Genomic DNA, 56,899 nt, shown 5'->3' on the forward strand with positions numbered 1-56,899 from the left:
TGTTCACTTGATCTAAATGTTTCGATACGATTACCGACCAGTAACACCTTTGGCCACGCGCGCGGTCACGAGGATCCCACCACCCCTGTCCCGTGGAGGTCCCGACATGTCCCACCGCGCCCTGGCCCGCGCCGTCACCGCGCTGACCGCGCTGCTCGCCACCGTCCTGGGGGTCGTGCTCGTCCCCGGCACCGCCCAGGCGGCCACCGTCAACTACGTCGCCCTCGGCGACTCCTACTCCTCCGGCGTCGGCGCCGGCCCGTACGACTGGTCCGGCTGCTTCCGCAGCCAGAAGTCGTACGCCCCGCTCTGGGCCGCCGCCAACGCGGTCACCAGCTTCACCTTCCCGGCCTGCGGCGGCGCGGTCACCGCCGACGTGATCAACAGCCAGGTGAACTCGCTGCGGACCAGCACCACCCTGGTCACCGTCACCATCGGCGGCAACGACGCCGGCTTCGCCGACGTCATCACCAGCTGCCGCTTCGGCAGCACGTCGACCTGCACCAACGCGGTCAACGAGGCCAAGGCGTTCGCCACCTCGACCCTGCCCGGCCGGCTCGACGCCACCTACTCCGCCATCCGCAGCCGGGCCCCGAACGCCCGGCTGATCGTGCTCGGCTACCCGCGACTGTTCGAGACGAACTACTGCGGGCTGCTGGCCATGAGCACCTACAAGCGCACCATCCTCAACGAGGCCGCCGACCTGCTCGCCACCGTCACCGCCGACCGGGCCCGCGCGGCCGGCGCCACCTTCGCCGACACCCGGTCCTGGTTCGCCGGTCACGGCGTCTGCGGCGCCGACCCGTGGATCCGCGACGTCAGCGGCGTCATCGAGGCGTACCACCCGGACGCCGACGGTTACCGCTACGGCTACCTGCCGGCGCTGAACGCGGCGCTCGGCTGACCCGTGACCGGACGGCCGGTGGCCCTCGGGAGCCGCCGGCCGTCCGGCACGTCCACCGCCGATCCGTCGACGTCGCTCGCGAAGCGGGCGACGACAGCTCCGTGCGTCGCGGGCCCGGCTCCGTTAGGGTTCCCTCGACCGGACGGACGTGGGTGGGGAGCAGAGGGTGGGCAGGCTCGCGTCGGCGTACGGGCAGGCGGTCGCGGTCCATCGGCAGGCCCGTGAGCGGTGGGCCCGGGCCCGGGCGCTGCTCGACCGGCTGGCCGGCCAGCCCGCGCCGGAACGCACCGTCGACCTGATCGCCCGGTTGGGCCGGCTCGCGGACGGCCTGGCCGCCCCGCGCACCGGCGGCGCCACCGGTACCGACGTGCCGGCGCCCGTCCGGATCGGCGACGCGTCCACCGCCGACGGACGCTTCCCGCTGCTGCTGCCCCTGGGCGCCGGCCGTCACCTCACCGTCAACGCCGACGCCCGGGACCCCCGGGTGGCGGTGCTGCTGCGGCTACTGGTGCTGCGGCTGCTCGCCACCGCCACGCCGGGCGCGGTGCGGGTGGTCGGCATCGACCCGGCCGCGCTCGGCGCCACCTTCCTGCCGCTGCGCCCGCTGCGCGACGCCGGCGTCCTCGGCGCGACCGCCACCACCGAGAGGGAGATCGGCGCGCTGCTCGACGCCGCCGAGGCGCACGCCCGCGCCGCCCAGCAGGCCGGCCCGGACGACGCCGAGCTGCTGCTGGTGGTCGCCGCCTCCGCCCCGGCTCCCCGGGAGCTGGCCCGGCTCGCCGCGCTCACCCACGCCGGGCCGACCGCCGCGGTCTGCGTCCTGCTCGCCGGGCACGCCGACGCGCGGCCCGGGCAGCCCGCCACGCCGCTGGGCGGCGCCACGACGCTGCGCCTGGACGAGCGGTACGCCTGGGTCGGCGACCCGCCCGGGCACCCGTTCGGCGACGACGGCGCCGGGCTGGCCGTACCGGTGCTGCTCGACGGCGACCCGCCCGCCGAGGCCGTCCGCTCGCTCGCCGCGCGGTTGAGCGCGGCCGTACGCCGGGACGCGGCGCTGCACGTCGCGGACCTGCTGCCCGAACGGCGCTGGACGGAGTCGGCGCGGACCGGCCTGCGGACGGTCGTCGGGCGGGCCGGTCGCACGCCGGCCACCCTCGCCTTCGACGACGCCACCCCGCACTGGCTGGTCGGGGGACGCACCGGCGCCGGCAAGACGGTCTTCCTGATCGACGTCCTCTACGGCCTCGCCGCCCGCTACTCGCCGGCCGAACTCCAGCTCTGGCTGCTCGACTTCAAGGAGGGCGTCAGCTTCACCGAGTTCGTCCCCACCGAGCGGGACCCGTCGTTCCTGCCGCACGCCCGCGCGGTCGGCGTCGAGTCCGACCGCGAGTACGGCCTCGCGGTGCTCCGCGAGCTGCGCCGGGAGCTGGGGCGGCGGGCCGACCTGCTCAAGCGGCACGGCGTCACCAAGCTGGCCGACCTCCCGCCCGAGCAGGCGGTACCCCGGACGGTGGCCGTGGTCGACGAGTTCCACGTGCTGCTCGCCGGCAACGACCGGCTGGCCCGGGAGGCCGCCGACCTGCTGGAGGAGCTGGCCCGCAAGGGCCGCTCGTACGGCGTGCACCTGGTGCTGGCCAGCCAGAGCACCACCGGGATCGAGGCCCTCTACGGCCGGGCCGAGTCGCTGTTCGGGCAGTTCGCGCTCCGGGTGGCGCTGCCCGGCGGGGACTCGGTGCTCGGTCCGCGCGCCACCGCCGGCGCGGCCACCGCGCTCGGCACCGCCGTGGTCAACACCGCCGCGGGCGCGGCCGGCGCGGACACCCTGATCCGGTTCCCCGACGCGCACGCCGACGGCCGGCAGATCGCCCGGCTGCGCTACGAGCTGTGGGACGACCGGCCGCCGGGCTCGCGTCCCCCGGCCGTCTTCCGGGGGTACGCCTCCGCGCACCTGGAGGACGACCCGGCCGGCGCCGCCCTGCGCCCCGGCGGCCGGCGTCCCGTCGCACTGGTCGGCCGGACGGTCGACGTGGACGGCACCCCCGCCCAGTTCGCCCTGGACGCCACCCCCGGCCGGCACCTGGCGGTGGTCGGCACCGCGACGACCGGCGCGCACGTGTTGCGCGCCGCCGCGCTGGGGCTGGCCCGCCAGCACACCCCCGGCGAGGCGGAGTTCGTGCTCGTGCCGCTGGTCGAGGCCGCCGACGAGCTGGCCGACGAGACCGCCGCCGGGATCAAGGCCGCCGGGCATCCGGTCACCCTGCTCGACGCCGCCGGCCTGCCCGGTCGGGTCGCCGAGCTGGCCGCCGGTGCGGCCGGCGGCGGCCGGACGTACCTGGTGGTGTTCGGCATGGACGCGGCCGCCGCCACCCTCGGCCGGACCGACCCGGGCACCTTCCGCTCCGGGCACGACGACCTGCGGGCGCTGCTGCGCCAGGGGCCGGGCCACGGGGTGCACCTGCTCGGCTGGTGGCGCGGGCTGCGCCGGCTCGCCGACGACCTCGGCGGCTCGCAGAACCGCGACGACGTGGCCTGCCTGGTCGCCCTCGACGTGCCCGCCGCCGACCTCGGCCTGCACCTCGGAATCACCGACCTGACGTACACGCCGCGGGCCGACCGGGCGCTGCTGGTGGACCGGCACGCCCAGCGGACCGCGCTGATCGTGCCGTTCGTCCGGCCCGGGCACCGGCCCGAGGACCAGGAGCGCTGAGTGTCCACCTTCGACGAGTACGCCGCCGCCGTCCGCCAGCTCTCCGTCCAGGTACGCGAGGGGGAGCGGGGCGCGGCCGCCGAGGCGGAGCGCCGCCGCCGGTTGCAGGCCGGGGTCGCGGAGCTGGGACAGCGGCTCGCCGTCCAGGGCCAGCGCCTCGACCAGCTCGGCCGGGCGATCGGCGTGCCGCCCGACGCGGCTCCGGCGCCCGGCGGCGATCCGGCCTCGTCGGCGACCGACCCGGCCGGTGCGCCGGCCCTCGCCGTCGCCGGTGCCGACGACCCGGGGGTCGTGCTGGAGGAGGCGCGCTGGCTGGCCGGCGAGGCCGACCGGCACACCGGGTACGTCGAGGCGGTCGCCCAGCGGCCCGAACTGCTGCCCACCTGGTCGCCGACGGCCCGGGCGGTCGCCGTCTACGTGGCCTGCGCCGCCGTCGGCGTGCTGCTCATGCTGGTGCTGGTGGTGGCGTCCGGGGTCGGGCTGGTCAGCGGCTTCACCCTGGGCGCGTGGGTCTGCGCGGGGCTGCCGGTGCTGTCGTTCGCGGCCGGCTGGTTCATCCTCGGCCGCTGGGGTCGTCCCGCCCTGGCCACCGTGGACCCGCCCCGCTTCGTCCCGCTCGGCTTCGTCATCTGCGTGGCCCTGGTACCCACCGCGTACTGCGCCAGCCTGCTGCTGGTCCGCCTGCTGCGCTGACGTCGCCGCCGTCGACGTACCGGCGGCGGCGGCGCGCGGCGGCCGGCCCGCCCATGCCTGCGTGGTGCGCCGACCGGGTCCGCGCCCGCTGCTCTTCGCACCGCCGGGGCCGTCCACAGCGGCGGCGCACCCGCGGGTACCCCTCCGTGAGCTGCCCGGCGACGGTCCGTCGCAGGTGGCCCGGATCGGGCAGGTCCCTTGTCACCAGCGGCCCGGGCACCGTGGCGTCGTCGCGCGTCGGCGACCCGTCCAGTTGTCCCGGTCCTCCCGGCCCCCCGTGCCAGACCGGTCGCCGCCGACCGGTGGAACACCATGGGTGTCACCGGGGTCGTTTGACACCCATGGTGTTCCACTCGTCCGTCCGGTGCCGGCGTGCTGCGCCAACCGGGTCCGCACGGGCGGGCCTTGCGCAGCCGTGGCACACCTCGGTGTACGCCGCGACGGTGTGCTCGTCGGTCCGCTGCGCGGCGTGCGCCCGGTAGGACCTCCGTTCATCGTTCGCCCCTGACCAGCCGGGCGAAGCGCACCTCCGGGCACGGGTAGTCCTCGCCGCAGCCGCAGACCCAGCGGCTGACCGGGCGCGGGGGATGGGCGAAGAGGATGTCGTCGGCGTCGGCCAGGTCCTGGGTGGACACGAAGCCGGACTGCTCGGGTGGGTCGTCCACGGGTCTCTCCCGTCGGTGGGTCTCTTCGGTCGTGGTGTCGCTGTGCTGTGCCGCTGTGCTCTGCTGGCGTGCGGTGTCGCTTGGCGGGCCGGGCGTGCGGGCTCCGGCACGCCCGGCCGGGCGGGGGACCCGGCCGGGCGCTCTGCGCGGTGGGAACGGACCAACTCCGGGTTGCGGACCTGGGAGCCGGTCGGATCGAACTTCACACAACTAGTCACGGAAAGCAAGGGCGGCATCACGTTACTTGTCACATCAAGTGGCGCGTGATCGAATGGCGGTGCAGACCTGGGAGAACAGATGCCCGTCAAACCCAAGTGGGAACAACTTGCGGACCACATCAGGAGTCAAATCGAGGCGGGTGAGCTGACACCTGGCGACAAGTTGCCTTCGACCGCCCAGCTCACCGCTCAGCACGGTGTGTCAACCACGGTGGTCCGGCAGGCGATCCTCGTGTTGCAGACGCAAGGCTGGGTGCAAGGCGTACACGGACTCGGCGTCTTCGTCGCCGAGCGGTAGCGCGCGCTCCCTACGTTCTCGGATGGTCGCGGTCGCTGCGCGGATCTCGTAGGCTCCCCTGTGGTCGCTGCCGGTGCGGTGGCGCGGCCGATCGACGCGGGGCGACCGGGGGAGGGCGCGTGAGCGCGGCGCAGATCATCGCAAGGCTGGCAGCGGCGGCGCAGAAACTGGACGAGGCGAAGGCCAAGGCGGCCGCCGCCGCGCAGGACGCCGCCGAGGCGCGGGCGCTGGTCGCCGGCGCGCTGGAGGGCGTGGCCGCCGGCCAGTTGATCGGCGTGATCGACTCCTACCGGCAGGCGTTGGAGCAGGCTTCCCAGGGCGGCGATCCGGCCCGGCAGCACGTCCAGGAGACGATCGCGAAGGTCCAGGCCCTGGGAAACTGAGCGCGGGTGCCGGCAGCGCAACCCGTCGGGCACCCCGTGCTGGAATCGCCTCGTGCAGGCACGCGCTCGATCAGGCGTCGCCGCCGTCGGGCGGACAGCTCGGAGGAGAGTCGACCCGCGCCGCGTTCCGGGCCCCGGCAGGAGGCGTCTCGGCGGCCCGCCACTCGGCCGCCAGCAGGGACCAGACCTCGACGTCGTACCGTTCACCGCCGAGCGGGAAGGCCTGCCGCAGGACGCCGTCCCGACGCATGCCGAGGCGTCGCGCCACCGCTTGGCTGCGATGGTTGGCGGGGACCGTGCGCCACTCCACCCGTGACATGCCGCGCTCGTGAATCGCCCAGTCGATCATCGCCTCGACTGCTCGGGTGACCAGCCCCCGGCCCTGCGCCTCCGGCGCCAGCCACACGCCGATCTCACAGACACCCGAGGCGGCGTCGAAGACCCGGAACAGCGTCCCGCCGACGAGAATCCCGTCGAGTCGGATGCCGTGGATCCGGCCGGCGTCAGCCGCCTGCGCGTCGGCGTAGCGCCTCAGGAACTGGCGAGCGCTCGCCTGGTCGGTGATGCTGCGGGCCCAGGGGAGCCAGGGGGCGAGGTGCGGACGGGTCCTGTCGACGAAGGCCGCGAACTCCGCTGCCTGCCACGGCTCCAGAGGATGGAGTGTGGCGCGCTCGGTGAGAGATCGGAACAACACGAATCGCCTCCGAGGTGCGTACCAAACATTTGTTACGTACGCTAGCATCGATCAACACGGGAAGGGGACGCCGATGCCAGCGCGCGGCGATCATGAAGCGCGACGGGCCGAGGTGTCCGAGGCGGTGTGGAGCGTGCTCGCGGCTCGCGGTTTCGGTGGCCTGACGCTGCGGGCGGTCGCGGCCCAGATGGGAGTCTCCACCGGCCTGCTGACCCACTACTTTCCCGACAAGCGGGCTCTGATCCGCCACGCCGTCGACGTCGCGGAGCGTCGCGCCCAGCAGCGGACGCGACACCTCGCGGAGCAGGAAGGGCTGCCCGCCCTACGTGCGGCCCTGCTCGACGTGCTTCCCCTGACGCCGGAATCGGTGGCGATGAGCCGGGTCTGGGTCGGCTACTGGGACGGTGCCCTCGCCGACGAGGACCTCGGGACGGACCAGCAGCGGCGTTACGCCCGGTGGCGCGCCGCCCTGCGGGAGCACATCGACGCCGCCCGCCGGCACGGCGAGGTGGGCGACACCGACCCGGACGACCTAGCCACCATCAGTGCGGCCTTCGCGCACGGGTTGGTCGTGCAGGCACTCTTCGACCCGGGCCGCTTCCCCCCGGTACGTCAGACGGAACTGCTCGATCAGTTCCTCGACACGCTCGCCACGTCTGGAGCCCGGCCCTTCCGCAGCACTCCGAAGTGACAGCGACGCCCGAACGCGGCGTGGTCGGCCGTGACGTCGCGGGCCTCACGGGTCGGTGAGCAGCAGCCAGTCGTCGTCCAGGGCGGACACCGCCGTCCCCTCCGGCCAGACGTGCGCGGCGGAGGCGCTGGCCCGGACCCGGTCGACCAAAGGTCGCTGGGTCAGCGTCGCCCCGCCGAACGTCACCGGCCCGTGGAAGGTCGCCCGGCCCAGGTTCACCGGCCCGTCGAAGCGGGCCCCCTCGAACCACGCCCCGTCCCGGAACACCGTCCAGCGGAACAGGGCCAGGTCCGCGAAACGGACGGCCCGGAAGTCGGCGTCCCCGGCGAACTCGGCGCGGTCCAGGGCGAGCCCGCCGAGGAACACCGCCTCGCGGAAGCTGGCGCCGTCGGTGAACCGGACGCCGTCGAAGCTGGTCGACTGGTGGAACGTCGCGCCACGGGCGGAGAACCGGCCGAGGATCGCCCCACGCGCGGAGAGCCCGCCCCGCAGCTCGGCCCGGTCGAGGCTGACGCCGCCGGTGCAGCGGGCATCGTCCAGCAGGATCTCGGCGTCGCCGGTGAGACCGTCCAGGACCAGCTCGTCGAAGGTCGCCGCGAGCCGGAGCCGGCCCCGTACGGTGGCGCCGGTCAGCCGGGTGGTGCCCACGCAGACCGCGCCGCGCAGGTCGGCGTCGACGAGGGTGCAGCCGCTGGCGTCGAAGGCGTCCAGCCGCGCGCCGGTCAGGTCGAGGCTGACCCCGGGCCACCAGGCGTCGTCGTCCGCACGCAGGTGCCTAGTGAGCGCGCGCTGCGCGGTGCGGCGCACCTCCGTCTCGCGGGCGTCGCCGTCCGGCGCCGGCATCCGCAGGTACGCGCAGAGCACCGCGACGATGGTGCCGCGCTGGGCCGGATTGTCCTGCCCGAGCCGCTCCAGGGCGTGCAGGCCGCCGAGGCGTACCGCCGGGTTGTCGCTGCCGAGCAGCTCGACCGCGCGGGTGTAGAGCTCGGTCACCCGACGCTCGGCCGCGTCGTGCTCCGCGGCCTCGGCCTGCCGGTCCTGGTGCCGCTGCGCGGCCTCGGCGACCGCCTCGGTGTGCGCCTGCGCCCGGTCCCGGTGCGCCTGGTCCCGCGCGTCGACGGCCTCCTGGTGCCGCTGCGCGCGTTCGCTGATCCACTGCCGCCGGCCGGCGAGCAGCAGCGCCAGCCCGCCGCCGGTGCCGGCCACCACCGTCAGCCCGGTGCGGATGGCGTCGACGCGCAGCGTGGCGCGGGTGTCCGGCTGGGCGGCGCGGTCCGCCTCGCCGAGCAGCCAGTCCAGTACCAGCCAGCCCAGCAGCACCGCGAGCAGCAGCCCGGCGGGCACCAGCCACCAGGGCATCACCCGCAGCCGCTCGTCCGGTGCTGGTCTCCGAGGCACCGGCACAGCATGCCATCCGCCCGACGGACACCGGACCCCGTGCGCGGTCGCTGCGCACCGTCCAGTGCGGATGGACGCCGGCCGACCTGAATCCTCAACCCCTGATTCGTTTGCGACATCAGCTCTAAAGCGAACCCAGCAGCTCCCGGTCAGCGATGGGATTCAGCCACCGCCGCCTCGCCGCCAGGCTCAGGTGCCGGGTGGGGTCGCTCGCGGCTCCACCGACGGCCACCCGACCAGACCGTCCTCAGTGGTCCCGCCGTTCCCGCAGCGCAGCCGGGCTGCCGGGGGCGTCGGCCGGGTGAGGTCCGATACGCCGGTTTGTGCCCCTGGGGCGACTTCACGTTACCGGCGCGTAACTTTCCATTGACGAGTGTGAAATCAGCCACGCATCATCGTTCCCACGATCGATCGGATCCCTCACCCACCCCGTCCCGGCTCCCCGGGTACCTCCCACCGGAGGTGCAGCCATGCTGCTCCGAACGATCCTCGCCGCCGCCACGACGGCCACCGCCGTCGCCGCCCTGCTCGTCCCGGCCACCGCCGCCGGCGCCGCCCCGGACCGCCCCGCCGCCACCGTCCCGGCCGCCACCGACGCGTCCGCCGCCACGGTCGCCGCCACGGCCAACCCCGTCATCGTCGTCGGGGGAACCATCGGCGTCTCCATCGCCTACCAGCCGATCGCCGCCCGACTGCGGGCCAACGGATTCCGGGTCTCGATCTACGAGCTGCCGGGGCTCGGCTTCGGCGACCTCCGGGAATCCGCCCGTGCCCTGAAGGGACACGTCGACCAGGTGCGCGCCAGCACCGGCGCGTCGACGGTGGACCTCGTCGCGCACTCCCAGGGTGGCCTGGTCGCCCGCTGGTACGTGAAGTTCCTCGGCGGCGCCGACGTCGTCGGGCGCTTCGTCAGCCTCGGCGTCCCCCAGCAGGGCACCTACGTCGCCAACATCCTGAAGTTCATCGGGCTGGGCAGCTGCGCCGGCATCGTCGCCTGCCAGCAGATGTCCATCGGGTCGGCACTGCTCGCCGAGCTCAACGGCGACGACGACACGCCGGGGGCGGTGCGCTGGACCACCGTCCGCACCTGGCAGGACGAGCTGGTCCGGCCGGTCGGCAACGCCGCGCTCGGCGAAGGGGCGACCAACGTGCTGATCCAGTCCGCCTGTCCCCTGCGGATCGTCGGCCACCTCGGTCTGGTGCTCGACGGCACCACGTACTCGGTGGTGCGGCAGGCCCTCACCGACGCCCCGATCCGCCCGAACTGCCTCGCCCTGTGACACCTGCGACGGCCGGCCACCTCGCACGGCGGCCGGCCGTCGAAGGCCGGGGGGCCGGCACCGCCGGCTCAGCCCACGTGCCGGATCACCACCAGCGCCTGGTCGTCCTCCGAGCCGGAGAGCTTCGTCAGGATCGCGTCGGCGATCGCCTCCACCGGCTGGTCCCGCACCGGCGCGATCACCTCGTGCAGCGCCGCCACCCCGGCGTCGTAGTCCTGATCCCGCCGCTCCACCAACCCGTCGGTGTACGCGACCAGCAGGTCGCCCGGCTCGAACGGCACCCGGGTCACCGGCACCGGGTCGGTGACCATCCCCAACGGCAGCGCGTGGCCGGTCGCCACCGTCTCCGGTGGCCTACCGGGACGCACCAGCACCGGGTGCGGATGCCCGACCCGGGCCACCGCCACCTCGCCCGCCCCCGGGTCCACCTCCATCACCAGGCAGGTGCCGAGGAACCCGAACCCGATCAGCTCGGTCAACCGGGGGAACACCTCCGCCAGCGGCACCCCGGTACGGATCAGGGTGTTCACCACCGTCCGCAGCTGCGCCATGTCGGCGGCCGCCTCCACCCGGTGCCCCACCACGTCCCCGACCACCACCGCCAGCCGCCCGCCGTCCAGCGCGATCAGGTCGTACCAGTCGCCGCCGAGGTGCAGGCCACTCATCGCCGGCTGGTAGCGGGTGGCGAGGTCCAGGGTGGCCGGGGTCGCCGCCCCCGAGGTACGCAGCCGTCCCGCCAGCCGGGTCACCAGGTTGTGCTCGGCGGCGGCCAGCCGGACCCGTTCCAGGGTCTGCTCGCAGAGGTCGGCGATGGTGTCCAGCAGGGCCAGGTCGCCCTCCCGCAGGGGGCGTTCCCGCAACCAGCCGAAGCCCAGCGCGGCGATCGGCTGGCGCTGCGCGTCCAGCAGCGGCAGCGCCACCGTGGTGACGATGCCGTGCGCGCCGACCGGGTCGGCCAGACCGGAAAAGCGCGCCGCGAACTCGGCCCGGTTCCGCAGCACGATCCGCTCGCCGGTGCGCAGCGCCCGGGCGATCGGCCGCGGGTCGTCCACGGTCAGGTCGGCGAAGCTGGCGGCCAGCGCCTCCGGCGTCTCGCCGTACCAGAGCCGCAGCCGCTGCCCCTCGTCCCGCATCGCCAAGCCCGGCACGGCCGCTCCCATCGTCGCCGGCGCCGCCGACAGGATGACCTCGATCGCGTCCTGGGCGGACCGCGTCACGCTCAGCCGCGCCGCGAAGTCGGCCATCGCCAGCGCCGACCCGGTCAGCTCGGCACGCCGCAGGGCCTGGCTGCACAGCCCGGCCACCGCGTCGAGCAGGGTGCGCCGCGCCTCGTCGTCGTCGGCGACCGGCTGGCCCCAGCGCACCTCCAACGCGCCGGACACCCCGCCGTCACCGTCGCGCAGCGGCAGGCAGACCCCGGTGTCGTCGGCCAACGGGACGGTCGTGTCCTCGCGCACCGCCCGGGCCAGCGGCACGTCGGCCGCCACCGGCAGCGAATGCCGGCCCGCGCCGTCGGACACCTCCAGGGTCGGCGACCCCGGCGGGGCCACCGCCACCCGGACGGCGGACGCCCCGACCACCGCCGGCGCGGTCGAGGTGATCGCGTCGACGACCGCGTCCCGGCCCCGGGCGGAGCTGAGCGCTCCGGCGAGCCCGGCCAGCCCCTCGGCCTGCCGCAGCGCCCGCTGCCGGTCGCTGATGTCCCGGGCCACCGTGGCGACGAACGCGGTGGTGTCCCGGCCGTCGCCGGTGGTGACGGTGAACGTCTGATGGTCCACGTCGAGCTGCTCGCCGGTGTCCAACCGGACCAGTCGGCTCTCCGCCCGATGGTGCCCCGCGCGCAGCGCGGCCGGGATCAGCTCCGCGCGCCACACCTCGCGCGCCTGCGGCGCGGCGAAGTCCAGCAGCCGCAGCTCATCCAGCGGGGCGCCGTCGGCCAGACCGACGAACTCCCGACCGGCCGGGTTGACGTAGACGGCCCGCCCGTCCGGCGCGGCCACGGCGATGAAGTCACCCGAGCGTTCCACCAGCGCCTGGAACAGCCGCAGCTCCGCCTGGGTGGCCCGCTCCGCACTGAGGTCGGTCGCGTACGCCAGCCAGCGCAGCGGCTGCCGTTGCAGCGCCACCACCCCGATCTGCAGCGGCACGAGGTGCCCGTCGGCGTGCCGGTACTCCTTGTCGTACGTGCCGGCCCGGCCGGTGGCGCGCAGCTCCGCCAGGGCCCGCGCGTCCTCCTCCTCCCAGCCGGGGGGCGTGAGGCCGGGCCAGGTCAGCCGGCCCTGCGCGACGTCCTGCGCGGTGTGGCCGAGCATCGCCAGGAACGCCTCGTTGGCCTCGGTGATCCGGTCCTCCTCGCCGCCGAACACGGCGAGCACGTCGGTGGCGGCCAACCGCTCGAAGCGGGCCCGCTGGGCGCCCAGCTCCTCGAGCAGCCGGGTGCGTTCGGTGACGTCGACGACGGTGAACCCGAGCCCCACCGGCTCGTCGGCGTCGGCGATCCGGATCGGGAAGTAGCTGGCCACCAGGTGACGCCGGCCCACCCCCGGCCGCTCCGGCTCGGCGGTGAACTCCACCCCGACGATCGGGCCCCGCTCCAGCGCCCGGCGCATCAACTCCTCGATCCGAGGCCCGTACGCGGGCAGCACCTCGCCGGGGCGCAGGCCCAGATGGGCCTCGGCCGACAACCCGTTCAGCCGGGCCAGCTCCGGGTTGACCTGGAGGTAGCGCAGCTCCGGGTCGACCAGGCCGATGCCGATCGGGGCACTGTCCAGCAGGGCGGTGCTGATCGCCGCGGTGCGCCGGGCCGCGGCCTCCGCGACCACCCGGTCCTCGACGTCGTAGATGGTGCCGATCCACTCGGTGATCGCGCCGTCGGCGCCGCGCAGGCTGGCCGCGCGGACGGCGAAGTGCCGGTACCCGTCACTGGCGGCGTGCCATAGCCGCCCCTCGGCCTCGAACAGCGGCGCCCGGGCGGTCAGCGCCTCCCGCCAGGCGGCCTGGATGCGCGGCTGGTCGTCCGGGTGCACCGCCGATCCCCAGCCGGTGCCCCGGTACTCCTCCCAGCGCTGCCCGGTGAAGGCCTCCCAGGACGGCTGCGGCGCGACGATCGCCCCGGTGGCGTCGGCGGTCCAGACCACCGCGCTGGACGCCTCCACCAGGCTCCGGAACCGCTGGTCGGCCCACTGCTGGTCGGCGCGGGCCGCCGCCGCCCGCCCGGCGCGTTTCCGCTCGCCGGCTTCCCGCAGCCGGCGCGCGAGCCGGCCCGCCTCGATCCGGGTGAGGTCCCGCACGCTGCCGACCAGCCGGCCCAGCCGTGCCGTGCTCCGGCCGCCCACCTCGCGCCCGGCGGCGAGGACCTCCCGCCACCGCGGCTGCTCCGGCGGCGGGCCGCCGGCCGAGGAGACCGTCACGTCGGGACCTCCGCTCGGCGCCTCGGGCGTTCCCTATCAGTCGGACCGTACCAGCGCGGTGCGTCGCCGACCCTCGTCGCGCACGCCGTCGGCGGGCGCCGGTGGACGAACGGCCCACCCCGTGGGCAACCCGGCGCGGCACCCGGGAGTTGACCGGAGCCGGGGGCGAGGTCGCCCCGGCCGTGGGAGGCTGACCGTCGGGGGAGCGGCGGGGCGCGGACGCCCGCCGCGCGGGAGGGGGCGTCATGACGGGTACGCCGAAGGTGGACTTCGCGCTCGACACCTACGAGTGCATCGTGCTCTATCCGGGGCCGGCGGGTCCGGCGCTGCCCAGCGAGACCGTGCAGCGGCTCCAGGCCGAGCACGCCGAGCACATGCAGGCCCTGCAACGCCGGGGCCTGGTGCTGGTCGCCGGCTCCATCGACGGGCCGGCGCGCGAGCCGGCCCCGCCGATCGGCATCGGGTTGGCCCGCACCGGCTCGGTCGACGACGTGCGCAGCGTCATGGAGGCCGATCCGGCGGTCCAGGCCGGGCTCTACCAGGTGGACGTGCTGACCTTCCTCTGCCCGGCCGGCTCGATGGAGTTCCCGCTCGCCAAGGCCGGGAGCTGATTCGCCGGAGACTGTCGGGCGGGTGACGGCGGTTCCCGCCGCGCGGGTGTCCACTGGGGGGATCCGGGTTCCGCCGCGGGCGCGCCGGGCGTCACCGGGCCCGGGCCGAGGAGCCCCGATGACCTCCGCCCCCACCGTCTCCCACGCCGCCGACCTCCTGCGTGAGCTGCTGGGCGACCGCCTGCTCCAGCCCGCCGACGCCGCCTTTCCCGCCGCCCTGACCGTCTGGAACGGCGCGGTCGACCGGGCACCCGCGATGATCGCCCGCTGCCGCGACGCCGACGAGGTCGCCGCCGTGCTCCGCGTCGCGCGGCGCTGCCGGCTGCCGCTGGCCGTCCGCGTCGGCGGCCACGACTGGGCCGGGCGGGCGCTGCGCGACGGCGGCCTGGTGCTCGACCTCACCGGGATGCGCGAGGTCGAGGTCGACCCGGCCGCCGGGACGGTCACCGTGGCCGGCGGCGCCACCGCCGCCGACGTGGTCGCCGCCCTGCGCCCGTACGACCTGGTCGTCGCCACCGGCGTGGTCCGCTCCGTCGGCCTCGCCGGCCTCACCCTCGCCGGCGGGTACGGCCCGCTCTGCGGCCGGTACGGCCTGGCCCTGGACAACCTGCTCGCCGCCGAGGTGGTGCTCGCCGACGGTCGCCGGGTCGTCGCCGACCCGAACCACGAGCCCGAGCTGTTCTGGGCGCTGCGCGGCGGCGGGGGCAACTTCGGGGTGGTCACCCGGCTGACGTACCGGGCGCACCGGCTGCCGGCCGCCCTCGCCGGGATGGTCATGTTCGCCCTGGGTGAGGCGGTCGACGTGCTGCGCGGCTACCGGGACCTGCTCGCCGACGCCCCCGACGAGCTGACCGTGATGGCCGGTTTCCTGCCCGGCCCGCAGGGCGAGCCGCTGGTCTTCGTCTGCCCGGTGTACAGCGGCGCCGACCCGGCGGCGGGGCAGCGTTACGTCGACCGGATCCGGGCGTGGGGCACCCCGCTGGTCGACCAGGTCGCGCCCCTGCCGTACGAGGACGTGCTGCGGATGTTCGACGACGGCATGGTCGACGGCAATCACTACCTGCTGCGTACCCGGTGGCTGCCGGGGCTCACCGACGACGCGGTCGAGGTGCTGATCGACGCGGCCCGGCGGGTCAGCTCGCCGTACTCGGCAATCGCCCTGCACCATTTCCACGGCGCGGCCGGCCGGGTCGGGGTCACCGACACCGCGTTCGGGCTGCGCGCCGACCACCTGCTCGCCGAGGTGATCGCGGTCTGGGCGCCGGGCGACGAGCCGGGGGCGCACCGGGACTGGGCCGAGCGCACCTCCGCGCGGCTCGCCCCGCTCGCCCTGCCGGGCGGCTATCCCAACCTGCTCGCCCCGGAGGAGACCGACCGGGTGCGGCTGGCCTACGGCGGGAACTGGGAGCGGCTGCGCCGCGCCAAGCGCCGCTACGACCCGCGCGGGGTCTTCTCCGCCGTACCCACGCTGCCGGCGACCGACGACGGGGAGTGAGCCGGGTCGTGGCGGGCGTGGTCGCGGACGTGGGAGCGCCCCGGCGGCGGGTGTGGCCGGGCGGTACGATTCCCGGCGCGCGGTCGCCGATGCCCGCCGCTCACGACGTCCCCCGGCGCGGCGCCCGTCCGGCCGGCCACGCGTCCGCTCGCGCGGTCGTTGGACAACTGTCCCGCAGTTCGCAAGGGGTCGGCCCGCAGGTCGACCCGGAGGAGATACTAGCCTGATGGGCGTGACACGCCGCGCGAAGATCGTCTGCACTCTTGGTCCTGCCACCTCGTCCCCGGAGCGGATCCGGGGGCTCGTCGAGGCGGGCATGAACGTGGCCCGGCTCAACTTCAGCCACGGCAGCCACGCCGACCACGAGTCGGTCTACCGGATGGTGCGCGAGGCGGCCGAGGCCGCGGGTAACCCCGTCGCCGTCCTGGCCGACCTCCAGGGCCCGAAGATCCGGCTCGGGAAGTTCGCCGACGGCCCGCACGAATGGCGCACCGGCGACTCCGTCGTGATCACCGGCGACGACATCATCGGCACCAAGGAGCGGGTCTCCTGCACCTACCGCAAGCTGCCGCAGGAGGTGAAGCCGGGCGACCGGCTGCTGATCGACGACGGCCGGGTCGCCGTCGAGGTCAGCGACGTCACCGGCAACGACATCCGCTGCCTGGTCACCGAGGGCGGCCCGGTCTCCAACAACAAGGGCGTCTCGCTGCCGAACGTGGCGGTCAGCGTCCCGGCGATGTCGGAGAAGGACGCCGAGGACCTGCGCTTCGCCCTCGGCCTGGGCGTCGACCTGATCGCGCTCTCCTTCGTCCGCTCGGCGGAGGACATCAAGCTGGTGCACGGCGTCATGGCCGAGGTGGGCGTGTACCGCCCGGTGCTGGCCAAGGTCGAGAAGCCGGAGGCGGTGGACGAGCTGGAGGCGATCGTCCTGGCCTTCGACGGGATCATGGTGGCCCGCGGCGACCTGGGCGTCGAGCTTCCGCTGGACCAGGTGCCGCTGGTGCAGAAGCGCGCCGTGCAGCTCTGCCGGGAGAACGCCAAGCCGGTCATCGTGGCCACCCAGATGCTCGACTCCATGATCGAGAACTCCCGCCCGACCCGCGCCGAGGCCTCGGACGTCGCCAACGCGGTGCTCGACGGCGCGGACGCGGTGATGCTCTCCGGTGAGACCAGCGTCGGCAAGTACCCGGTGCTCACCGTCAGCACCATGGCCAAGATCGTCACCACCACCGAGGCCGGCTCGATCGGGGTGCCCCGGCTCCAGCACGACCCGCGTACCCACGGCGGCGCGCTCACCGTCGCCGCCTCCTCGATCGCCCGGGCCATCGGCGCCAAGGCGCTGGTCGCCTTCTCGCAGACCGGCGACACCGTCAAGCGGCTCTCCCGGCTGCACTGCGACCTGCCGCTGCTGGCCTTCACCCCGGTGCCCGAGGTGCGCAACCAGCTCGCGCTCTGCTGGGGCGTGGAGACCTTCCTGATGCCGTTCGTCGAGCACACCGACGACATGTTCCGTCAGGTCGATCAGGCGCTGCTCGGCCTCAACCGGGCGAACCCGGGCGACTACGTGGTGATCGTCGCCGGCTCGCCGCCCGGCACCCCCGGCTCCACCAACACGCTGCGGGTGCACCAGCTCGGCTCGCTGGTCGACGCCGCGTCCGCGCGGGCGCTGCAGTGACCGAGCACTCGGCGGCGACCGGCCAGGCCGCGGTCGACCAGCTGCTGGAGGTCCTCGACCTGGACCACACCGGCGAGATGACCTTCCGGGGGATGAGCCCGCCGGTGGGCCCGCAGCGGGTGTACGGCGGCCAGGTCGCCGGCCAGGCCCTGGTCGCCGCCGGGCGCACCGTCGACCCGGAGCGCTTCGTGCACTCCCTGCACGGCTACTTCGTCCGCCCGGGCGACCCGGCCGAGCCGATCGAGTACCAGGTGGAGAACATCCGCGACGGCCGGTCCTTCTCGGTCCGTCGCTCGGTCGCCCTCCAGCACGACAAGCCGATCTTCTTCATGTCGGCCTCGTTCCAGCGGCAGGAGGAGGGGCTGGACCACCAGGCCCCCACCCCGCCGGACGTGCCCGGCCCGGACGACGTGCCGACCATGACCGACCGGCTCTCCCGCTACCCGGAGCGGCTCGGCATCTGGGGGCAGATCCCGCGCCCGATCGACGTCCGCTACGTCGGCGAGCCCGGTTGGGTACGCCCCGGTGACCGTCCCGCCGACCCGCACCAGCGGGTCTGGATGCGCATCGACGGCAAGCTCCCCGACGACCAGCTGCTGCACGCGTGCGCCCTGACGTACGCCTCCGACCTGACCCTGCTGGACTCGGTCCTCTCGGTGCACGGCGAGGTCTGGGGTCCGGGCGGCGTGGTCGGCGCGAGCCTCGACCACGCGCTCTGGTTCCACCGGCCGTTCCGGGCCGACGAGTGGTTCCTCTACGACTGCTGGAGCCCGTCGGCCTCGGGGGCACGTGGCCTGGCCACCGGTCGGATGTTCACCACCGACGGCCGGCACATCGCCAGCGCCGTGCAGGAGGGTCTGCTGCGCCGCGTCGGCGCGTGATCGAACGGGTGAGGGCCGGCCGGCCGGTCGGCCCACCGGGCGACTAACCTTGCCGTCATGCGTCTCTCCGCCCGGGTCGACTACGCCCTCCGCGCGGCCGCCGAACTCGCGTCGGTCGCCGGTAACGCGAGCGTAGGACGGTCCCGGCCGGTCACCGCCGAGCAGATCGCCCGTGCCCAGGAGATCCCGCCGAAGTTCCTGGAGAGCATCCTGCTCCAGCTGCGCCGGGGCGGCATCGTGCACGCCCAGCGGGGCCCCGAGGGCGGCTACTGGCTGGCCCGCCCGGCGGGGGAGATCTCCCTCGCCGAGGTGATCCGGGTGATCGACGGGCCGCTGGCCCACGTCCGGGGGCAGCGGCCCGAGGAGCTCGGCTACCACGGCGCGGCCCGGGCCCTTCAGGACGTCTGGATCGCCCTGCGGGCCAGCGAACGGGAGATCCTCGAGCAGGTCACCGTCGGCGACGTGGCCGCCGGCACGCTCCCGGCCCGGATCAACGAGCTGGCGGCCGACCCGCGCGCCTGGACCTGAGCGGCCGACCGGCCCCGCACCGGCCCGACTTCCCGCCGGCCCTGATTCGCAACCGGCCTGCCTGACTTTCAGCCGGCCGGGACTCCAGGGCGGACCCGGCGCCTCCGTCGGGTGGCGGCGTCCCACCCACCGATCGGGGACTTGACCGCGGCCCCCTCGTGCCGCATTGTCGACCAAGTCGATAGGAGATGCCGAAAAGTTCGGAGGGGCTCGTGCGCAAGCTTCTGGTCCTCGCCCTGGTCGGGCTGGCCGCCCAGCTCGTCGACGGGGCGCTCGGCATGGCGTACGGGCTGACCTCGTCGACCCTGCTCCTCTTCGCCGGGGTCGCCCCGGCCGCCGCCTCCGCCTCGGTGCACCTGGCCGAGATCGGCACCACGTTCGCGGCCGGCGTCGCCCACTGGCGCTTCGGCAACGTCGACTGGCGAGTGGTTGGCCGCATCGCGGTGCCCGGCGCGCTCGGCGCCTTCGCCGGGGCGACCTTCCTCAGCTCCATCTCCACCGCCTCCGCCGCCCCCTGGATGGCCGGCATCCTGTTCGCTCTCGGCGCGTACCTGCTGGTGCGCTTCTCCCGCCCGCTGCGCGCCAACCGGGCCGCCGGGCGGCTGCGCGGCCGTTTCCTCGGGTCGCTGGGCCTGGTCGCCGGCTTCGTCGACGCCACCGGCGGCGGGGGATGGGGCCCGGTGGCGACCCCCGCCCTGCTGGTCTCCGGCCGGATGCAGCCGCGCAAGGTGATCGGCTCGGTCGACACCGCCGAGTTCGTGGTCGCCGGCGCGGCCAGCGTCGGCTTCCTGATCGGACTGGGCAGCGAGGGCTTCCTGCTGCCCACCGTCGCCGCCCTGCTGGCCGGCGGCCTGATCGCCGCGCCGGTCGCCGCCTGGCTGGTGCGGATCGTCCCGGCCCAACTGCTCGGCGCGGCGATCGGTGGGGTGATCGTGCTGACCAACGCACGCATCCTGCTGCGCGCCGGCGACGCCGGCGGCGCGCTCCCGCCCGTGGTCTACGCGCTGCTCACCCTCGGCTGGCTGGTCGCGCTGGCGCTGGCGGTGCGGGCGCTGCGCCGTACCCGTCGGGCCCGGCCCACGGCGGACACCGCCCTCGCCGCGACCGGCGACGCCGCACCGGCGCACGCCGCGACGCCGGCGGTGCCGGTGCCGGCGGTCGGGTCGGTCCCCGTGGCGCCGGCCACCGCGCCGGTCCGGGACACCACGCGGTTGGCCGCCGCCGACCGCTGACCCCACGGGTACGCCCCCGCGCCCGCACCGCCCCGAGGATTCGCCTTCCCGTCACGCGGTGTCACCGCGCTGGAGGCGGATGTCCCTGTGAGCGTGATACCGCAGAGGGATATTGATGCCTCTGAGGTATCACGCTCTTCGCCGAACCGCCCTCGCCGCCTGGGCTGCCCCTGCCGCCGCCCATCCGCCCACCGCCATCCGTCAGGTGGCGCCCGCTGGAGTTGTCAGTCGGCCAGGAGTTCGGTCGCGGCCGTCGACAGCAGCGCCCACGCCTCGTCGACGTGTGCGGCCGTGGTCAGCGGCGAACCGACCGCCAGCCGCAGCGTGTACCGCCCGGCGACCCGGGTGTGGGTCAGGTGCACCCGTCCGGTGGCGTTCACCCGGGACAGCAACGCGGCGTTGATCTCGTCGCCCGCCCGCAGCCGGAAGCAGACCAGGGAGAACGGGTGCGTCGCGGCCAGCTCGAACCGGTCGTCCTCGGCCACCCGGGCGGCGAACCCGTCGGCGAGGGCCACCCCGGTGCGGATGTGCGCCCGCAGGCCCTCGGCGCCGTACCAGCGCAGCACGAACCAGAGCTTCAGCGCCCGGAACCGTCGGCCCAGCGGCACCTGCCAGTCCCGGTAGTCGATCACCGCTCCGGACTCGGTCGCGGCGTTGCGCAGGTACTCCGGCAGCACTGTCAGCGCCTCGATCAGCTCGCCGGCGTCGGCCACCCAGAACGCGTCGCAGTCGAAGCCGGTGAGCAGCCACTTGTGCGGGTCGAAGCAGTACGAGTCGGCGTACTCCAGCCCGGCGTGCGACCAGCGCAGCTCCGGGCAGAGCGCCGCCGCGCCCGCGTACGCGGCGTCCACGTGAAGCCAGACCCCGTACTCGGCGCAGATCGCACCGATCTCCGGCAGCGGGTCGACGGCGGTGGTGGAGGTCGTCCCGATGGTGGCCACCACGATGGCGGGCACGTCGCCGTCGGCGCGGTCGGCCTCGATCGCGGCCCGCAACGCCTCCGGGCGCATCGCGAGCGTCGCCGGGTCGACCTCGACCGGGCGGACCCCGTCCTCACCGAGGCCCGCGATCCGGGCCGCCTTCTCGATCGACGAGTGCCCCTGGGTGGAGGTGTACGCCCGGTAGCGGCGGTCCACGCCCGCCTCCCGCCAGCGGCCCTTGCTCGCCCGGTGCAGGGCGCCGAGGGTGGCGACCAGCGTCGCCGAGGAGGCGGAGTCCTGGATCACCCCGCCGCCGCGGCCGGTGGAGCGGAACCGCTCCGGCAGGTCCATCAGGCCGGCGAGCCAGTCCAGCATCACCGTCTCCAGCTCGGTGCAGGCCGGCCCGGTCGCCCAGAGCATGCCCTGCACGCCGAGGCCGGAGCTGACCAGGTCGCCGAGCACGCTCGGGCCGCTGGTGTTCGCCGGGAAGTAGCCGAAGAATCCGGGGTGCTGCCAGTGGGTGAGCCCGGGTGTGATCAGCGTGTCCAGGTCGGCGAGCACGGCCTCGACCGGCTCGCCGTGCTCGGGCGGCCTCGCGGGCAGCGCCGCCGTCACCGCGCCGGGCGGGTCCTGGGAGGTCACCGGGCGCTGCCCGAGGGTCGTCCAGTAGTCGGCGATCCAGTCCACCACCGCGTACCCGGCACGGCGGAACTCGTCGGGGGTCATGTGCTCAGCCATCCGACGAGTCGACCAAACCGATCCAGTCCGGGCAAGGGGCGGGCGGCTGCCGTCGCGTGGCCGGTAGGCACCGGGTCGCCAGCCGCGGAATCCGCACAGCTGGCGACCCGGTGCACCACACCGCAGCACCCCCGACCCGTCCCGACCGGGAGTGCCGTACCACCACCGGGGATAAACCTAGGCGGGCTGCGCGACGGCCGGGTGACGCGGGTATGAAGAGCGTGTTTCAGGCATCCCGCCGCAGGCCACCGGCCACCTTCTCGGCGATCAGCTCGAACGAGCGGATCCGGTCGGCCACGTCGTAGACCATCGTGGTGAGCATCAGCTCGTCGGCGCCGGAGCGGGCCAGCAGCTCGGTCAGCTGCCGGCGGACGGTCTCCGGCGAGCCCATCGCCTGGCCGTCCCGGCGCTGCCGGACGAACTCCCGCTCGAACTCGTTGTACGGGTACGCCGCCGCCTCGTCGGGGGTCACCAGCGGCTCCGGGTGGCCCGAGCGCAGCTTCAGGAAGGAGAGCGCGCTCGGCCCGGCCAGCCACTCGGCCCGCTCGTCGGTCTCCGCGCAGACCGCGTTGACCGCGACCATGGCGTACGGCTTCTCCAGCCGACGCGACGGCCGGAAGTGCTGCCGGTACAGCGCCAGCGCGGGCAGCGTGTGCTGCGCGCTGAAGTGGTGCGCGAAGGAGAACGGCAACCCGAGCAGGCCGGCGAGTTGGGCGCTGAAGCCGCTGGAGCCCAGCAGCCAGACCGCCGGAGCCTGGCCGAGCCCCGGGGTGGCCGTGATCGGGCCCGGTTCGTCGCCACTGAAGTAGTTCATCAGGTCGGCCAGCTCGCGGGGGAAACCCTCGGCCGACAGCCCCTCCATGGTCCGCCGCAGCGCCAGCGCGGTCACCTGGTCGGTGCCGGGCGCGCGGCCGATGCCCAGGTCGATCCGCCCCGGGTGCAGCGCCTCCAGGGTGCCGAACTGTTCGGCCACCACCAGCGGCGCGTGGTTGGGCAGCATCACCCCGCCCGAGCCGAGCCGGATGGTCGACGTGTGCGCCGCCAGGTGGGCCAGCAGCACCGCGGGCGCGGAGCTCGCGATCGCCGGCATGTTGTGGTGCTCGGCCACCCAGAACCGGCGGTAACCCAGCCCCTCGGTGCGGCGGGCCAGCTCGGTGGTGTGCCGCAGCGCCTCGCCGGCGTCGGCGCCGGCCGCGACCGGGGCAAGATCAAGAACAGACAGGGGTACGTCGATCACGGCTGTGCCAACCCGGCCCGTGCCGGATTTGTTCCGCGAGTGGCGGAAGGGACCGCTCGGCAGGTCCGCCGTACCGGGGGCCTTCGTCAACCGGTCAGCCCACGCCGCGTGCCTGCTCGAAGATCAGACTGGTCTGGGTGTGCTGCACGGCCGGATCCACCGCCAGGTGGTCGAGCACGAAGTCCCGCAGCGCGTCGCCGGACGCGGCCCGTACGTGCAGCACGTAGTCCTCCGCGCCCGCGACGTGGAACACCGACACCACTCCGGGCAGCCGCACCGACCGGGCCCGGAAGGCGTCCACCGCCGCCCGCTCGTGCGCGGTGAGGCGGACCGACACCAGCGCCTGCAACGGCAGCCCGACCGCGGCCGGGTCCACCTCCGCGTGGAAACCCCGGATCGCCCCGCACTCGCGCAGGGCCCGGGTCCGGGTCAGGCAGGTGGACGGTGCCACCCCGACCCGCTCGGCGAGGGCGTTGTTGGGCAGCCGGCCGTCCACGGCCAGCTCGGTGAGGATCGCGCGGTCGACGTCGTCCAGGGCGGCGAAGCGCCGCACATCGTTCGGTGCAGGGGGCATCCGGCCATCCTTCCCCGAATATCGCGTCGAGAAAAGCCGAAACTGAAGAATCTTCTGCGCCTCTATTGCCCCATGACGTGCTGATGTTCGACGCTTCGCCCATGACGACCGTGGACACCCGGGCCGTGCACGCCGGCCGCGACGATCTCGCGGGCCTCGGCGTCCACGTGCCGCCGATCGACCTCTCCACCACCAACCCGCTGCCCTCGGTGGGCGACGGCGGCGACGCGTACGAGCTGCTCGCGACCGGCGGCACGCTCCCGCCCGGCGCCAGCGCCGTCTACCAGCGGCTCTGGAACCCCACCGTGGCGCGCTTCGAGACCGCCCTCGCCGAACTCGAGGGCACCGCCGAAGCCGTCGCCTTCGCCAGCGGCATGGCCGCCCTCACCGCCGCCCTGCTCGCCGCCGTCCGCGACGGCAAACGCCACGTGGTCGCCGTCCGCCCCCTCTATGGCGGCACCGACCACGTGCTCGCCACCGGGCTGCTCGGCACCGAGGTCAGCTGGGCCCGCCCGGACGAGGTGGCCGCCGCGGTCCGCCCCGACACCGCCCTCGTCATCGTCGAGACCCCGGCCAACCCCACCCTCGACCTGGTCGACATCGCCGCGCTCGCCGCCGCCGCCGGCGACGTGCCGCTGCTCGTCGACAACACCGTCGCCACCCCGGTGCTCCAGCAGCCCGCCCGGCACGGCGCGGCGCTCGTCCTGCACAGCGCCACCAAGAGCATCGGCGGTCACGGCGACGTGCTCGCCGGCGTCGTGGCCTGCGACACCGGCTGGGCCGCCCGGCTGCGTCAGGTCCGCGCCGTCACCGGCGCCGTGCTGCACCCGCTCGGCGCGTACCTGCTGCACCGGGGGCTGCAGACGCTGCCGCTGCGGGTGCGCGCGCAGCAGGCCGGCGCCGAGAAACTGGCCCTCTGGCTCTGCGGGCACCCGGCCGTCGAGCGGGTGCACCACCCGGTCGTCCACGACCCGGCCGGGCTGGTCGGCCGCCAGATGTCCGGCACCGGCAGCCTGCTCGCCTTCGAGGTGCGCGGCGGTGCCACCGCCGCGGCCACGGTCGCCGGAGCGTGCGAGCTGATCACGCACGCGGTGTCGCTCGGCGGGGTGGACACGCTGATCCAGCACCCGGCCTCGCTGACCCACCGGCCGGTGGAGGGGGCGGCGAAGCCGTCCGGCGGGCTGCTGCGGATCTCCGTCGGCCTGGAGGACCCGGAGGACCTGCGGGCGGACCTGGCGCGGGCGCTCGCGGTGATCTGACCGGCGCTCGCCGTGCCTGTCGCGCTCGTCGCGGGCGACCGGCGTCGCCTCGGGTCGTTGTCTCGCGCTCACGACTTCGGGCCGACGTGTCGGTCGAGGGCCGCGACCGCCTCCCGTCGGGCCACGGAGAGGGAGTTGCGACGGTTCATCTTCCAGGCGATGCCGAGCAGGTCGAGGGCCCACTGGCAGAGGCCCATGATGTCGGCGGACTCGTTGGTGAACAGGTAGCGCGGGTAGACGTAGGCCCGGCCGCGGACGGTGACCCGGTTGCTGACCCGGCAGCCGTCGGAGTGGAAGAGGCCCCGCAGGAAGGCGCCCGGGTGGCGCTCGACGATCTGACGCTGCCAGTCGGCGAGGACGATCGGCCGTTCGTGCTTCTTGCCCGGGCCGTGCTGCGGAAACAGGCACGGCCAGTGCCTGCCGTAGCTCTGCACGTTGACACAACCCCGCTGCCGGACGTGCTGAACCTTGGCTGCCAGCACCGATCGCATGGCGGCGTCGCAGGCACTGATCAGGTCGGGCCAGGCGCTACTGCACGAGATCCGCAAGACTGGAACGCGTGCCGAGGTGACCAGGTGGCCGTCACCCAGGTACAGGCCGAGGAGGTAGCTGTAGGCGGCGGGATCTGTCGGGTTGCCGACGCCGGGCCGGCAGCGGAAGCAACGCAGAGCCGTCCCAAGGACGACCGGTTGGGGCCGGTCCCGGCACCAGTGCCAGACGGTGCGGTAGGAGAGCCCGACACTGCGGGCGGTGTCAGCGACGGATGCGCCTGAGAGATAGAGCTTCCGCGCGCGTGCGCGTATCTCGGGTGGGTGCATACGGGCATTCTCGAACGCGCGTACGACACAATCGGTGCCCCCGGTGGGATTCGAACCCACACTGTATGGATTTTGAATCCATCGTCTCTGCCATTGGACTACAGGGGCCTTGGGCTTCTCGGCCCCAACAGGTTACCCACTACGCTATAGGCGGCGACACCCGGCACGGCGGGTGTCGGGCTCAGACTGGTGGGAGTGGCTCGTGGCCGACACGCAGACGGATGCCGAGCGCAGGCGCGTACTGATCGCCGAGGACGAGGCGCTCATCCGACTGGACCTGGCCGAGATGCTGGTCGAGGAGGGCTACGAGGTCGTCGGCGAGGCCGGCGACGGCGAGACCGCCGTCCGGCTCGCCGAGGAGTTGAAGCCGGACCTGGTCATCCTCGACATCAAGATGCCGATCATGGACGGGCTGGCCGCCGCCGAGCGGATCGCCGGCGCCCGGATCGCCCCGGTGATCATCCTGACTGCCTTCAGCCAGCGCGACCTGGTAGAGCGGGCCCGGGCGGCCGGCGCGATGGCCTACCTGGTCAAGCCCTTCCAGAAGAGCGACCTGGTGCCGGCGGTGGAGATCGCGCTCTCCCGCTACTCCGAGATCGCCGCCCTGGAGGCGGAGGTCGCCGGCCTCACCGACCGCCTGGAGATCCGCAAGACCGTCGAGCGCGCCAAGGGCGCGCTGATGACGACGTACGGGATGACCGAGCCGCAGGCGTTCAAGTGGATCCAGCGCACCGCGATGGACCACCGGATGACCATGAAGGAGGTCGCCGAGCGGATCCTCGCCGAGACCGCCGGCGGCGAGGTGGCCCAGCCGGCCTCCTGACGCCGGACCCGAACGCCCGACGCCGACGCGCCGGGCCGGGGAGGCAAACGCCGCCCTCCCGCCCCGCGGGCGCCGGTCGGACCCGCCTGCCCCGCGCTTCCGCGGCCGGCGCCGACCTGGCGCGTCCCGGGTGTGTCACGGTGCCCGCCCCGGCGGGCGGTCAATAGCATCTGTCCGTGTCGGCGCGGTGGCTGGTGGCGGTGCTCGGCGGCTTCGCCGTGCTGCTCGCCGGCTGCGATCCGGCGGAACCGGACATCGGCCGCGCCGAGCCGGACGCCCGCCGCGCGGCGCCGCTGCACCCGGACTGGCACGCGCTGGCCCTGCCGGCGCCACCGGGTCCGCCCGGCCGGCTGCTGCTGCGCGACGCGGCGGCCTGCGCCGGCCGGTGGTATGTGGTGGGCGGGTCGGCCGACCCGGCGGGGGAGACCCGTCCCGCGGCCTGGACCAGCGGCGACGGCACCTCCTGGTCCGCCCTGCCGCTGGCGCCGGTGAGCCATTACGGGCGGCGGCACGTGCTCGCCGTGGCGGCCTGCCGGAACGGGCGGCTGGCGGCGCTCGGGGCGAGCACCGGCGGGGTGCACGGCAACCCGCGCACCGGCACGTGGTCGCAGGCGTCGGACGGGACGCTGCGGGAGGCGCCCGCCCCGTTCGAACTGTACGGCGGGCCTCGGGCGGTGAGCGTCTCCCGGCTGGCCGCCGGTCCGGCCGGGTGGTTGCTCGTCGGGACCCGGGTCGACGGGGCGGCGGTCTGGACCTCGCCGGACGGCGAACGGTTCACCCTGCGCGAGGGCGTGCCGGAGCTGGCCGGCGACGGGCGCGGCCGGACGGTCGGGTACGACGCGGTGGCCGTACCGTCGGGGTGGCTGGTGGTGGGGGCGGTCCTGCCGGCCGGCGCGGCGGCGCCGGCGCCGCTGGCCTGGGCCTCGGCGGACGGTCTCAGCTGGCGGCGGACGGAGCTGCCGGCGCCGGACGGGCGCGGTCGGGCGCAGCGGGTGACGACGGTCGGCGGCGCGGTGGTGGCGGTCGGCCCGGTGCGCGACGGCTTCGCGGCGTGGCGCCTGGCGGGACGACAGTGGCGGCGGGCCGGCGGGTTCGGCGCGGGCGGTCCGGGGGGCTCGTCGGTGGACGCGCTGGTGTCCGCCGGCCGGGCGGTGGTGGCGGTGACCGCTGCCGGTGGGGGTCACGGACTGTGGTTCTCCGCGGATTCGGGCGATTCGTGGCGGACGGTGACGATGCCGAGCGCGGTACCGGACACCGGGGACGCGGCGGTCGGGGCGGCCTTCCAGGAAGATCGATTGCTGGTGGTCGCCGACGACGGTCAGGCGTCCCATGCCTGGTGGGCGGCGCTGTCAACCATCGATCGGTAGCGGGTCGTCGCCGGTTGACCCGTTACCGACGAATCAAAGGTGAAGAAGCTTCACGACCGATGATTCTTACAGCGATCGCTTCCGATCCGCCACGCCGTGTAACGGTTCGGTCAACGCACTCCCTCGGGGCTTTCATCCGGGCTCTGCGGTGGGATAGCGTCCGGCCCCAGACCGGCGACGACGGTCTGGTTCGTCCGCCCCCGCAAGTGCCGATCGGCAGCGGGTGGTTCGAACCATTGGACGGAGGAGGGTTCGGGCCTTGAGGCAGAAGCTCGCGCGCGTGATTGGTGGAGCGGCCATGCTGGCGCTCGTCGCCGGCGGCACCGCATGCTCCAGCGGCGGTGGCGACACCGCCGCCGGTGGCGACAAGTGTGGCAACAAGATTGCGTTCTTCGGCGCGCTGACCGGTAGCTCGGCGGCGCTCGGCATCAACGAGAAGAACGGCGCCAAGCTGGCGGTCGACAAGTACAACAAGGCGAACGCCGACTGCAAGGTCGAGCTGGTCGAGCTCGACTCGCAGGGCAGCCCCGACCAGGCGCCGGGTCTGGCCCAGAAGGCGATCGACGACGCCAAGATCCTCGGCATCGTCGGCCCGGCCTACTCGGGTGAGTCGGAGGCCGCTGGTCCGCTGTTCAACGAGGCCGGCCTGGTGACCATCACCCCGTCCGCGACCCGGCCCAGCCTCGCCGAGCAGAAGTGGAAGACCTTCTTCCGCGCGGTCGGCAACGACTTCAGCCAGGGCCCGGCGGCCGGCACCTACATCAAGAACGTGATGAAGGCCGATCGGGTCTACGTCATCGACGACCAGTCCGCCTACGGCGCCGGCCTGGCCGACGAGGTCAAGAAGGTGCTCGGCCCGGCGGTCGTCGGCTCGGACAAGGTCCAGGGCGAGGGCAAGCAGACCGAGTTCTCGGCGGTGGTCACCAAGGTCAAGGCCGCGAACGTCAAGGCGGTCTTCTACGGCGGCTACTACCAGGAGGCCGGCCTGATCCGCAAGCAGCTCACCGCTGCCGGGGTCACCGCGCCGCTGGTCGCCGGTGACGGCGTCAACGACGGTGCCTACATCACCTCCGCCGGCGCGGCTGCGGCCGAGGGCACCATCCTGACCTGCCCGTGCCAGCCGGCCACCGCGGCCCGCGGCACCTTCGCCCAGGAGTTCAAGGCCCTCAACGGCACCGAACCGGGCACCTACAGCGACACCGCCTACGACGCCGCGAACATCCTGCTCGCCGGCATCAAGGACGGCAAGACCACCCGCGAGGGTCTGCTGGAGTTCGTGAAGGGCTACAGCGGCGAGGGCGTCGCGGCGAACTACAAGTTCGTCGAGGGCGGCGAGCTCGACCCGGCGCAGGTCAAGGTGTGGGCGTTCAAGGTTACCGGGGGTAAGGTCGTGCCGGACCAGGAGATCCCGAAGTCCTGACGCCGGTCGCTGCTACAGCGATTGAGTTGTGATCGCGGGTGCGGCCGGGAGCTCGCTCCCGGCCGCGCCCCCTTTTTCTCTCTCCAGACCCGATGGAGCGTCCCTCCTTGAACTTCGACGGACTGTTCTCCAATTTCGGAGAACTCACGACGACCGGCCTGACGCAGGGCGCGATCTACGCCCTGGTCGCGCTGGGATACACGCTGGTCTACGGCGTACTGAGACTCATCAACTTCGCCCACTCCGAGGTCTTCATCGCCGGCGCCTTCGCGGCGCTGTGGACCTGGAACGGATTCGGCCTCGACCAGAACTCGCAGGTCACCGGCATCGGCACGATCCTGTTCTACCTGGTGGTGGCGATGATCGTCGCCGCGATCGCGTCGGCGGGCACCGCGACGGTGATCGAGCGGGTGGCGTACCGGCCGCTGCGTAAGCGCAACGCTCCTCCGCTGGCCTTCCTGATCACGGCGATCGGCGCGTCGATCGCCATCTCCGAGGCCTTCGGCATCTGGACCCGCCGGCTTCCGGAGGGTGCGCCGCAGCTCGTCAGCCCCAAGCCGCTGTTCGAGATCTTCGGGGTGCCGATCGACGCCATCCAGTTGCTCACCCTCGGTGCCGCGCTGGGAATGATGTTCGCGCTCGACATGTTCATCAACCGCAGTCGGGTCGGTCGCGGCATCCGGGCCGTCGCCCAGGACGCCAACACCGCCGCGTTGATGGGCGTGAACAAGGACCGGATCATCCTGATGGTCTTCATCGCCGGTGGCGCGATGGCCGGTGTGGCCGGCCTGCTCTACGACGTGCGGATCCAGACCCTCACCTACAGCGTCGGCTTCCTGCTCGGTCTCAAGGCGTTCACCGCGGCGGTGCTCGGCGGCATCGGCAACCTGCGGGGCGCCCTGCTCGGCGGCCTGCTGCTGGGCGTGGTGGAGAACTACGCCTCCGGCCTGTTCGGCAGCGAGTGGAAGGACTTCGCGGCGTTCGCGCTGCTGGTGGTGCTGCTGATGTTCCGGCCGACCGGTCTGCTGGGTGAATCGCTGGGGAGGGCACGGGCATGACGACCGTCCTGGAGAGGGTGCGCTCCGGCCGCGAGGCGGCCGGGGAACGGTGGCGCGGAGCGCCGCGCTGGGTGCGCTGGGCGCTGCTGGCCGCGGTGATCGTGTTCTTCTACGCGCTGCCGAACAAGGAGTTCTACCAGTACCTCGGGCCGATTCCGACCCCCGGTGCGAACTTCACGCAGGTGATGTTCACCGTTTCGATCTACGTGCTGCTGGCCGTCGGTCTGAACATCGTGGTCGGCTTCGCCGGCCTGCTCGACCTCGGCTACTTCGGCTTCTTCGCCGTCGGCGCGTACACCGTGGCGGTGCTGACGTCGCCGACCAGCGACCTGAAGACGCTCTGGCCGTGGCTGCTGGCGGTGCCGGTGGCGATCGCGCTGACCATGGTCTCCGGTGTGATGCTCGGTACGCCGACGCTGCGCCTGCGCGGCGACTACCTGGCACTGGTCACCCTCGGCTTCGCCGAGATGATCCGGATCGGGGCGGTCAGCTCCGAGTTCCTCAAGGGCCAGCGGGGCTTCAACCAGATCCCGCACCCGCCCGGCCAGTACGCCGACGGCAAGCCGTTCTTCGGCGTGCTGGACGCCCGGCCGTACTACTGGCTGGTGCTCACGGTGATCATCCTGGTGGTGATCGGGGTGCGTAACCTGACCCACAGCCGGGTCGGGCGGGCCTGGATCTCGATCCGGGAGGACGAGGACGCCGCGCAGCTGATGGGCGTGCCGACGTTCAAGTTCAAGCTCTGGGCCTTCGCGGCGGGCGCGGCGATCGCCGGCCTGGCCGGTGCGCTCTTCGCGGGCAAGCAGAACTTCGTCAACTCGCAGAACTTCGAGCTGCTCAACTCGATCATCATCCTGGCCGCGGTCATCTTCGGCGGCTCCGGCAACATCGTCGGGGCGATCGTCGGCGGCGGCCTGGTCGCGTACATGATCGAGCGGTTCCGCGGCATCGAGCTGTTCGGTGTGGAGCTGTACGAGTACCGGTTCCTCTTCTTCGGCCTGGTGCTGGTGATCATGATGATCTTCCGGCCGGAGGGGCTGATTCCGAACCGACGACGCGCGGCGGAGTTCAAGGATCGTCGCAAGGAGGTGACCGTCGGTGAGTGACACCGAGCAGACGCCGGGCGTTCCGGCGCAGGCCGGCGCGCCGGCAGTGGAGACGGTCCAGCAGCGTGAGCCGCTGCTGGAGGTCGACAACGTCACGCTTCGCTTCGGCGGCGTGGTGGCGCTGAACGAGGTGGACTTCACCCTGTACAAGGGTGAGATCCTCGGTCTGATCGGGCCGAACGGCGCGGGCAAGACCACCTGCTTCAACGCCATGACCGGCATCTACCAGCCCACCGAGGGGCAGATCCGGTTCCGGGGCGAGAAGATCAGCGGCAAGAAGCGGCACCAGATCACCAAGATGGGTATGGCGCGGACGTTCCAGAACATCCGCCTCTTCCCCGAGATGACCGCGCTGGAGAACGTCCAGGTCGGTGCCGACGCGCACCACAAGACCAGCGTGCTCGCCGCGCTGCTCCGGCTGCCCCGGCACTGGAAGGAAGAGCGCGAGGGCCGGGAGAAGGCCGAGCGCCTGCTGGAGTTCGTCGGCATCCGTCACCGGATGCACGAGTTCGCCCGCAACCTCTCCTACGGTGAGCAGCGGCGGCTGGAGATCGCCCGCGCGCTGGCCACCGACCCGGTGCTGCTCTGCCTGGACGAGCCGGCCGCCGGCTTCAACCCGGCGGAGAAGGAGGAACTGCTCCAGCTCATCCGGCAGATCCGGGACACCGGCGTGACCGTGCTGTTGATCGAGCACGACATGCGCCTGGTCATGGGGGTCACCGACCGGATCGTCGTGCTGGAGTTCGGAAAGAAGATCGCCGAGGGGCTCCCCGCCGAGGTGCGGGACAACCCGAAGGTGATCGCGGCGTACCTGGGGGTGCCGGACGATGCTGCTTGAGATCGACGATGTGAGCCTGCTGTACGGGCGGATCCAGGCGCTGCACGGCATCAGCCTGACGGTGGACGAGGGCGAGATCGTCGCCCTGATCGGCGCCAACGGCGCCGGCAAGTCGACCACGATGCGGGCGATCTCCGGCATCCGGCCGGTCGCCACCGGCAGCATCCGGTTCAACGGTGAGGACATCACCAAGCTCCGGGCGGACCTGCGGGTCCGGCGTGGGCTCTGCCAGGCGCCGGAGGGTCGGGGCATCTTCCCCGGCATGTCGGTGCTGGAGAACCTCGACATGGGCGCGTACACCCGCCGGGACCGGTCCGGCATCGCGCAGGACCTCGACCGGGTGCTGGAGCTCTTCCCGCGCCTGGCCGAGCGACGCAAGCAGCCGGGCGGCACGCTCTCCGGTGGTGAGCAGCAGATGCTGGCCGTCGGCCGGGCGCTGATGAGCCGGCCGAAGCTGCTGCTGCTCGACGAGCCCTCGATGGGTCTGGCGCCGATGCTGATCCAGCAGATCTTCAGCATCATCACCGAGATCAACGAGCAGGGCACCACCATCCTGCTGGTGGAGCAGAACGCGCAGCAGGCACTGGCGCGGGCGCACCGGGCGTACGTGCTGGAGACCGGCCGGATCGTCAAGAGCGGCACCGGCGCCGAGCTGCTGCACGACCCGGCGGTCAAAGAGGCGTACCTCGGCGTGGCCTGACCGGCCGTCACCCTTTATCGCAAGGAGCGCAACGACATGTTCAACATCAGTGGTGGCCGTCGGGCCGTCATCGGCGTCAGCGGCGCCGCACTGCTCGCGCTCTCGCTCGCCGCCTGCGGCGAGAAGGAGGCCACCCAGCAGCCCGGCGCCGGCCCTTCCGTCACCGCCGCGGCCGACTCGGCCCTGGCCGCGAAGGTGCCCGACGCGATCAAGGCCGACGGCGTGATCAAGGTCGGCACCGACTCGACGTACGCCCCGAATGAGTTCCTGGACCAGGACGGCAAGACGATCGTCGGCTTCGACGTGGAGCTGTTCAACGCCGTGGCGCAGAAGCTCGGCCTCAAGGCCCAGTACGAGGCGGCGCCGTTCGACTCGATCCTGCCCGGCGTGGACTCCGGCAAGTACGAGATCGGCGTCTCGTCGTTCACCATCAACGCCGAGCGGCTGAAGAGCGTCAACATGGTCAGCTACTACTCCGCCGGCACCCAGTGGGCCACCAAGGCCGGCAACCCGGCCAAGGTCGACACCGAGAACGCCTGCGGCAAGAAGATCGCCGTGCAGGTCGGCACCGTGCAGCTCGACGACATCACCGCCCGGTCGAAGAAGTGCACCGACGCCGGCAAGCCGGCGATCACCATCGACCAGTACCAGGCGCAGAGCGACGCCACCGCCGCCGTGGTCAGCGGCAAGGACGACGCCATGCTCGCCGACTCCCCGGTCGGCGCGTACGCGGTGAAGCAGAGCAACGGCGCGCTGGCGCTGCTCGGCGACATCTACGAGGCCGCCCCGTACGGCTACGCGGTCAAGAAGGACCAGGCCGCGTTCGCCGAGGTGCTGAAGGAGGCCGTGCAGGCGGTCATCGCCGACGGCAGCTACAAGTCGGCGCTGGCCAAGTGGGGCGTCGAGGGCGGCGCGATCACCACGGCCCAGCTCAACCCCGCCAGCTGAGCATGTCGGTCAACACGGATACACCCGAACGGGCACGGCCGGAACCCATCCAGGCCGTGCCCGTGCGGCATCCCGGGCGCTGGGTCGCCGTTGGCGTGATCGGGGTGCTGGTCGCGATGTTCGTCCACCTGCTGGTGACGAACAAGGCGTTCAACTGGTCGTTCATGGTCGACGAGATGTTCCGGCCACCGATCATGCAGGGGGTGCGCGGCAGCATCGCGCTGCTCGTGACCTCCATGCTGATCGGTGTCGGGCTCGGTGTGATCATCGCGATCATGCGGCTGTCGGAGAACCCGATCCTGCGCGGGGTCTCCTGGGCGTACACCTGGTTCTTCCGGGCGGTGCCCCGGCTGGTGCTGGCGATCCTCTTCGGCAACCTGGGCATCCTCTGGTCCCGGCTGGAGTTCGGGCTGCCCTTCGACCGGCAGATCGGCGCCCTGTTCGGGGTGGACGACTTCGAGGCGCGGCTGTTCGGCTTCTCCACGGTGGACATCCTCAGCGGGTTCGTCGCCGGCATGCTGGCGCTGGGTCTCTCCGAGGCCGCGTACATGGCGGAGATCGTCCGGGCCGGCATCCAGTCGGTGGACGAGGGGCAGACCGAGGCCGCCCAGGCGCTCGGCCTGAAGCGGTCCCAGATCCTGCGTCGCATCGTGCTGCCGCAGGCCATGCGGGTGATCGTCCCGCCGACCGGCAACGAGACCATCGCGATGCTCAAGGACACCTCGCTGGTGGCCTTCGTGCCGGTCTCCGCCGAGCTGTTCTTCCAGCTCAGGGCCGTCGGTAGCCGGACGTTCCAGGTCTTTCCGATGTTGGTCGCGGCGACCATCTGGTATCTGCTGCTGACCAGCGTGCTGCTGGTCGGCCAGTACTACCTGGAGCGGCACTTCTCCAAGGGCTTCGATCGCAGCAGCCAGGCGAAGACCAAACTGCGGGGCATGGCGGTCGGTGGCGGCGGTGCCGCCGGAGGGGCGGGGGGCGTATGACCGGCGCGACGACTCCGGCGCAGGCCGGCGCGACGACGGGCGACGGCGTGATGGTCCGGGCCGAGCAGGTGCACAAGTCGTTCGGCTCGATCGAGGTGCTCAAGGGCATCGACCTGGAGGTCCGCTCCGGCGAGGTGTGCTGCCTGCTGGGGCCCTCCGGCTCCGGCAAGTCGACCTTCCTGCGCTGCATCAACCACCTTGAGAAGATCAACGCCGGTCGGATCTGGGTGGACGACGAACTGATCGGCTACCGGGAGCGCGGCGGCAAGCTGCACGAGCTGCGGGAGAAGGAGGTCGCCGCCCAGCGCCGTGCGATCGGCATGGTGTTCCAGCGGTTCAACCTCTTCCCGCACATGACCGCCCTGCAGAACGTCGCCGAGGCGCCGGTGCTGCTGGGCCGGGAGAAGAAGGCCGCCGCCCGGGACCGGGCCGCCGCGCTGCTGGAGCGGGTGGGGCTGGGCGACAAGCTCGGCAACTATCCCGGCCAGCTCTCCGGCGGTCAGCAGCAGCGGGTGGCGATCGCCCGGGCGCTGGCGATGCAGCCGAAGCTGATGCTCTTCGACGAGCCGACCAGCGCCCTCGACCCGGAGCTGGTCGGCGAGGTGCTCGACGTGATGAAGGACCTGGCCCGCGACGGCATGACCATGATCGTGGTCACCCACGAGATCGGCTTCGCCCGTGAGGTCGGCGACTCGCTGGTCTTCATGGACGGCGGCGTCGTGGTCGAGTCGGGTGTGCCCCGCGAGGTGATCGCCAACCCCCGGCACGACCGGACCAAGGCGTTCCTGGCCAAGGTGCTCTGAACCGGTGCTCCCGGTGCGGCCTCCCGGCCGCACCGGGAAGCCTCCGGGCCGCCGGCCCGGGCCTCCCGCCGGTGGACAGCGATGTCGCAGCCGCTGCTGTCGGGGGGTACGACTAGAGTCGCTCGGGTGACAGCTACGACGCCGCGCCTGCTCCTCGTCGACGGACACTCCCTGGCATACCGGGCCTTCTTCGCCCTGCCGGTGGAGAACTTCTCCACCACGACCGGGCAGCCGACCAACGCCGTCTACGGCTTCACCTCGATGCTGATCAACGTGCTCCGCGACGAGCAGCCGACGCACATCGTGGTCACCTTCGACGTCTCCCGCCGCTCCTTCCGCACCGAGCGCTACGCGGAGTACAAGGCCGGCCGCAGCGAGACCCCGACCGACTTCCACGGCCAGGTCAGCCTGGTCAAGGAGGTGCTCGCGGCGCTGCGCATCCCGGTGGTGGAGAAGGAGGGGTACGAGGCCGACGACGTCATCGCCACCCTGGCCTGCCAGGCCCGCGACCAGGGCATGTCGGTGCTGATCACCACCGGCGACCGGGACGCGTTCCAGCTCGTCGGCGATCGGGTCACCGTGCTCTACCCGCGCAAGGGCGTCTCCGACCTGGCCCGGATGGACCCGGCGGCGGTCGAGGCGAAGTACGGGGTCGGCCCCCAGCAATATCGGGACCTGGCCGCCCTGGTCGGCGAGACCAGCGACAACCTCCCGGGCATCCCGGGCGTCGGCCCGAAGACCGCCGCCAAGTGGATCAACACGTACGGCGGGGTGGACGGGATCATCGCCCGGGCCGACGAGATCAAGGGCAAGGCCGGCGACAGCCTGCGCGAGCGGCTCGCCGACGTGATCCGCAACTACGAGATCAACTGCCTGGTCTCCGACCTGGAGCTGCCGATCCGTCCGGAGGAGGCCCGCTGGCAGGGCTGGGACCGGGAGGCCGTGCACCAGGTCTTCGACACCCTCCAGTTCCGGATCCTGCGCGACCGGCTCTACCAGTACCTGGAGGCCGTGGAGCCGGAGGCCGAGGCCGGGTTCGACCTGACCGGCGAGGTGCTGACCGAGCCGGGCGCGCTGGCCGGCTGGCTCGCCACGCACGCCCCGGCCGGCGCCCCGGTGGGCCTGGCGGTCAAGCTCGACACCGGTCCCAACCGCCGGCACACCGCCTCGGTGACCGGGATGGCCCTGGCCACCGCCGGTGGCGCGGCGGCCTGGTTCGACCCGGCCCGGCTGGAGCCGGGCGACGAGTCGGCCCTGGCCGGCTGGCTCGCCGACGCCACCCGCCCCAAGGTGCTGCACGACAGCAAGCCGGCGGTGCTGGCCTTCGCCGCCCACGGCTGGTCCCTGGACGGCATCGCCCGGGACACCCAGATCGCCGCCTACCTGGCCCGCCCCGACCAGCGCTCCTACGACCTGACCGACCTGGCGCTGCGCTACCTGCACCGCGAGCTGCGGGTGGACGCCCCGGAGACCGGTCAGCTCACCCTCGACGGGCTGGGCGACGACGGCGCCGCCGAGCAGAACCTCATGCTCCAGGCCCGGGCCACCCTCGACCTGGCCGACGCGATCGACGCCGAGCTGTCCCGCGACGGCGAGCAGTCCGCCCGGCTGATGGCCGGGGTGGAGCTGCCGCTGATGCGGGTGCTGGCCGACATGGAGCGGATCGGCATCGCCGCCGACACCGAGTACCTGTCGGAGCTGGAGGCGCACTTCGCCGCCGAGGTGAAGGCCGCGGCGCAGGGCGCGTACGAGGCGGTCGGGCGGGAGTTCAACCTCGGCTCGCCCAAGCAGCTCCAGGAGATCCTCTTCACCGAGCTGGGCCTGCCCAAGACCAAGAAGATCAAGACCGGCTACACCACCGACGCCGACGCCCTCCAGTGGCTCCACGCGCAGAACCCGCACCCGGTGCTGGCCCACCTGCTGCGCCACCGCGACGTCGCAAAGCTCAAGTCGACCGTGGACGGCCTGCTCAAGTCCGTCTCCGACGACGGCCGCATCCACACCACCTTCAACCAGACGGTGGCGGCCACCGGGCGACTCTCCTCCACCGAGCCCAACCTCCAGAACATCCCCATCCGCACCGAGGAGGGGCGCCGGATCCGTCGCGCCTTCGTGGTGGGGGAGGGCTACGAGCGCCTGCTCACCGCCGACTACAGCCAGATCGAGATGCGGATCATGGCGCACCTCTCGTCGGACGACGCGCTGATCGAGGCGTTCAACTCCGGCCACGACTTCCACGCCGCCACCGCCTCCTCGGTCTTCGAGGTGCCGGTCGCCGAGGTCACCCCCGACCAGCGGCGCAAGATCAAGGCGATGAACTACGGCCTGGCGTACGGGCTGAGCGCGTTCGGCCTCTCCCAGCAGCTCGGGATCAGCGCCGACGAGGCGCGTGGGCTGATGGAGAACTACTTCGCCGGGTTCGGCGGGGTCCGCGACTACCTGCACGAGGTGGTCGCCCGGGCCCGGCAGGACGGCTACACCTCCACCATCCTGGGCCGCCGCCGCTACCTGCCCGACCTGGTCAGCGACAACCGGCAGCGCCGCGACATGGCCGAGCGGATGGCGCTCAACGCCCCGATCCAGGGCTCCGCGGCCGACATCATCAAGGTCGCCATGCTGCACGTCGACAGCGCGCTGCGCGACGCCGGGCTGCGGTCCCGGATGCTGTTGCAGGTGCACGACGAACTGGTCTTCGAGGTGGCCCCGGGCGAACGGGAGGCCCTGGAGACGCTGGTGCGGCGGGAGATGGGCGAGGCGTACCCGCTCTCGGTGCCGCTGGAGGTCTCCGTCGGCGAGGGCCGGGACTGGAACAGCGCCGACCACTGACCGGGGCCTCGGCCGGGCCGGGTCCGCGGGGCCGCGAGGCAGTGCCTCGCGGTCCCGTCGCCCTTTCTTCGTGTGCGGCGCAGGGGCGTGGGTCAGCGCCCCGGTCCCCGGCGCTCCTTCGGCGGGGTGCCGTGCCGATCGAGGGCCTTCCGGGACGGGCCGCCCGGGGGCGGAAGTGGGCCCTTGAGGGGGTCGTGGCCCCAGTTCATCAGGGACCAGCGCCACTTGGTGTCGCGCACGTCGCCGGAGGGGCGCTGGGCCATGTGCCGGCGGACGTAGCCGACCACCTTGCGCATGTGCTTGTAGTCGCCCTCGGACAGGTCGCCGCGCTTGCGCCGCAACAGGTCGATGATCTTCCGGCCGGATTCGTGGCCGACGGACTCGCCGCCCCCGGAGCGGCCGCCCTTGTGCCAGCCCACCTGCTTGGACTCGTCCGTCTTCAGCCAGCTCGACAGCTCACCGGGCTTCATGTTCACCGCCTCGGTGAACTCGTGGTAGGTGTCCCGCCCGTCGTCAGCTCGGCTCATGGCGCAGCACCTCCGGTCGGTGGGCGGCGTCCCGGCCGGAGTGGTCGTTGCGGATCCGGTACTGCGGGTCCTCCGGCGACGCGTTGACGGGGCGCCCCCGTACGTGCGTCCGTTCGGTGATCTTGTCCTTGACCACGCCGTACGCCCGGCCGCCGTGGCTGGCCCAGGAGACGTGGTCGCCCGTCTGGAACTCCTTCTCGGCCATGCCCGACGGGTACCCGCCGGCCATGCCGCGAAACGACGGAGCGGGGCTACGGGGTGATCTCGGTGATCGGCAGCTTGATGTCGAACGGCTCGGTCAGCTCGATCAGCTCGTCGCTGTCGGCCATCAGCTCGTACTGCCGCTCGCCGCCGGGGCCGACCCGGTCGCCGGTTTGGCGAACCGGTCGACCCGCTGGGTGCCGGGCGCGACGATCTCCACGGCGAGCACGACGTCGGAGGGCCGGAGCCGGAACCGGTCCGGCGGTACCTCGGCGCGGTACAGCAGCACATCCGGCTGGCGGCTGGTGTTGTGACTCAGCCCGACCCCGACCGCCTGGGCGGTGCGGAGGCGGGCCGGGGCATGGGACCGCAGCCAGAGCCACAGCAGGCTGGAAATGTCCTGATGGCCCAGGGTGGGGGAGGGTGTCACCTGGATTGCTCCGTCGACGAGTTCGACGCGGGGGGCGTCGTCCGGCAGGGCGAGCAGATCCTCCAGCGTGTGGTCGGCATGCTGCTGCCGCATGGGATCCGGACACCAGGGGCCAGGTGATGTCGGGAGGGGCCCGGCGCTCATGGGGGCAGGCTAGCGCCGTGGCGCGGGACAGGGGCCGCACCAGGAGTGCGACGGGCTCATGCCGCGGGTTTCTCGGTGACGAAGATGGCGGTGCCGGGGAAGAGCCGCCCGCGCAGCGGGCTCCACTGCCCCCAGACGCCCTCGTGTCCCTCGGGCCACTCCGGCTCCACCAGGTCCACCAGCCGGAACCCCGCCGCGACCAGCTCGCGCACCCGGTCGCCCAGGGTGCGGTGCTGCTCGACGTAGGTGGCCACGCCACTGTCGTCCTGCTCCACGTAGGGGGAGCGGTCGAAGTAGGAGTGCACGGCGGTGAGCCCGCGCTCCCCGGGGTCGTCGAGGAAGATCCAGCGCATCGGGTGGGTCACCGCGAAGACCCAGCGGCCGCCCGGGCGCAGCACCCGGTGCACCTCGGCCATCAGCGCGGCGGAGTCGTCGACGAACGGGATCGCCCCGAACGCCGTGCAGGCGATGTCGAAGGCCGCGTCGGTGAAGGGCAGCGCCAACGCGTCGGCCTGCACCAGCGGCACGCGTACCCCGGTGGTCTCGCCGGCGTGCGCGGCGTGCCGCAGCATGCCGGCGGAGAGGTCGAAGGCGACCGGCCGGGCGCCCTGGCCGGCCAGCCAGCGGGCGCAGGCCGCGGCGCCGCAGCCCACCTCCAGCACCCGGCGGCCGGCGACGTCGCCGAGCAGGCGGGCGTCGGCCTCCCGCAGCCCCTCCGGGCACCAGAGGAAGTCCACGTCGCCCAGGAAGGCGCCGTGCTGGGCCTGGTAGTCGTCGGCGTCGGCGTCCCACCAGCCGCGGTTGGCGCGGCGGGTCTCCGCGTCGCCGACCCGGCGCCGGATCACCCGGTTGTCGTCGTCCACGCGCTCACGCTAGGCCCTGCCCCGACGGGGACCGACGGCGCCGGGCCGGTGCCGGTCGGGGGAGCACGGCGACCCGTCCGGTGGTGCGCTACCTTCTCCGCGTGGGGCCGGTGTGACGCAGGAGACAATCGGGACGGTTTCCCACTGAAATCTCCGCTTTCGCAGCTGGTGAGTCTGCGAGGACCCGGGATGCCTTGCACGCTGTGGTAATGCAGCGGGTAGGCTAGACGATGCGCTCGCGGATCGTGTGCCTCGGCAGGGAGCAGGTGCGCGGTCACCGGAGCCACTAATGATCTTCACTTGGCGATCGTTCGGTGTGCCCGGTGGCGGATCCGTTGGCGCGAAATGGTCACCGCGACACCACGCCTGCTGTGACAACCCATCCGACCGGAGCAACCGCCCACATGACGAGCAGCATCGAGGCCCCCTCGAGCGCCACCCGGGTCACCCACGACGATCTCGGTTCCGAGGAGGCTTTCCTCGCCGCGATCGACGAGACCATCAAGTACTTCAACGACGGCGACATTGTCGAAGGCACCGTCGTCAAGGTCGATCGGGACGAGGTCCTGCTCGACATCGGCTACAAGACCGAGGGCGTCATCCCCTCTCGGGAGTTGTCGATCAAGCACGACGTGGACCCCGCCGAGGTTGTCTCGGTCGGTGACCACATCGAGGCCCTGGTCCTCCAGAAGGAGGACAAGGAGGGTCGTCTGATCCTCTCCAAGAAGCGGGCGCAGTACGAGCGGGCCTGGGGCACGATCGAGAAGATCAAGGACGAGGACGGCGTCGTCCGCGGTTCGGTCATCGAGGTGGTCAAGGGTGGCCTCATCCTCGACATCGGGCTGCGCGGCTTCCTGCCCGCCTCCCTGGTCGAGATGCGGCGGGTGCGCGACCTGCAGCCGTACGTCGGCCGCGAGCTCGAGGCCAAGATCATCGAGCTGGACAAGAACCGCAACAACGTGGTCCTGTCCCGCCGGGCCTGGCTGGAGCAGACGCAGTCCGAGGTGCGCACCGAGTTCCTCAACAAGCTGCAGAAGGGGCAGGTCCGCAAGGGCGTCGTCTCTTCGATCGTCAACTTCGGCGCGTTCGTCGACCTGGGTGGCGTGGACGGCCTGGTGCACGTCTCCGAGCTGTCCTGGAAGCACATCGACCACCCGTCCGAGGTCGTCGAGGTCGGCCAGGAGGTCGAGGTCGAGGTCCTGGACGTCGACCTGGACCGCGAGCGGGTCTCGCTGTCGCTGAAGGCGACCCAGGAGGACCCGTGGCGTCAGTTCGCCCGCACCCACGCGATCCAGCAGATCGTGCCGGGTAAGGTCACCAAGCTGGTGCCGTTCGGCGCCTTCGTCCGGGTGGACGACGGCATCGAGGGCCTGGTCCACATCTCCGAGCTGGCCGAGCGCCACGTGGAGATCCCGGAGCAGGTCGTGCAGGTCGGCTCCGAGGTCATGGTCAAGGTCATCGACATCGACCTGGAGCGCCGCCGGATCTCGCTGTCGCTCAAGCAGGCCAACGAGGGCTTCGTCGAGGGCGAGGAGCACTTCGACCCGACCCTCTACGGCATGGCCGCGACCTACGACGCCGAGGGCAACTACATCTACCCGGAGGGCTTCGACCCGGAGACGGGCGAGTGGCTCGAGGGGTACGACAAGCAGCGCGAGACCTGGGAGAACCAGTACGCCGAGGCCCGTCAGCGCTGGGAGGCCCACACCAAGCAGGTGCAGACCTCCCGCGCCGCCGACGCCGAGGCCGCTGCCAACCCGGCTCCGGCCGTGTCGACCGGTGGCACCACCACCACGACCAGCACGGCCCCCAGCCGTCAGGCCGAGGAGCCGGCCGGCACCCTGGCCACCGACGAGGCGCTCGCCGCTCTGCGGGAGAAGCTCGCCGGCGGCAAGTGAGCCGCTGACAACTCCAGTTCGGTGCGGCTGACGCCGCGCAGCACCTGGAGCCGTCACTGACGACGACGACGGGCCCCGTCCCCGCGATCCGGTTCCACCGGGTCGCCGGGGGCGGGGCCCTCGCCGTACCCGGGCCGCCTCTCCACCGCCGGGCCCCGCTCTGGCCGGCCCCGCATGCCGCTCGCCCCTCGCCCCAGCGTGATGACCCCGTTTGCGGCGTGTTGGGGCCTTCCTGGCGCGCGACGCCGCGACATGCCGCAAGCGGGGCTGACGCGGTCGGCCCGCCCGACGACGGGGACGGGACGGGTCCGGTGTGGCGGGGCGGAGGGTGATCCGGTTGACTGGTCCGGTGCTGAAAGTGGGGTTGACCGGCGGGATCGGGTCCGGCAAGAGCGCGGTGGCGGCCCGGCTGGCCGAGCGCGGTGCGGTCGTCGTCGACGCCGACCGGATCGCCCGGGAGGTGGTCGCCCCGGGCAGCGAGGGGCTGGCCGAGATCGTCGCCGCCTTCTCCGCGCGCGTGCTCGACCGGGACGGCGCGCTGGACCGGGCGGCGCTCGGCGCGGTGGTCTTCGGTGACGAGGCGGCCCGCCGCCGGTTGGAGGCGATCACCCATCCCCGGGTGCGGGCGCGGACCGCGGAGCTGACCGCCGGGGCGCCCGCCGACGCGGTGGTGGTCAACGACGTGCCGTTGCTGGTCGAGGTCGGGCTCGCACCGACGTACCACCTGGTGCTGGTCGTCCGGGCGGACGTCGCCACCCGCCTGGCGCGGCTCGAACGCGACCGCGGCATGTCGCGTCCGGAGGCCGAGCGGCGGATCGCCGCCCAGGCCGACGACGCCCGTCGGCGGGCCGTCGCGGACGTGGAGCTCGTCAACGACGGCAGCCTCGACCAGTTGCACGCGGCGGTGGACGCCCTCTGGCGGGACCGCCTGGTGCCGTACGAGCGCAACGTGCGGCAGCGGCGTGCGGTTGCGGCGCAGCCGGTGGCGCTCACCGTGGCCGACCCCAGCTGGCCTGAGCAGTACGCCCGCCTCGCCGCCCGGATCCGGCACGCCGTGGCCCCGGCGGAGCTGCGGGTGGACCACATCGGGTCGACCGCCGTGCCGGGCCTCGCCGCCCGGGACGTGATCGACATCCAGCTGACCGTGCCGTCGCTGGCCGAGGCGGACGGGCCGCTGGCCGAGCGGCTCGCCGAGGCGGGCTTCCCCCGGTTGCCGGGGCAGTGGTGGGACAGCCCCCGCCCCGCCGGGAGCGGGCGCTGGGAGAAGCGGCTGCACGGCAGCGCCGATCCGGCTCGCCCGGTCAACCTGCACCTGCGGGTGGCCGGCTCGCCGGGGTGGCGGTACGCGCTGCTGACGCGGGACCACCTCCGCGCCGATCCCGACCAGCGGGCCGCGTACCTGTCGCTGAAGCGGGAGCTGGCGGCCGGGGCCCCGGACGGCGGCAGCTCCGCCACGGCGCGGGACCCCTGGTTCGACGAGGAGCACCTGCGCGCCGAGGAGTGGGCCGCGCAGACCGGCTGGCGCCCCTGAGTCAGCGGGTCGTGCCGGCCCGCCTCGTCGGCCGGGCCTTCGGCGTCGCCGGCGCCGTGGCGGCCCTGCGGGCCGAGCCCGGTGCCTTCGGGCGCGTCGCCGGGGTCGTCGGGGCGGTCGGCGCCATCCCGGCCGGCACCGGCCCGGGGTTCAGGTCGAGCTGCGCCCAGGCGCCCTGCCCGGTCCGCAGCTCCAGTCGGCGCAGCAGGCCGGTGTGGTCGAGCCAGTAGCGCAGCCGCAGGCCCTGCGCGCGCAGCTCCAGCACGTCCACCGGGTGGCCGGCCACCCGGTCCCCGCGCAGCCGTACGGCCGAACCGGGCCGCACGGCGGTCCCGCCGGCCCGCAGCGCCGCGTCGACCAGCCGGTCGAGGTCGTCGGTGGGCCCCGCAGCGGGCCGCCAGCCGGCCGCCGTGGGCGGTGGCAGCGGCGGGGTGTCGGGCGCGCCGGTGGGGCCGGCGCCGAGCGGCACCTCCGCCCGGGCGAAGCCGGCGGCGTCGCGGCGCAGCAGCGTGTGCCGGCCGAGGGTGTCCAGGTCGGCCACCGAGAGGTAGGCCAGCTGGCCGGTCCAGCGCAGCCAGCCGGAGCCGCGCAGGTTGGCGGCGGCGCCCAGGGGCGCGGCCACGGTGACGGCCGCGCCGGCCACGGCGCGCAGCCGGGCCGGTAGCCGGTCCAGGCGGGCGGCTTCGGCGTCGGTGAGCGCGCGGGGCAGCCCGGGGCGGCCGCCCAGCGCGTCGACCGCCCAGAGGGTGGGCCGGTCGCTGCGCTCCAGTTCGACGGTGACCGGGTTCCCGTCGGGCAGCCGCCCCTCCCACCGGTGCAGCCGGGCGTCGCCGTCGATCCACCAGCGGGGGTCCCGGTCACCGGCGGCGGGCGGGGCGGACGGGGTGACGTCCGGGTCGGCCGCGGCCGGGCGGGGCAGCGGGGCCTGGAGGACGTCCACCTGCTCGCCGCCGATGCGCGTGCGCCCCACCCAGCGGCCGCCGCCGCGCAGCAGCGGGTCGGCCGGTTCCGGCCGGTCGGCGGCCAGCCCGAAGAGCAGCTCCAGCACCGCCGCCGGGCCTCGACCGTCGGGCAGGTCGCGCAGTCGCCAGCGGTCGGTGGGTGGGATCAGCGGGGGCAGCGCGGGGGTCAGCACCGCCGTGGGGTCGGGGCGCGCCACGACGACCGTCGGTGTCGCCTGGAGCAGGCCCCGGTGCGGTCCGGCGCCCGGGCCGCCCACGTCGAGGTAGGTGAGCTGCCGGGCCCAGTCGACCCAGCCCACCAGGTCGACGCGGGCTCCGCCGGTGCCGGCGCTGACCCGTACACCGGCCCGCAGCTCCCGGTAGTTGGTGACCCGGGCCGCGGCGAGCCGTTCGGACTCGCCGACGGTGAGCGCGCGCGCCGGCCCGGCCGCTTCCGGTGCCCAGCCCAGCAGGCCGGCGACCAGCGCGGTGGCGGTGGCCGTGGCGACCACGCAGAGCGCGACCAGGGTGCCGCGGCGGTGGGTCGGTGGAACCTCGACGGGGCCGTCGGCCAGGGGCGGCGGCGAGGCCGGGGGTGCGCCGCGTCGACCGTCCTTGCGGTGGTGCCGGCCGGCCCGGCGTCGGCCCCGGGCGGCGTGGTCGGCCGGTCGCGGTCCGTCGGCCAGGCCGCGCACGGTTACGGTACGGCCGGCCGTGGCCGGGGACACGTCGGCGGGCGGCGGACGTGACGGCTGCTCGGGGAAGGTGTCCACGAGAGGTTGAACGCCTCGCGGAGGCGGCGGTGACGGTGGGGAGGTGGGGCGCTCGCGGCGGCCGGTCTGCGCTCTCAGCGCGACCACACGGGTGCGCACGCCGGTGATGTCCGGGTGCTGCGACCCTCGTGCCGGGGGCGGGCCTCCCGTGAGGGTTCGGCCACCTGCCCGGTCGGCCGCCGCGAGCGGCCTACGGTGTACAGGCTAGCGCGATGGGATGTGCGCCACAATGAGAATATCGAAGCCGGTCACGCGCGGACGGCGATCGAGCCGGAGTGTCGGACCTCCGGCGTACCGTTGAGGTCATGGCGCTCGACATTCCCCGCCTCGACGGCCGCTTCCAGGTGGTCAGCGACTTCCAGCCCGCCGGCGACCAGCCGGCCGCCATCGACGATCTTGAGCGGCGGGTGCGCCGCGGCGACCGCAACACGGTGCTGCTCGGCGCCACCGGCACCGGCAAGAGCGCCACCACGGCGTGGCTGGTCGAGCGGTTGCAGCGGCCGACCCTGGTGCTCGCCCCCAACAAGACGCTCTGCGCCCAGCTGGCGAAGGAGTTCAGCGAGCTGCTCCCGCACAACGCGGTGGAGTACTTCGTCTCGTACTACGACTACTACCAGCCCGAGGCGTACATCCCGCAGACCGACACCTACATCGAGAAGGACTCCTCGATCAACGAGGAGGTCGAGCGGCTGCGGCACTCGGCGACCATGTCGCTGCTCACCCGCCGCGACGTGGTGGTGGTCGCGACCGTGTCGGCGATCTACGGCCTCGGCACCCCGGAGGAGTACCTCGACCGCGCGGTCCGGATGGCCGTCGGCCAGGAGCTGGACCGCGACCAGCTGCTGCGCCGGCTCGTCGACATCCGGTACACCCGCAACGACATGGCGTTCCAGCGCGGCACCTTCCGGGTCCGCGGTGACACCCTGGAGATCATCCCGGCCTACGAGGAGTTGGCCGTCCGGATCGAGCTCTTCGGCGACGAGGTGGAGAAGCTCTACTACCTCAACCCGCTCACCGGCGACGTGGTCAGGGAGGTCGACCACCTGATGATCTTCCCGGCCACGCACTACGCGGCCGGTCCGGAGCGGATGGAGCGGGCGATCCGCGACATCGAGCACGAGCTGGGTGAGCGGCTGGCGGAGCTGGAGCGGCAGGGCAAGCTGCTGGAGGCGCAGCGGCTGCGGATGCGCACCACGTACGACATCGAGATGATGCGCCAGGTCGGGTTCTGTTCCGGCATCGAGAACTACTCGATGCACATGGACGGCCGGCAGCCCGGCAGCCCGCCGCACTGCCTGCTGGACTACTTCCCGGACGACTTCCTCACCGTGGTCGACGAGTCGCACGTGACGATCCCGCAGATCGGCGGCATGTACGAGGGCGACGCCTCCCGCAAGCGGATGCTCATCGACCACGGCTTCCGGCTGCCCAGCGCCGCCGACAACCGGCCGCTGCGCTTCGACGAGTTCCTGGAGCGGGTGGGCCAGATGGTCTTCCTCTCGGCGACCCCGGGCTCCTGGGAGATGGAGCAGGCCCAGGGCGAGTTCGTCGAGCAGGTGATCCGCCCGACCGGCCTGATCGACCCGGAGGTGGTCATCAAGCCCACCAAGGGGCAGATCGACGACCTCATGCACGAGATCAAGCTGCGCACCGAGCGGGACGAGCGGGTGCTGGTCACCACGCTGACCAAGAAGATGGCCGAGGACCTCTCGGACTACCTGCTGGAGAACGGCATCCGGGTGCGCTACCTGCACTCGGAGGTCGACACCCTGCGGCGGGTGGAGCTGCTGCGCGAGCTGCGCAAGGGCGACTACGACGTGCTGGTCGGCATCAACCTGCTCCGGGAGGGGCTCGACCTGCCCGAGGTCTCCCTGGTGGCTATCCTGGACGCCGACAAGGAGGGCTTCCTGCGCAGCGGCCGGTCGTTGATCCAGACCATCGGCCGGGCCGCCCGTAACGTCAGCGGCCAGGTGCACATGTACGCCGACAAGATCACCCCGTCGATGGCCGACGCGATCGACGAGACCAACCGGCGGCGGGCCAAGCAGATCGCCCACAACGAGGCCCACGGGATCAAGCCCGAGCCGCTGCGCAAGAAGATCCACGACATCCTGGACGACATCTACCGCGAGGCCGAGGACACCGAGAGCTCGCGGGTCGGCGGCGCCGTGCGGCAGCTCTCCCGGGGCAAGGCCCCGGTCAAGGAGACCCGCAGTCGCAGCCGCGCCGGCGCCACCGGCCCCTCCCGGGAGGGGATGGCCCGCGCCGACCTGGCGCAGCTCATCCAGGAGCTCAACGACCAGATGCTGGCCGCGGCCCGCGAGTTGCAGTTCGAGCTGGCCGCCCGGATCCGGGACGAGGTCGCCGACCTCAAGAAGGAACTGCGGGGGATGGACGCCGCCGGCGTGAAGTGACGGGAGGGGCCGATGGCCGCGACGGTCGACGAGGTGGTCGTCGGCGTGCCCGATCCCCGGCTGCGTCCCTTCGTGGGCCGCTATCTGGGCTACCGGGAGCACGCGCCGCGGCCACTGGTTCGCCGGGAGGTCGCCGGCGCCTTCGTGGTCGTCGTCCTCGGCTGGGGCGCCCCGCTGGACGTGGTGGACTCCAGGGCCGCGTCGCGCGGGGCGTACCGGGTCGACTCCTTCGTGGCGGGCCCCTTCGACGCGTACTGCACCACCTCGACCGTCGGGGTGGGCCTCGGGGTGCAGCTGCTGCTCACCCCGCCGGCGGCCCGCCGGATCCTCGGCGTGCCGCTGGCGGAGTTGGCCAACCGGGCGGTGGCCGTCGAGCGGCTGTCCGATGCCTGGCTCGACCGGCTGCGCGGCCGGCTGGCCGAGGCGCCGGACTGGCCCGGGCGGTTCGCCCTGCTCGACGCGGCGATCGGCGCGCGGCTGGCCGCCACCGGGCCGGTCGATCCGCGCCTGGGCCGGGCCTGGCGTCGGCTCGCCGGCACCGGCGGCCGGGTCGGCATCGGCGAGCTGGCCGACGAGCTGGGCTGGAGCCGGCGGCACCTGGCGGTCCGGTTCCGGCAGGAGCTGGGCCTGGCGCCGAAGACCACCGGCCGGCTGCTGCGCTTCCAGCGGGCGTACGCCGCGGTGGGTCGCTCCCTCGCCGTGCCCGCTCTGACCCTCGGCGAGGCCGGCGGCGAGGACCGGCTCGGGCGGCTGGGCGGCTGGGCGGAGTTCGCCGTCGGGTGCGGCTACTACGACCAGTCGCACCTGATCCGGGACTTCGGTGAGTTCGCCGGCGCCACTCCGGCGGCCCTGGCGTCGTCCGGATCGCATTCGTCCAATCCGGGCTGACCGTCCGGGCGGCAGGCTGTGCCCATGCGAACCATCTACCCGGTCTTCCGGTACGTCGACGCCCGCGCCGCCATCGACTGGCTCCGCGCCGCGTTCGGCTTTCGCGTCCACGCGGTGCACGAGGGCCCCGACGGGACGGTCGCGCACGCGGAACTGGTCTTCGGCACCGGCATGATCATGGTCGGCGCGGGAGCCGGGCAGCGCGCCCGGCCGGCCGACGACGACTACGCCGTCTACGTGTGCGTCGACGACGTCGACGCCCACCACGAGCGGGCGAGGGCAGCCGGGGCTCAGATCGTCCGGGAGCCGTTCGACACCGACTACGGCTCCCGGGACTACGTGGCCCGGGACCTGGCCGGCAACGTCTGGTCGTTCGGGACGTACCGGGCCTGATCCGACGGCGCGGTGGCCGGCGTCACGGGGGCGCCGGCCACCGCCACCGCGCCGGCGGGACGGCCGCCGGTCCGGACCACGCGTCCCTCACTCCTGGAAGCCACCGCACCGGTCGTTGCGGTGTGCGAGCGAGGTATTGCCGTCCGTGACGGTCCTGCGTACCCTCCGTCGTGGGGAGGCCGGGATGCCATTGTCATCAAGTCCTGTCATCCGACGGGCGCGGCTCGGTGCGGAGCTGCGCCAGTTGCGCAGAAGGGAGGCGCTGACGCTGGAACAGGTGTGCGGCCGGCTGGGCTGGGCCTCGACCTCCAAGCTGTCCCGCATCGAGCTGGGGCAGAGCCGGCCGGATCTGGCCGACGTGCTGGACCTGCTCGACGTCTACGAGGTCCCGCCCCCGCAGCGGGACGCGCTGATCGTCATCGCCCGGGACGCGGCGACCAGCCGCGGGTGGTGGAAGGCGCTGGGCGAGATGAGTGAGCGCCAGCGCACCTACGCCGAGCTGGAGGCCGGGGCGGCGGCGATCGTGGAGTACCAGCCGGCCGTCGTGCCGGGGCTGCTCCAGTCCCCGGGCTACGCCCGGCTGCGGGTCGCGGCGGGGCGGCTGCTGCACCCGGACGTCGACGTCGACGCCGACGTGCGGGCCCGGCTCGCTCGCCAGGAGGTGCTGCGTCGTCCCGAACCGCCGCGCTACACCGGGCTGCTCGACGAACGAGTCTTCGAGCCGGCCGGCCTGCCGCCGGGGGTGTGGCGTGAGCAGTTCGACCACCTGCTGGTGCTGGGCGACCTGCCGAACGTGACGCTGCGGGTCGTGCCGGTGGGGGCCGCGCCGCCCGGCGGCGTGCATCCGTTGACCGCGTACTCGGTCTACTCGTTCCCGGACCCGGCGGACCCGCGGACGGTGATGCTGGAGGCGCTCACCACCGACGTGCGGCTGGCGGCCGACGTCGAGGTCGGCCGCTACGAACGACTCACCGGATGGCTGTCGGCGGCGGCGTTGACCGTCGAGCAGACCCGGGCGCTGCTGGGCCGGCTGGCGGACCGGGCGGACGCGCCGGTGGTGGAGGCGGTGCGGGCCGACGCCGGCTGAGGCTCGGCGGCCGGGCGCGAGCCGCGGCCACCGGACCCGGCGCCCCCGAACGCGTCGGGGCCGGTGTGCCGCACGTGCGCCGAACGGTAGCCCGGGGGTACGACAACGACAGCTGTGGATCGTCGGTCAGGCCGGCACGTCGACGAAGTGCTCGACCCGGGGCGGGCCGGCGAAGTGCGGGCCGATCAGCGCCCGCCACTTGCCGAACGCCTCGGTGGCCCGGAAGTTCTGGTCGTGCGCCTCGACCGAGTCCCACTCGACCAGCAGCACGAAGCGGGTGGGGGTCTCGATGCCCCGGGTCATCCGGACCGACCGGCACCCCTCGGCGCCGGCGAGGAGCGAGCGCGCCTGCGCGTAGGCGGCGGCGAAATCGTCCTCGTGCCCGGGCAGAACGTCGATGAGCGCGACTTCAAGAACCATCCCGGAAGCGTCGCACGCCCCCCGATGTCCGAATCGGCCCGGGGCGCCCTGTCCGACGCCCGGGATGCGACACCTAGCCTCCTAGGAAGTTGCAGCGGGTGTGCGCCGTTCCGCAGCGTGTCCGAACGTGATCCTGTCGGCAATCGAGGGCCCTGAAGGTGCGCTCGCCACCCCGGATGGGGAACAATGGCGGCGGAGGAGGGGAGTATTCCCTCGCGACGGAGTCGTCAGCACGGTCGATCGCCAACCCTCGGCACCCGACCCGGCCCCGTCGGTCGACGTCCCGCCTGCGGGTCGTCGGCGGAAGAGACCTCCGACAGTCACCAGAGTTCGCGTCGTGACCCGTTCCGCCCGCGCGGCGGCGTACGGTGTGCCCACGCAGCGTGTCTGCCGGAGGAATGAATTTGAACGTGTCCGGAGTGGTCTGGGCGGTAACGCTGGTCGCGATGACGGCGGTGCTCCTCGTCGACCTTCTCGTCGTCGGTCGACGCCCGCACGAGCCCAGTGTCCGTGAGTCGAGCCTCTGGGTCGGCTTCTACGTCGCCCTCGCCCTGGTCTTCGGCGCGGGTCTCTGGTTGACGTCCGGGGCGAGCTACGCCGGCCAGTTCTACACGGGCTGGCTCACCGAGTACAGCCTGTCGGTCGACAACCTCTTCGTCTTCGTCATCATCATGGCCCGGTTCGGGGTGCCCCGGCAGTACCAGCAGAAGGTGCTGCTCATCGGCATCGTGCTGGCCCTGGTCATGCGCGGCGGTTTCATCGCCGCCGGCGCCGCGCTGATCTCCCAGTTCTCCTGGGTCTTCTACATCTTCGGCGCGTTCCTGATCTACACCGCGGTCAACCTCGCCCGGCAGGGCGAGCCGGACGAGGACGAGTTCAGCGAGAACATGCTGATCCGGTGGAGCCGCAAGGCGCTGCCGATCTCCAAGGACTACGACGGCGCGAAGCTCACCACGCACCAGGCCGGCCGGCGGCTCTTCACCCCGATGCTGATCGTGATGATCGCGATCGGCACCACCGACCTGATCTTCGCGCTGGACTCGATCCCGGCGATCTTCGGCATCACCCAGGAGCCGTACCTGGTCTTCACCGCGAACGTCTTCGCGCTGATGGGGCTGCGGCAGCTCTACTTCCTGCTCGGTGGCCTGCTGGACCGGCTGATCTACCTCAGCTACGGCCTCGCCGTGGTGCTCGGCTTCATCGGCGTCAAGCTGGTGCTGGAGGCCCTGGCGGACAACAACCTGCCGTTCATCAACGGCGGCGAGCACGTCGGCTGGGCCCCGCACATCCCGATCTGGCTGTCGCTGACGGTCATCCTCGGCACCCTCGCCGTGGCGACCGCCGCCAGCCTGATCAAGTCGTCGCGGGACCGGCGGCGGGAGTTGGCCGAAGCCCGCCGCTGACCATGGCATGCCGAGAAGGGGCGTCCCCGCGAACGGGGGCGCCCCTTCGGCGTACGCGGGGGATCAGACCCGGTGCGCGGCCACCAGGGTGGCGACCCGCTCGGCCGGGAGCGACTCCTCCACCACCTGCCGTCGGCGGTAGCAGGCGTGCAGCATCCGCTGGTCGTCCCCGGGTGCGGCGCTGACGATCCCGACGTGGTGGATGCCGCGTCCGGGGCGGGCGAAGAAGTACAGGTCACCGGGGCGCTCCTGGCCCGGTGACACCGGGGTGGTCGCCGTGGCCTGGTCGCTGGCGTCGCGGGGGAGCGTGACGCCGAACCGCCGCCAGGCCAGGTGCACCAGCCCCGAGCAGTCGATCCCGTGCCCCGAGACCCCGCCCCAGACGTAGGTCACCTCGCGGAGCCGTTCGGCCACCGCCAGCACCTCGGCCGCCTCGGGCGCCGCGTCGGGCAGCGGGACCGCGTCGGTCTCGGAGATCCAGAGCGGCCGGTCGTGCCCGGGGACGTGCACCGGCAGCCAGCCGTCCCGGGGCGGCCCGTCGCGGTGCAGCCGGGTGCCGAGGACGACCCCGGCGACGACGACCGGCCCGCCGGGGGTGGCGCGCAGCCCGGTCACCCCGGCGTCCACCACGATCTCCGGCCCGCCCCCGTGCTTCAGGGCGAGCGGGGCGAGGTGGGCGGTGGGCAGCCAGCCGGGGTAGCCGCGCGGGTCGAGCCGGGGCGCGGGCTGCTGCACCGCGACCACGTGCGCCCAGCCGTCCGGGCGGACCTGGGTGACCAGCACCCGCTCCCCGAGCAGCAGTTGGCTCAGCACGCACTCGCCGATGTGCTGGTCGGCGTCCATCCCGGCGATCCAGCCGGGGATGTCGGTGTGCGCGCCGAGGGCGGGGCCGTCGATCGGCCGGACCGCCTCGGGGGCGGACCAGAGCGTGGCGACGGCGACCCGGACGGCGGCCTCGCGGCCCGGTTGCAGCTCCACATCGACCTCCGGTTGGCGGGTGGACACCTACCGGACCCTATGAAAGAAACATGCGATCATCAACCGCGCAGCTGCATCTTTGTTTCAGCAATCCCGGTGATGCCGAGCCCCGGGGCGTCCGGCAGCACCACCGTGGCGCCGTCGTACCGGAGGCCGCCGCGCACCGGCGACCAGGCCAGCCACCAGGCGGCGTCCAGGTCGGAGACGGCCGTGGTCCGGTAGGCGGCGACCAGGCTGGCCGCCGCGCCGACCCCCACCGGGCTCTCCATCATGGAACCGACGATCGTGCCGACACCGTGGTCGCGGGCCAGGTCGAGCAGGGTCCGGGCGGCGTGCAGGCCGCCGCACTTGGCCAGCTTGACGTTGACCATGTCGGCGGCCCGCCGCCGGATCACCTCGACCAGGTCGCGGGCGCCGAAGACCGACTCGTCGGCGAGGATCGGCACCTGGACCCGGTCGCTGACCCAGGCCAGGCCGTCCAGGTCCCAGCGGGCCACCGGCTGCTCGACCAGTTCGACGTCGAGCCCGGCGTCCTCGATGCCGCGGATCACCCGGACCGCCTCGCGCGGCGTCCAGCCCTGGTTGGCGTCCAACCGGATCCGCGCCCCGGGGCCGACGGCGGCCCGGACGGCGCGGACCCGGTCCAGGTCGCCGGCCGCGTCCGTGCCGACCTTCAGCTTGAGCACGTCGAAGCCCTCCGCGCTGCGCTGCTTGGCCGCCGCCGCCAGCTCCACCGCGTCCCCGGCCGCCAGGGTGACGTCCGTCGGCACGCGCAGGTCGGTGCCGCCGAGCAGCCGCACCAGGGGTACGCCGAGCCGCTGCGCCGCCAGGTCGTGCAGCGCGACGTCGACGGCCGCCTTGGCGGACTCGTTGCCGGTCACCGCGTCCCGGATCTCGCCGCAGCGGGCCACCAGGTCGTCCGCGTCCCGGCCGGCGACCGCGGGGGCGAGCATGTCGCGGACGCACGCCTCCGCGCCGGCGACCGACGCGCCGGTGACCTTCCAGACCTGCGGCGCCTCCCCGAAGCCGGACCGCCCGTCGTCGTCGATCACCTCCACCACCAGGGTCTCCACCGTCGTCGTGCGGCGCAGCGCGGTGACGAACGGGGTGTGTAAGGGGGCGGAAAGCCGGTGGGTGCGTACCGCGGCGATCGTCATGTGCGGCACCCTATACGGCAGACGGGCAGCGGAGGGGAGCGGCGATGAGCCTGCGGGAATGGGAACTGGTGGGGGCGCCGAACGCGCGTGACCTGGGCGGTCTGGTCGCCGCCGACGGGCGCCGGGTACGCGCCGGCCGGCTCCTCCGGACCCCGGCGCTGGGTCGGCTCACCGACGAGGACCTGCCGGTGCTGGCCAAGCTCGCCCCGGCCTGCGTGGTGGACCTGCGCGACGCGTCCGAGATGTCGGTGGCCCCGCCGGACCGGCTGGCCGGTGAGCCGACGGTGGTGCATCTGCCGGTGCACGACCCGGCCCACCCGGTCTTCACGTACGTCTCGGCGGTGCTGCTCGGGCACGACCTGGAGGCGTACGACGAGCTGGCCGAGCAGGGGACGCCGGCGGCGATGGCGGCGATCTACCGCTGGTTCGTCACGGGGGAGTCTGCGCGGGCCGGGTTCGGCGCCGCGGTACGGCTGGCGGCCCAGCCGGGCAACCTGCCGCTGCTGTTCCACTGTTCGGCCGGCAAGGACCGCACCGGCTGGCTGGCGGTGGTGCTGCTGACCGCGCTCGGGGTGGACGACGCGGCGATCCGGGACGACTACCTGTACAACAACGAGCTGACGGACAGCCTGCGCGAGGTGCTGCTGGAGGCGATGGTGAGCCGCCATCCGGCGCTGGACCCGGAGACGGTCCGGCCGGTGCTGGAGGTGCGGGCGGAGTACCTGGACGCCGCCTACGACGAGGTGCGGCGGGTGCACGGTTCGTTCGACGCGTACCTGCGCGACGGGCTGGGCGTCACCGACGAGCTGCGCGAGGCGTTGCGGGACAACCTGCTGGAGTGACCCGGCCCGGGGGTCGGCTGCCGACCGCGGGCCGGTCGGCAGCCGCGGTGCCTCAGTCGGCCAGGTCGTGTCGGGCAGCCCAGACCGCCGCGGAGACGTTGGCGATCAGCCGGCAGGCGTCGTCCTCGACCTCCTCGCCGCTCGCGCCGCCGTCGGCCAGCTCGGTGGTGGTGCAGACGACGATCACGTACGGCGGCGCGTCGTCCGGGAGGACCACGCCGGCGCCGTGCCGCACGCCGCGTACCCAGCCGTTCTTGTGCGCGATGCGGGTGCCCTCGGGCAGTCCGGAGGCGAGGTCCTCGCGGTACTCCTGGGCCAGCAGCACGTCCACCATCGCCGCGCACCCGGCCGGGGTCGCCAGCGGCCCGGGGCGCTGCGCCCCCGTGGCCAGGCCGCCGAGCAGGGCGGCCAGGTCGGCGGCGGTGACGACGTTGGTGATCCCGGCCTCCCGGGCGGCGAAGTCCTCGATGCCGCGTCCGGTGACGCTGTGCCGGGCCCCGGCGAGGGCCCACGCCTGCGCCACCGCGGGCAGGCCGACCCGGTCCAGGACGATGTTGGTGGCCAGGTTGCTGGACCGGGTGATCATGCGGTCGGCGAGCCAGCGCAGGGGGGCGGTCCCGCCCACCCGCTCCCAGACCGCCTCGTCGTTGTCGTAGTGGCGGGCGCAGGAGAACCGGGGCGCCCCGGGCAACGCCGAGGCGAACTCGTTGGTGACCGGGATCGGCGCGTCGAGGTCGAGGGTGCCCGCCTCGGCGGCCCGCCAGAGCGCCAGCAGCACCGCGGCCTTCATGGTGCTGGCCGCGTAGTGGGTCGCGTCGGCGTGCCGGGTCCAGGTGGGGGCGGCGTCGAGCCGACCCACGTAGGCCGAGACGGTGCCGGGCACCTTGTCCAGGTGAGCGTCGAGATCATCCCACGTCATGCCGGTGACCGTAGCCGATCGGCTGACCGTCCCGCGCGGGGCGGCTCCGGCCGCGTGCGTGCGGCGGGGTGACGCGGCGGAGCCCGGACCGCGCGGGGCGGTCCGGGCTCCGGAGCGATCGGGGTACGCCGGTCAGCCGGCGTGCTTGCGGCGGGCGGCGGCCCGGCCCCGAAGCTGCTGGTCGAGCACCACCTTGCGGATGCGCACCGCGGTCGGGGTGACCTCGACGCACTCGTCCTCGCGGCAGAACTCCAGCGCCTGCTCCAGCGAGAGCTTGCGCGGCGGGATCAGCTTCTCGGTCTCGTCGGAGGTCGACGCCCGCATGTTGGTGAGCTTCTTCTCCTTGGTGATGTTGACGTCCATGTCGTCGGAGCGGGAGTTCTCCCCGACGATCATGCCCTCGTACACCTCGGTGGTCGGCTCGACGAAGAGCTGCCCACGCTCCTGGAGGTTGATCATGGCGAAGGCGGTGACGGCGCCGGAGCGGTCGGCGACCAGCGAGCCGTTGTTGCGGGTGCGCAGCTCACCGAACCACGGCTCGTAGGACTCGAAGACGTGGTGCAGGATGCCGGTGCCGCGGGTGTCGGTGAGGAACTCGGTACGGAAGCCGATCAGTCCGCGCGCGGGCACCAGCCACTCCATCCGGATCCAGCCGGTGCCGTGGTTGACCAGCTGCTCCATCCGGCCCTTGCGGGTGGCCAGCAGCTGGGTGATCGCGCCCAGGTACTCCTCGGGGGCGTCGATGGTCAGCCGCTCCACCGGCTCGCAGACCTTGCCGTCGATCTCCCGGGTGACCACCTGCGGCTTGCCGACGGTCAGCTCGTAGTTCTCCCGGCGCATCTGCTCGACCAGGATGGCCAGCGCCAGCTCGCCACGGCCCTGCACCTCCCAGGCGTCCGGCCGCTCGGT

The 56,899-nt window shown here is 73.3% G+C and carries 51 protein-coding genes, 1 tRNA gene and 1 pseudogene (1 of these 53 cut by a window edge); 33 read left to right on the forward strand and 20 right to left on the reverse strand.

The annotated features are described in order from the left end of the window. Positions 1-106 precede the first annotated feature (106 nt). The 3 genes from AC5L3Z_RS08695 (at position 107) to AC5L3Z_RS08705 (ending at position 4,304) form a co-directional block, all read left to right on the forward strand. Positions 107-904 carry an SGNH/GDSL hydrolase family protein gene (locus tag AC5L3Z_RS08695; RefSeq protein ID WP_494840923.1) on the forward strand — a complete coding sequence of 266 codons (798 nt, stop codon included), beginning with the start codon at positions 107-109 and terminating at the stop codon, positions 902-904. A gap of 166 nt (positions 905-1,070) precedes the next feature. Then, entirely contained in the window at positions 1,071-3,611 is a 2,541-nt protein-coding gene (locus AC5L3Z_RS08700) for an FtsK/SpoIIIE domain-containing protein (protein WP_494840924.1), read from the forward strand. Further along, positions 3,612-4,304, forward strand: coding sequence for a hypothetical protein (locus tag AC5L3Z_RS08705; RefSeq protein WP_494840926.1), 693 nt, complete (start codon positions 3,612-3,614; stop codon positions 4,302-4,304). Between the two features lie 491 nt (positions 4,305-4,795). On the opposite strand, the gene AC5L3Z_RS08710 is transcribed toward AC5L3Z_RS08705, so the two are convergent. Beyond that, positions 4,796-4,969: a hypothetical protein gene (locus AC5L3Z_RS08710; protein ID WP_494840927.1), complete on the reverse strand. Its 174-nt coding sequence runs from the start codon at positions 4,967-4,969 to the stop codon at positions 4,796-4,798. A gap of 297 nt (positions 4,970-5,266) precedes the next feature. On the opposite strand from AC5L3Z_RS08710, the gene AC5L3Z_RS08715 reads away from it, so the two are divergent. Together AC5L3Z_RS08715 and AC5L3Z_RS08720 are read left to right on the forward strand one after the other, a co-directional pair. Continuing rightward, complete coding sequence (locus AC5L3Z_RS08715; RefSeq protein WP_494840928.1) at positions 5,267-5,485, forward strand: winged helix-turn-helix domain-containing protein; 219 nt, start codon at positions 5,267-5,269, stop codon at positions 5,483-5,485. A 119-nt stretch (positions 5,486-5,604) separates the two neighbouring features. Then, entirely contained in the window at positions 5,605-5,868 is a 264-nt protein-coding gene (locus AC5L3Z_RS08720; RefSeq protein WP_334522614.1) for a DUF6244 family protein, read from the forward strand. Between the two features lie 70 nt (positions 5,869-5,938). Here the strand turns inward: AC5L3Z_RS08720 and AC5L3Z_RS08725 are convergent, their stop codons facing one another. Continuing rightward, a complete protein-coding gene (locus AC5L3Z_RS08725) occupies positions 5,939-6,562 on the reverse strand; it encodes a GNAT family N-acetyltransferase (RefSeq protein WP_494840930.1) in 624 nt (207 codons plus the stop codon). A gap of 112 nt (positions 6,563-6,674) precedes the next feature. Here AC5L3Z_RS08725 and AC5L3Z_RS08730 point away from each other — a divergent pair, with 112 nt between their 5' ends. Next, on the forward strand, positions 6,675-7,253 hold the full coding sequence (locus AC5L3Z_RS08730) for a TetR/AcrR family transcriptional regulator (protein WP_494840931.1): 579 nt from the start codon (positions 6,675-6,677) through the stop codon (positions 7,251-7,253). 45 nt (positions 7,254-7,298) lie between these two features. Here AC5L3Z_RS08730 and AC5L3Z_RS08735 read toward each other — a convergent pair whose 3' ends face one another. Further along, positions 7,299-8,651 (reverse strand): pentapeptide repeat-containing protein, encoded by a 1,353-nt coding sequence (locus tag AC5L3Z_RS08735; protein ID WP_494840932.1) that lies wholly within the window; start codon positions 8,649-8,651, stop codon positions 7,299-7,301. A 470-nt stretch (positions 8,652-9,121) separates the two neighbouring features. On the opposite strand from AC5L3Z_RS08735, the gene AC5L3Z_RS08740 reads away from it, so the two are divergent. Continuing rightward, entirely contained in the window at positions 9,122-9,931 is an 810-nt protein-coding gene (locus tag AC5L3Z_RS08740) for a lipase family alpha/beta hydrolase (RefSeq protein ID WP_494840934.1), read from the forward strand. Between the two features lie 68 nt (positions 9,932-9,999). Here AC5L3Z_RS08740 and AC5L3Z_RS08745 read toward each other — a convergent pair whose 3' ends face one another. Further along, positions 10,000-13,341, reverse strand: a complete 3,342-nt coding sequence (locus AC5L3Z_RS08745; protein WP_494840936.1) for a SpoIIE family protein phosphatase — start codon at positions 13,339-13,341, stop codon at positions 10,000-10,002. 245 nt (positions 13,342-13,586) lie between these two features. On the opposite strand from AC5L3Z_RS08745, the gene AC5L3Z_RS08750 reads away from it, so the two are divergent. The 6 genes from AC5L3Z_RS08750 (at position 13,587) to AC5L3Z_RS08775 (ending at position 19,763) form a co-directional block, all read left to right on the forward strand. After that, entirely contained in the window at positions 13,587-13,952 is a 366-nt protein-coding gene (locus tag AC5L3Z_RS08750; RefSeq protein WP_494840937.1) for a YciI family protein, read from the forward strand. Between the two features lie 118 nt (positions 13,953-14,070). Continuing rightward, positions 14,071-15,447: an FAD-binding oxidoreductase gene (locus AC5L3Z_RS08755; RefSeq protein ID WP_494840939.1), complete on the forward strand. Its 1,377-nt coding sequence runs from the start codon at positions 14,071-14,073 to the stop codon at positions 15,445-15,447. A 226-nt stretch (positions 15,448-15,673) separates the two neighbouring features. After that, positions 15,674-17,122: a pyruvate kinase gene (gene pyk / locus AC5L3Z_RS08760; RefSeq protein WP_494840940.1), complete on the forward strand. Its 1,449-nt coding sequence runs from the start codon at positions 15,674-15,676 to the stop codon at positions 17,120-17,122. Further along, positions 17,119-18,003 carry an acyl-CoA thioesterase gene (locus AC5L3Z_RS08765; RefSeq protein WP_494840941.1) on the forward strand — a complete coding sequence of 295 codons (885 nt, stop codon included), beginning with the start codon at positions 17,119-17,121 and terminating at the stop codon, positions 18,001-18,003. Before pyk ends, AC5L3Z_RS08765 begins: the two co-directional genes overlap by 4 nt. Before the next feature lie 57 nt (positions 18,004-18,060). After that, positions 18,061-18,531, forward strand: a complete 471-nt coding sequence (locus AC5L3Z_RS08770) for an RrF2 family transcriptional regulator (RefSeq protein WP_494840942.1) — start codon at positions 18,061-18,063, stop codon at positions 18,529-18,531. A gap of 212 nt (positions 18,532-18,743) precedes the next feature. Further along, positions 18,744-19,763 carry a sulfite exporter TauE/SafE family protein gene (locus AC5L3Z_RS08775; RefSeq protein ID WP_494840943.1) on the forward strand — a complete coding sequence of 340 codons (1,020 nt, stop codon included), beginning with the start codon at positions 18,744-18,746 and terminating at the stop codon, positions 19,761-19,763. Between the two features lie 224 nt (positions 19,764-19,987). Here the strand turns inward: AC5L3Z_RS08775 and AC5L3Z_RS08780 are convergent, their stop codons facing one another. The 3 genes from AC5L3Z_RS08780 to AC5L3Z_RS08790 form a co-directional block, all read right to left on the reverse strand. After that, positions 19,988-21,421, reverse strand: a complete 1,434-nt coding sequence (locus tag AC5L3Z_RS08780; protein WP_494840945.1) for a pyridoxal-dependent decarboxylase — start codon at positions 21,419-21,421, stop codon at positions 19,988-19,990. A gap of 226 nt (positions 21,422-21,647) precedes the next feature. After that, positions 21,648-22,658, reverse strand: coding sequence for an LLM class flavin-dependent oxidoreductase (locus AC5L3Z_RS08785; RefSeq protein ID WP_494840947.1), 1,011 nt, complete (start codon positions 22,656-22,658; stop codon positions 21,648-21,650). Between the two features lie 94 nt (positions 22,659-22,752). Beyond that, on the reverse strand, positions 22,753-23,232 hold the full coding sequence (locus AC5L3Z_RS08790; RefSeq protein WP_334522650.1) for an Lrp/AsnC family transcriptional regulator: 480 nt from the start codon (positions 23,230-23,232) through the stop codon (positions 22,753-22,755). Positions 23,233-23,315: 83 nt separating this feature from the next. Between AC5L3Z_RS08790 and AC5L3Z_RS08795 the strand changes: the two genes are divergently transcribed. Further along, on the forward strand, positions 23,316-24,491 hold the full coding sequence (locus AC5L3Z_RS08795; protein WP_494840948.1) for a trans-sulfuration enzyme family protein: 1,176 nt from the start codon (positions 23,316-23,318) through the stop codon (positions 24,489-24,491). Positions 24,492-24,559: 68 nt separating this feature from the next. Here AC5L3Z_RS08795 and AC5L3Z_RS08800 read toward each other — a convergent pair whose 3' ends face one another. The 3 genes and pseudogenes from AC5L3Z_RS08800 to AC5L3Z_RS08810 form a co-directional block, all read right to left on the reverse strand. Then, on the reverse strand, positions 24,560-24,973 hold the full coding sequence (locus tag AC5L3Z_RS08800; RefSeq protein ID WP_494841290.1) for a hypothetical protein: 414 nt from the start codon (positions 24,971-24,973) through the stop codon (positions 24,560-24,562). 231 nt (positions 24,974-25,204) lie between these two features. Continuing rightward, positions 25,205-25,309: pseudogene (locus AC5L3Z_RS08805) on the reverse strand (terminase gpP N-terminus-related DNA-binding protein); the annotation flags it as partial. 35 nt (positions 25,310-25,344) lie between these two features. Next, a tRNA-Leu gene (locus AC5L3Z_RS08810) sits at positions 25,345-25,417 on the reverse strand. A 94-nt stretch (positions 25,418-25,511) separates the two neighbouring features. Here AC5L3Z_RS08810 and AC5L3Z_RS08815 point away from each other — a divergent pair. From AC5L3Z_RS08815 to polA, 11 genes are all read left to right on the forward strand, one after another. Continuing rightward, positions 25,512-26,132, forward strand: coding sequence for an ANTAR domain-containing response regulator (locus AC5L3Z_RS08815; RefSeq protein WP_494840950.1), 621 nt, complete (start codon positions 25,512-25,514; stop codon positions 26,130-26,132). A gap of 176 nt (positions 26,133-26,308) precedes the next feature. Then, positions 26,309-27,499 carry a hypothetical protein gene (locus tag AC5L3Z_RS08820; protein WP_494840951.1) on the forward strand — a complete coding sequence of 397 codons (1,191 nt, stop codon included), beginning with the start codon at positions 26,309-26,311 and terminating at the stop codon, positions 27,497-27,499. A 259-nt stretch (positions 27,500-27,758) separates the two neighbouring features. Further along, positions 27,759-28,919: a branched-chain amino acid ABC transporter substrate-binding protein gene (locus tag AC5L3Z_RS08825; protein WP_494840952.1), complete on the forward strand. Its 1,161-nt coding sequence runs from the start codon at positions 27,759-27,761 to the stop codon at positions 28,917-28,919. 107 nt (positions 28,920-29,026) lie between these two features. Further along, positions 29,027-29,977 carry a branched-chain amino acid ABC transporter permease gene (locus tag AC5L3Z_RS08830; RefSeq protein ID WP_494841279.1) on the forward strand — a complete coding sequence of 317 codons (951 nt, stop codon included), beginning with the start codon at positions 29,027-29,029 and terminating at the stop codon, positions 29,975-29,977. Beyond that, a complete protein-coding gene (locus AC5L3Z_RS08835) occupies positions 29,974-31,083 on the forward strand; it encodes a branched-chain amino acid ABC transporter permease (protein ID WP_494840954.1) in 1,110 nt (369 codons plus the stop codon). The genes AC5L3Z_RS08830 and AC5L3Z_RS08835 overlap by 4 nt, the downstream gene beginning before the upstream one ends. Next, the gene (locus tag AC5L3Z_RS08840) at positions 31,076-31,921 is read left to right on the forward strand and encodes an ABC transporter ATP-binding protein (protein WP_494840956.1); all 846 of its coding nucleotides are present in this window, start codon (positions 31,076-31,078) and stop codon (positions 31,919-31,921) included. Before AC5L3Z_RS08835 ends, AC5L3Z_RS08840 begins: the two co-directional genes overlap by 8 nt. Beyond that, positions 31,911-32,621, forward strand: coding sequence for an ABC transporter ATP-binding protein (locus tag AC5L3Z_RS08845; RefSeq protein WP_494840958.1), 711 nt, complete (start codon positions 31,911-31,913; stop codon positions 32,619-32,621). The genes AC5L3Z_RS08840 and AC5L3Z_RS08845 overlap by 11 nt, the downstream gene beginning before the upstream one ends. Before the next feature lie 36 nt (positions 32,622-32,657). Further along, entirely contained in the window at positions 32,658-33,569 is a 912-nt protein-coding gene (locus AC5L3Z_RS08850; protein WP_494840960.1) for an ABC transporter substrate-binding protein, read from the forward strand. 2 nt (positions 33,570-33,571) lie between these two features. Next, on the forward strand, positions 33,572-34,552 hold the full coding sequence (locus AC5L3Z_RS08855) for an amino acid ABC transporter permease (protein ID WP_494840962.1): 981 nt from the start codon (positions 33,572-33,574) through the stop codon (positions 34,550-34,552). After that, complete coding sequence (locus AC5L3Z_RS08860) at positions 34,549-35,355, forward strand: amino acid ABC transporter ATP-binding protein (protein ID WP_494840964.1); 807 nt, start codon at positions 34,549-34,551, stop codon at positions 35,353-35,355. Before AC5L3Z_RS08855 ends, AC5L3Z_RS08860 begins: the two co-directional genes overlap by 4 nt. A gap of 126 nt (positions 35,356-35,481) precedes the next feature. After that, on the forward strand, positions 35,482-38,181 hold the full coding sequence (gene polA, locus AC5L3Z_RS08865) for a DNA polymerase I (RefSeq protein ID WP_494840966.1): 2,700 nt from the start codon (positions 35,482-35,484) through the stop codon (positions 38,179-38,181). A 92-nt stretch (positions 38,182-38,273) separates the two neighbouring features. Here the strand turns inward: polA and AC5L3Z_RS08870 are convergent, their stop codons facing one another. The 4 genes from AC5L3Z_RS08870 to AC5L3Z_RS08885 all read right to left on the reverse strand — a co-directional run bounded on the left by AC5L3Z_RS08870 (position 38,274) and on the right by AC5L3Z_RS08885 (position 40,346). Continuing rightward, positions 38,274-38,708, reverse strand: a complete 435-nt coding sequence (locus AC5L3Z_RS08870; protein WP_494840968.1) for a DUF3140 domain-containing protein — start codon at positions 38,706-38,708, stop codon at positions 38,274-38,276. Beyond that, positions 38,695-38,913, reverse strand: a complete 219-nt coding sequence (locus tag AC5L3Z_RS08875; RefSeq protein WP_494840969.1) for a hypervirulence associated TUDOR domain-containing protein — start codon at positions 38,911-38,913, stop codon at positions 38,695-38,697. Before AC5L3Z_RS08875 ends, AC5L3Z_RS08870 begins: the two co-directional genes overlap by 14 nt. A gap of 123 nt (positions 38,914-39,036) precedes the next feature. Beyond that, entirely contained in the window at positions 39,037-39,432 is a 396-nt protein-coding gene (locus tag AC5L3Z_RS08880) for a Uma2 family endonuclease (RefSeq protein WP_494840970.1), read from the reverse strand. 107 nt (positions 39,433-39,539) lie between these two features. Then, positions 39,540-40,346, reverse strand: a complete 807-nt coding sequence (locus tag AC5L3Z_RS08885; protein WP_494840972.1) for a class I SAM-dependent methyltransferase — start codon at positions 40,344-40,346, stop codon at positions 39,540-39,542. Positions 40,347-40,750: 404 nt separating this feature from the next. Between AC5L3Z_RS08885 and rpsA the strand changes: the two genes are divergently transcribed. Next, complete coding sequence (rpsA, locus tag AC5L3Z_RS08890; protein WP_334450540.1) at positions 40,751-42,244, forward strand: 30S ribosomal protein S1; 1,494 nt, start codon at positions 40,751-40,753, stop codon at positions 42,242-42,244. Positions 42,245-42,593: 349 nt separating this feature from the next. Beyond that, positions 42,594-43,775, forward strand: a complete 1,182-nt coding sequence (gene coaE, locus AC5L3Z_RS08895) for a dephospho-CoA kinase (RefSeq protein WP_494840974.1) — start codon at positions 42,594-42,596, stop codon at positions 43,773-43,775. Between the two features lies 1 nt (position 43,776). Here coaE and AC5L3Z_RS08900 read toward each other — a convergent pair whose 3' ends face one another. Further along, the gene (locus tag AC5L3Z_RS08900; protein ID WP_494840975.1) at positions 43,777-45,411 is read right to left on the reverse strand and encodes a hypothetical protein; all 1,635 of its coding nucleotides are present in this window, start codon (positions 45,409-45,411) and stop codon (positions 43,777-43,779) included. 383 nt (positions 45,412-45,794) lie between these two features. On the opposite strand from AC5L3Z_RS08900, the gene uvrB reads away from it, so the two are divergent. The 4 genes from uvrB (at position 45,795) to AC5L3Z_RS08920 (ending at position 50,271) form a co-directional block, all read left to right on the forward strand. Beyond that, positions 45,795-47,903: an excinuclease ABC subunit UvrB gene (gene uvrB / locus AC5L3Z_RS08905; protein ID WP_494840976.1), complete on the forward strand. Its 2,109-nt coding sequence runs from the start codon at positions 45,795-45,797 to the stop codon at positions 47,901-47,903. A 12-nt stretch (positions 47,904-47,915) separates the two neighbouring features. Further along, the gene (locus AC5L3Z_RS08910; RefSeq protein ID WP_494840977.1) at positions 47,916-48,791 is read left to right on the forward strand and encodes a helix-turn-helix domain-containing protein; all 876 of its coding nucleotides are present in this window, start codon (positions 47,916-47,918) and stop codon (positions 48,789-48,791) included. A 24-nt stretch (positions 48,792-48,815) separates the two neighbouring features. Next, positions 48,816-49,184 carry a VOC family protein gene (locus AC5L3Z_RS08915; protein ID WP_494840979.1) on the forward strand — a complete coding sequence of 123 codons (369 nt, stop codon included), beginning with the start codon at positions 48,816-48,818 and terminating at the stop codon, positions 49,182-49,184. 184 nt (positions 49,185-49,368) lie between these two features. After that, entirely contained in the window at positions 49,369-50,271 is a 903-nt protein-coding gene (locus AC5L3Z_RS08920) for a helix-turn-helix domain-containing protein (RefSeq protein ID WP_494840980.1), read from the forward strand. Between the two features lie 126 nt (positions 50,272-50,397). On the opposite strand, the gene AC5L3Z_RS08925 is transcribed toward AC5L3Z_RS08920, so the two are convergent. Continuing rightward, positions 50,398-50,691, reverse strand: coding sequence for an antibiotic biosynthesis monooxygenase family protein (locus tag AC5L3Z_RS08925; protein ID WP_494840982.1), 294 nt, complete (start codon positions 50,689-50,691; stop codon positions 50,398-50,400). Positions 50,692-51,095: 404 nt separating this feature from the next. Between AC5L3Z_RS08925 and AC5L3Z_RS08930 the strand changes: the two genes are divergently transcribed. Then, positions 51,096-52,094, forward strand: a complete 999-nt coding sequence (locus AC5L3Z_RS08930) for a TerC family protein (RefSeq protein WP_494841280.1) — start codon at positions 51,096-51,098, stop codon at positions 52,092-52,094. Positions 52,095-52,157: 63 nt separating this feature from the next. Here AC5L3Z_RS08930 and AC5L3Z_RS08935 read toward each other — a convergent pair whose 3' ends face one another. Further along, positions 52,158-53,099 (reverse strand): C40 family peptidase, encoded by a 942-nt coding sequence (locus AC5L3Z_RS08935; protein WP_494840984.1) that lies wholly within the window; start codon positions 53,097-53,099, stop codon positions 52,158-52,160. 32 nt (positions 53,100-53,131) lie between these two features. After that, on the reverse strand, positions 53,132-54,229 hold the full coding sequence (locus AC5L3Z_RS08940; RefSeq protein ID WP_494840985.1) for a mandelate racemase/muconate lactonizing enzyme family protein: 1,098 nt from the start codon (positions 54,227-54,229) through the stop codon (positions 53,132-53,134). A 44-nt stretch (positions 54,230-54,273) separates the two neighbouring features. Here AC5L3Z_RS08940 and AC5L3Z_RS08945 point away from each other — a divergent pair, with 44 nt between their 5' ends. Then, the gene (locus AC5L3Z_RS08945) at positions 54,274-55,071 is read left to right on the forward strand and encodes a tyrosine-protein phosphatase (protein ID WP_494840986.1); all 798 of its coding nucleotides are present in this window, start codon (positions 54,274-54,276) and stop codon (positions 55,069-55,071) included. 52 nt (positions 55,072-55,123) lie between these two features. Here AC5L3Z_RS08945 and AC5L3Z_RS08950 read toward each other — a convergent pair whose 3' ends face one another. Continuing rightward, positions 55,124-55,990: a serine hydrolase gene (locus AC5L3Z_RS08950; protein WP_494840988.1), complete on the reverse strand. Its 867-nt coding sequence runs from the start codon at positions 55,988-55,990 to the stop codon at positions 55,124-55,126. Positions 55,991-56,122: 132 nt separating this feature from the next. Further along, positions 56,123-56,899, reverse strand: partial view of a translational GTPase TypA gene (typA, locus tag AC5L3Z_RS08955; protein WP_494840990.1) — the 3' end only. Its footprint extends 1,092 nt past the window's final position; only the last 777 of its 1,869 coding nucleotides appear in the window; its start codon lies beyond the right edge, outside the window; the stop codon is at positions 56,123-56,125.

Source organism: Micromonospora sp. LZ37, from assembly GCF_059359015.1.

Excerpts from the sequence above, each read along its gene's own strand:
- AC5L3Z_RS08695 (WP_494840923.1), top strand. The coding sequence starts at position 107 with ATGTCCCACCGCGCCCTGGCCCGCGCCGTCACCGCGCTGACCGCGCTG.
- AC5L3Z_RS08715 (WP_494840928.1), top strand. The coding sequence starts at position 5,267 with ATGCCCGTCAAACCCAAGTGGGAACAACTTGCGGACCACATCAGGAGT.
- AC5L3Z_RS08740 (WP_494840934.1), top strand. The coding sequence starts at position 9,122 with ATGCTGCTCCGAACGATCCTCGCCGCCGCCACGACGGCCACCGCCGTC.
- AC5L3Z_RS08750 (WP_494840937.1), top strand. The coding sequence starts at position 13,587 with ATGACGGGTACGCCGAAGGTGGACTTCGCGCTCGACACCTACGAGTGC.
- AC5L3Z_RS08755 (WP_494840939.1), top strand. The coding sequence starts at position 14,071 with ATGACCTCCGCCCCCACCGTCTCCCACGCCGCCGACCTCCTGCGTGAG.
- pyk (WP_494840940.1), top strand. The coding sequence starts at position 15,674 with ATGGGCGTGACACGCCGCGCGAAGATCGTCTGCACTCTTGGTCCTGCC.
- AC5L3Z_RS08770 (WP_494840942.1), top strand. The coding sequence starts at position 18,061 with ATGCGTCTCTCCGCCCGGGTCGACTACGCCCTCCGCGCGGCCGCCGAA.
- AC5L3Z_RS08780 (WP_494840945.1), bottom strand. The coding sequence starts at position 21,421 with ATGGCTGAGCACATGACCCCCGACGAGTTCCGCCGTGCCGGGTACGCG.
- AC5L3Z_RS08790 (WP_334522650.1), bottom strand. The coding sequence starts at position 23,232 with ATGCCCCCTGCACCGAACGATGTGCGGCGCTTCGCCGCCCTGGACGAC.
- AC5L3Z_RS08795 (WP_494840948.1), top strand. The coding sequence starts at position 23,316 with ATGTTCGACGCTTCGCCCATGACGACCGTGGACACCCGGGCCGTGCAC.
- AC5L3Z_RS08835 (WP_494840954.1), top strand. The coding sequence starts at position 29,974 with ATGACGACCGTCCTGGAGAGGGTGCGCTCCGGCCGCGAGGCGGCCGGG.
- AC5L3Z_RS08845 (WP_494840958.1), top strand. The coding sequence starts at position 31,911 with ATGCTGCTTGAGATCGACGATGTGAGCCTGCTGTACGGGCGGATCCAG.
- AC5L3Z_RS08850 (WP_494840960.1), top strand. The coding sequence starts at position 32,658 with ATGTTCAACATCAGTGGTGGCCGTCGGGCCGTCATCGGCGTCAGCGGC.
- AC5L3Z_RS08855 (WP_494840962.1), top strand. The coding sequence starts at position 33,572 with ATGTCGGTCAACACGGATACACCCGAACGGGCACGGCCGGAACCCATC.
- AC5L3Z_RS08860 (WP_494840964.1), top strand. The coding sequence starts at position 34,549 with ATGACCGGCGCGACGACTCCGGCGCAGGCCGGCGCGACGACGGGCGAC.
- AC5L3Z_RS08870 (WP_494840968.1), bottom strand. The coding sequence starts at position 38,708 with ATGAGCCGAGCTGACGACGGGCGGGACACCTACCACGAGTTCACCGAG.
- AC5L3Z_RS08875 (WP_494840969.1), bottom strand. The coding sequence starts at position 38,913 with ATGGCCGAGAAGGAGTTCCAGACGGGCGACCACGTCTCCTGGGCCAGC.
- AC5L3Z_RS08880 (WP_494840970.1), bottom strand. The coding sequence starts at position 39,432 with ATGCGGCAGCAGCATGCCGACCACACGCTGGAGGATCTGCTCGCCCTG.
- rpsA (WP_334450540.1), top strand. The coding sequence starts at position 40,751 with ATGACGAGCAGCATCGAGGCCCCCTCGAGCGCCACCCGGGTCACCCAC.
- uvrB (WP_494840976.1), top strand. The coding sequence starts at position 45,795 with ATGGCGCTCGACATTCCCCGCCTCGACGGCCGCTTCCAGGTGGTCAGC.
- AC5L3Z_RS08910 (WP_494840977.1), top strand. The coding sequence starts at position 47,916 with ATGGCCGCGACGGTCGACGAGGTGGTCGTCGGCGTGCCCGATCCCCGG.
- AC5L3Z_RS08915 (WP_494840979.1), top strand. The coding sequence starts at position 48,816 with ATGCGAACCATCTACCCGGTCTTCCGGTACGTCGACGCCCGCGCCGCC.
- AC5L3Z_RS08920 (WP_494840980.1), top strand. The coding sequence starts at position 49,369 with ATGCCATTGTCATCAAGTCCTGTCATCCGACGGGCGCGGCTCGGTGCG.
- AC5L3Z_RS08925 (WP_494840982.1), bottom strand. The coding sequence starts at position 50,691 with ATGGTTCTTGAAGTCGCGCTCATCGACGTTCTGCCCGGGCACGAGGAC.
- AC5L3Z_RS08940 (WP_494840985.1), bottom strand. The coding sequence starts at position 54,229 with ATGACGATCGCCGCGGTACGCACCCACCGGCTTTCCGCCCCCTTACAC.
- AC5L3Z_RS08945 (WP_494840986.1), top strand. The coding sequence starts at position 54,274 with ATGAGCCTGCGGGAATGGGAACTGGTGGGGGCGCCGAACGCGCGTGAC.
- AC5L3Z_RS08950 (WP_494840988.1), bottom strand. The coding sequence starts at position 55,990 with ATGACGTGGGATGATCTCGACGCTCACCTGGACAAGGTGCCCGGCACC.